The 49148-nt window shown below is 39.4% G+C and carries 32 protein-coding genes and 1 pseudogene; 5 read left to right on the top strand and 28 right to left on the bottom strand.

The window, feature by feature from the left end:
- The first annotated feature begins 317 nt into the window (after positions 1-317).
- The 3 genes from V7149_RS04835 (at position 318) to V7149_RS04825 (ending at position 4773) form a co-directional block, all read left to right on the top strand.
- Positions 318-2594, top strand: coding sequence for an N-acetylmuramoyl-L-alanine amidase (locus tag V7149_RS04835; RefSeq protein ID WP_335344520.1), 2277 nt, complete (start codon positions 318-320; stop codon positions 2592-2594).
- Positions 2595-2726: 132 nt separating this feature from the next.
- Positions 2727-3443, top strand: a complete 717-nt coding sequence (locus tag V7149_RS04830) for an SH3 domain-containing protein (protein ID WP_335344519.1) — start codon at positions 2727-2729, stop codon at positions 3441-3443.
- 1 nt (position 3444) lies between these two features.
- Entirely contained in the window at positions 3445-4773 is a 1329-nt protein-coding gene (locus V7149_RS04825; RefSeq protein ID WP_335344518.1) for a SpoIID/LytB domain-containing protein, read from the top strand.
- A 24-nt stretch (positions 4774-4797) separates the two neighbouring features.
- On the opposite strand, the gene V7149_RS04820 is transcribed toward V7149_RS04825, so the two are convergent.
- The 14 genes from V7149_RS04820 to V7149_RS04755 form a co-directional block, all read right to left on the bottom strand.
- Positions 4798-6039, bottom strand: coding sequence for a glycosyltransferase family 4 protein (locus tag V7149_RS04820; protein WP_335344517.1), 1242 nt, complete (start codon positions 6037-6039; stop codon positions 4798-4800).
- 14 nt (positions 6040-6053) lie between these two features.
- Positions 6054-6917: a UTP--glucose-1-phosphate uridylyltransferase GalU gene (gene galU / locus V7149_RS04815; RefSeq protein WP_335344516.1), complete on the bottom strand. Its 864-nt coding sequence runs from the start codon at positions 6915-6917 to the stop codon at positions 6054-6056.
- Entirely contained in the window at positions 6914-7996 is a 1083-nt protein-coding gene (locus V7149_RS04810; protein ID WP_335344515.1) for a glycosyltransferase, read from the bottom strand. Before V7149_RS04810 ends, galU begins: the two co-directional genes overlap by 4 nt.
- Positions 7997-8031: 35 nt before the next feature.
- Positions 8032-9138 (bottom strand): glycosyltransferase, encoded by a 1107-nt coding sequence (locus V7149_RS04805; protein ID WP_335344514.1) that lies wholly within the window; start codon positions 9136-9138, stop codon positions 8032-8034.
- Positions 9139-9248: 110 nt separating this feature from the next.
- Complete coding sequence (locus V7149_RS04800) at positions 9249-10625, bottom strand: O-antigen polymerase (RefSeq protein ID WP_335344513.1); 1377 nt, start codon at positions 10623-10625, stop codon at positions 9249-9251.
- A gap of 10 nt (positions 10626-10635) precedes the next feature.
- Entirely contained in the window at positions 10636-11694 is a 1059-nt protein-coding gene (wecB, locus tag V7149_RS04795) for a non-hydrolyzing UDP-N-acetylglucosamine 2-epimerase (protein ID WP_335344512.1), read from the bottom strand.
- Entirely contained in the window at positions 11691-13283 is a 1593-nt protein-coding gene (locus V7149_RS04790) for an asparagine synthase C-terminal domain-containing protein (protein WP_335344511.1), read from the bottom strand. Before V7149_RS04790 ends, wecB begins: the two co-directional genes overlap by 4 nt.
- A 19-nt stretch (positions 13284-13302) precedes the next feature.
- Entirely contained in the window at positions 13303-14727 is a 1425-nt protein-coding gene (locus V7149_RS04785) for a lipopolysaccharide biosynthesis protein (RefSeq protein WP_335344510.1), read from the bottom strand.
- Position 14728: 1 nt separating this feature from the next.
- Positions 14729-15460 (bottom strand): acyltransferase, encoded by a 732-nt coding sequence (locus V7149_RS04780; protein WP_335344509.1) that lies wholly within the window; start codon positions 15458-15460, stop codon positions 14729-14731.
- A gap of 113 nt (positions 15461-15573) precedes the next feature.
- Positions 15574-16887, bottom strand: a complete 1314-nt coding sequence (locus tag V7149_RS04775) for a nucleotide sugar dehydrogenase (protein ID WP_335344508.1) — start codon at positions 16885-16887, stop codon at positions 15574-15576.
- Between the two features lie 61 nt (positions 16888-16948).
- A complete protein-coding gene (locus V7149_RS04770; protein WP_335344507.1) occupies positions 16949-17959 on the bottom strand; it encodes a Gfo/Idh/MocA family protein in 1011 nt (336 codons plus the stop codon).
- Positions 17952-18794, bottom strand: a complete 843-nt coding sequence (locus V7149_RS04765; protein WP_335344506.1) for a hypothetical protein — start codon at positions 18792-18794, stop codon at positions 17952-17954. The genes V7149_RS04770 and V7149_RS04765 overlap by 8 nt, the downstream gene beginning before the upstream one ends.
- A gap of 42 nt (positions 18795-18836) precedes the next feature.
- The gene (locus V7149_RS04760; RefSeq protein WP_335344505.1) at positions 18837-19949 is read right to left on the bottom strand and encodes a DegT/DnrJ/EryC1/StrS family aminotransferase; all 1113 of its coding nucleotides are present in this window, start codon (positions 19947-19949) and stop codon (positions 18837-18839) included.
- Positions 19950-20098: 149 nt separating this feature from the next.
- Positions 20099-21157 (bottom strand): glycosyltransferase family 4 protein, encoded by a 1059-nt coding sequence (locus V7149_RS04755; protein WP_335344504.1) that lies wholly within the window; start codon positions 21155-21157, stop codon positions 20099-20101.
- A gap of 378 nt (positions 21158-21535) precedes the next feature.
- Here V7149_RS04755 and secA2 point away from each other — a divergent pair, with 378 nt between their 5' ends.
- Together secA2 and V7149_RS04745 are read left to right on the top strand one after the other, a co-directional pair.
- Complete coding sequence (gene secA2, locus V7149_RS04750) at positions 21536-23890, top strand: accessory Sec system translocase SecA2 (protein WP_335344503.1); 2355 nt, start codon at positions 21536-21538, stop codon at positions 23888-23890.
- A gap of 84 nt (positions 23891-23974) precedes the next feature.
- Complete coding sequence (locus V7149_RS04745) at positions 23975-24817, top strand: accessory Sec system S-layer assembly protein (RefSeq protein WP_335344502.1); 843 nt, start codon at positions 23975-23977, stop codon at positions 24815-24817.
- 171 nt (positions 24818-24988) lie between these two features.
- Here the strand turns inward: V7149_RS04745 and V7149_RS04740 are convergent, their stop codons facing one another.
- From V7149_RS04740 to V7149_RS04675, 14 genes and pseudogenes are all read right to left on the bottom strand, one after another.
- The gene (locus tag V7149_RS04740) at positions 24989-25720 is read right to left on the bottom strand and encodes a C40 family peptidase (RefSeq protein ID WP_335344501.1); all 732 of its coding nucleotides are present in this window, start codon (positions 25718-25720) and stop codon (positions 24989-24991) included.
- A 409-nt stretch (positions 25721-26129) separates the two neighbouring features.
- Positions 26130-26537, bottom strand: coding sequence for a hypothetical protein (locus V7149_RS04735; protein ID WP_335344500.1), 408 nt, complete (start codon positions 26535-26537; stop codon positions 26130-26132).
- 293 nt (positions 26538-26830) lie between these two features.
- The gene (locus tag V7149_RS04730) at positions 26831-29305 is read right to left on the bottom strand and encodes a phosphodiester glycosidase family protein (protein ID WP_335344499.1); all 2475 of its coding nucleotides are present in this window, start codon (positions 29303-29305) and stop codon (positions 26831-26833) included.
- Between the two features lie 279 nt (positions 29306-29584).
- On the bottom strand, positions 29585-30163 hold the full coding sequence (locus V7149_RS04725) for an anthrax toxin lethal factor-related metalloendopeptidase (RefSeq protein ID WP_335344521.1): 579 nt from the start codon (positions 30161-30163) through the stop codon (positions 29585-29587).
- Positions 30161-30439, bottom strand: a pseudogene (locus tag V7149_RS04720) (bifunctional 2',3'-cyclic-nucleotide 2'-phosphodiesterase/3'-nucleotidase); the annotation flags it as partial. The gene V7149_RS04725 and the pseudogene V7149_RS04720, both read right to left, overlap by 3 nt.
- Before the next feature lie 571 nt (positions 30440-31010).
- The gene (locus tag V7149_RS04715) at positions 31011-34472 is read right to left on the bottom strand and encodes a S8 family peptidase (RefSeq protein WP_335344498.1); all 3462 of its coding nucleotides are present in this window, start codon (positions 34470-34472) and stop codon (positions 31011-31013) included.
- A gap of 100 nt (positions 34473-34572) precedes the next feature.
- Positions 34573-35772, bottom strand: coding sequence for an efflux RND transporter periplasmic adaptor subunit (locus tag V7149_RS04710; RefSeq protein WP_335344497.1), 1200 nt, complete (start codon positions 35770-35772; stop codon positions 34573-34575).
- Between the two features lie 15 nt (positions 35773-35787).
- The gene (locus tag V7149_RS04705; protein WP_335344496.1) at positions 35788-36450 is read right to left on the bottom strand and encodes a hypothetical protein; all 663 of its coding nucleotides are present in this window, start codon (positions 36448-36450) and stop codon (positions 35788-35790) included.
- Between the two features lie 343 nt (positions 36451-36793).
- Positions 36794-37933 carry a glucosaminidase domain-containing protein gene (locus tag V7149_RS04700; RefSeq protein ID WP_335344495.1) on the bottom strand — a complete coding sequence of 380 codons (1140 nt, stop codon included), beginning with the start codon at positions 37931-37933 and terminating at the stop codon, positions 36794-36796.
- A 187-nt stretch (positions 37934-38120) separates the two neighbouring features.
- Positions 38121-39986, bottom strand: coding sequence for a bifunctional metallophosphatase/5'-nucleotidase (locus V7149_RS04695; RefSeq protein ID WP_335344494.1), 1866 nt, complete (start codon positions 39984-39986; stop codon positions 38121-38123).
- Positions 39987-40196: 210 nt separating this feature from the next.
- Positions 40197-42452 (bottom strand): YncE family protein, encoded by a 2256-nt coding sequence (locus V7149_RS04690; RefSeq protein WP_335344493.1) that lies wholly within the window; start codon positions 42450-42452, stop codon positions 40197-40199.
- A 331-nt stretch (positions 42453-42783) separates the two neighbouring features.
- Positions 42784-44403, bottom strand: a complete 1620-nt coding sequence (locus V7149_RS04685; protein ID WP_335344492.1) for a right-handed parallel beta-helix repeat-containing protein — start codon at positions 44401-44403, stop codon at positions 42784-42786.
- 455 nt (positions 44404-44858) lie between these two features.
- The gene (locus V7149_RS04680; RefSeq protein ID WP_335344491.1) at positions 44859-46802 is read right to left on the bottom strand and encodes a WD40 repeat domain-containing protein; all 1944 of its coding nucleotides are present in this window, start codon (positions 46800-46802) and stop codon (positions 44859-44861) included.
- Positions 46803-46936: 134 nt separating this feature from the next.
- On the bottom strand, positions 46937-48844 hold the full coding sequence (locus tag V7149_RS04675; RefSeq protein ID WP_335344490.1) for an N-acetylmuramoyl-L-alanine amidase: 1908 nt from the start codon (positions 48842-48844) through the stop codon (positions 46937-46939).
- Between the last annotated feature and the right edge of the window lie 304 nt (positions 48845-49148).

The following is a 49148-nucleotide window of genomic DNA, read 5'->3' as shown; positions in this document are numbered from 1 at the left end:
AACCCTTACATTGAACAACCCTATGTTACTGTTTTATCTCGTTCACCCTCAAAACCCTTACATTGAACAACCCTATGTCACCGTTTTATCTCGTTCACCCGCTAAACCCTTCCATTGAACAACTCAACCATAACGTTTTTGTCTCCCTCACCTTCTAAAAGAAAACATCAAACATTTCTATTTTTAGCTTAATCTACCACCTTACATTTTTTTCATAATTATAAATGCCTAAATTTGCTTTTACGGGTTGGAAGATTAGACAAAATTCGCTAGAATAAGGTAGTATCTATTAAATTTTGTCGACGGAGGGAAGAAATTTGAAAAAACTCATTGCCTCTTCTGTTCTTGCCACTGCTGCTTTATTTCCTGCCATCGTACAAGCGGAAAACCTAAATACTCCGGCTAATATGTTCGTAGACCAAAATGTTGAGATTAGAAAAGGCGCTACAACTGCCTATCCTCTAGTAACATCTCTTCCAATAGGAAAAAGTGTGACAGTTATTGATGAATTCATCAACTCAGCTGGTGAAACATGGTATCGAGTTGATTTAGGCAGCAAACAAGGATGGGGATTAGCGAGCAGCTTTACCGAGAATTCTACTAATCAATCTCCTCTGCAAACAGGGAAAGAAGCAACCATTACAGAAGATCAAGTAAATGTTAGAAAAGGCGCTACAACCTCTTATGAAGTAGTAACAAAGCTATCAAAAGGAACGAAGGTAAAAGTAATCGATACTTTTAAAAATAGCAAAGGGGAATTATGGTACCGAATCGAAGTTGGTTCGATTAAAGGATGGGTCATTCAAAGCTACTTAACCCCGGTGACCGATTCGAAGCCTGCACCTCCTGCTATAGAAAGCAAGACAGTTCAATCCAAGGCCGCAGTCAGAAAGGGAGCCACTGGATCCTACAGCTTTGTTACATACGTTTATAAGAATCAAAAGATCAACATAATTGACACATTTAAAAATGCTGCTGGAGAAACCTGGTATCGCGCAGACTTAGGGACTATTAAGGGCTGGATTCATGAGGATGCCTTTAAGCCCGCTGCCAATCTGCCAAGCCCTCCTGATACAGAGACTAACCCCCTTCCAGAGGTTGGCAGCTTTGTATACAGCAGTCAAAACGGAATTGATGTAAGAAAAGGGGCGACTGACTCCTATGCATCTATAAGCAAGCTATCGGTAAACCAAAAGGTAAAAGTCATTGATCATTTTACAAATGCAAATGGAGCTACTTGGCTGAGAGTTGAGGTTACCCCAACATTATTAGGCTGGGTCCCAGCTAATACAATCAGTGCAACTGAATCATTAAATATTGATTTATACGTAAGTGCGCAAGTAGCCAATTTAAGAAGCGGCCCATCAACAAATGATTCTGTTATTGATCAAGCGACAATGGGAACTTTGTTAACAGCTATAGACAAGGCATACGACACAAGCGGTGATCTATGGTACAAAGCCCTCAACAGTTCTAATCAAACAGTCTGGGTGCATGAAACGGTCGTATCAACTAAGCCTACCTTAAGTAAAGGGGCTATCCTCATTGTAGGAGCTAGCAATATTTCTTTACATTCCGGTGCTTCACCCCAATATAAAGTAAAGGAAGTTCTAAAAAAGAACAGTACTATAACTTTTGTTGGTGACTTTACGAATTCACTTGGTCAATATTGGCTTCAAGTAAAGAGCTCATCTGGAAATACAGGCTGGATTCAGGATACACACATGGATTCCCTTCAATTATTAGAGAAGAAGCTTCTATCTCCTGAAGTGACTAATTTGGATGGGCATCAATACTTAAACTGGAAAAAGCCTAGTAAATATTCAATCTCTTACTCTACTTTATCGTCCAATCGATTAAAGCTTTCCGGAGGATTAACGGACGTTGATCTGCCAAAAGGGGCTATTCCAGGTATAAAATCCGTTGAGACAATTTCGTCCGGCAGTGAAAAATCTGTCATCGTCACATTTGAACCAGGTTACTCTTTTACAATCAGAGATTATAACGATAAGTTATCGATCAAAATTGTTCCATTAGGATTGCTTGGCAAGCATATTATTATCGATGCCGGGCATGGCGGAAAAGACGCAGGGGCTGTTGGCCCGACTGGGCTAAAAGAGAAAGATGTGAATTTAGGCACGGCTCTAATCCTCAAGGAGGAACTGGAAGCATATGGAGCGATTGTCACTTTAACTAGGAGTACAGATATCTTTTTAGAGCTATCACAAAGAACCGATATCGCAAATCGTTCACAAGCGGATGCGTTCATTAGCATTCACGGAGACTCTTTTTCTTCAACATCAAAAGGAACAACGACCTATTATAATTCAACCGTTAACTTTAACGGTCCTAGAAGTAAAACGCTAGGAACGGCAATTCAGAAAAATATGGTTTCCTCTATGAATACGTATAATAGAGGTGTAAAGGAACAATCATTCTATGTAAACCGTATGAATGATCTTCCAAGTGTTCTTGTTGAATTAGCATTCATTTCTAACCCAAATGAAGAAGCGTTACTAAAAACAACAGCATTCCGCAAAAAAGCGGCTGTTGGGATCACAAAAGGTTTAGAGGAATACTTTAACAATTTCTAAAATCTAGTAATCCTATTTCCCGACAAAAAAATTTATGTTAATCTACTATATGTAAGTGAATTTGGGTATTTTTTATATAATACCCAAATTTTTTTTTATAAAACAAAAAAATACATAGGGGGAAAAAAATAAATGAACCGGTCTAAAAAATTAATTGTTGCTGGAGCATTGACACTTAGCATTGGAGCAGGCGCTGTATTGGCAACTCCACAGGCGATGAACGCTTCTAGCAATGTTGTATTAGCCAGTGTGGATTGGGTAACCTCTCAATTAAATCCAATGAAGACAAAAATGACTGAGCTTGAAAATAAGATTAATTCACAACAGCAAGAGATTAATAGTTTGAAAGCTCAGATTTCTCAACTAGGTTCTAATCCTGTAACGCCACCGCCAACTACGACTCAGCCACCGGCAAACGGAGAACTTCCATCGACTGTTTATGTAGCCAATGCATCGGTTAATATTCATTCCGGCGCAACGAAAAGCTATAAAGTCATCGCTACAAAAACACAAGGAACATCCTTGAAGGTCATTGATCAATTTACTTCCTCAACAGGCCTTTGGTACCGTGTTGAACTTTCAGCTACTGTAAAGGGATGGGTATTTTCGAATGAGGTTTCTGTAACAAAACCGAGCACGAGCGGTCCGACACAGGTCGTTACATTTGGAGATGTTCATCTGCGTAAAGGTGCTACGACTAGCTATGCCGTCATCGAAACGCTGAAAAAAGGAACTACTTTGAAATATATTTCAACATTTACTAACGCAAAAGGAGAAGTTTGGTACAATGCTGAAACTTCTGCTGGAGTAAAAGGATGGGTATCCGGATCTCTTAGCGAGGTGAAATAAATTGAAGAAGTTCATTTCTATCATTGCTAGTTTCCTATTGCTCCTAGTCTATCTTCCAACAGACTCAAAAGCAGCTGAACTAGTAAATTATCCGAAGGAAGTAAATGTATCGGTACATCTGGCAACGAGTGTTACGTTAACCGCAAATGGAAGTTATCAGTTAAATAACAAAGATACTGCTGAAATCACAGAACTACCACAAGGTACGGTTCTTACCGTTAAAAAGGACGGTTCAAATGTAAATGTCACTTTTAATGGGACTAGCCTTAATTCTGTAACAGGCTTTAATTTACAGGAGAAAATCAGCACGAGTACATCTCTTGTAAGAGTCAGCAATGGCACTACATATAGAGGAAGCTTCTTTTTAAAGCCAAATGGAAACAAGGTCGAAATCATTAACATTCTTGATATGGAAGATTATTTAAAGGGTGTTGTCCCGAGTGAAATGCCTGCCTCCTTTCATAAGGAAGCACTGAAGGCTCAAGCAATATCAGCAAGAAGCTATGCTGCCAACACGTTGATGCTGACAAGCACCGCAGCTAGCCAAGTATATCGAGGCTATTCTGGTGAAGATGCAAGAACGAATGCGGCCATTAAGGAAACAGAGGGAATGCTAGTCAAATATAACGGCAAGCCGATCCAAACATTTTTCTTTTCCACAAGCGGCGGCAGAACGGCAAATGTTGGTGATGTTTGGAACTCAAAGCAAGAGCACTTCCCATATCTTGTTTCAGTAGATGATCCATATGAATCATCTCCGTTCAGTAACTGGACTGAAACATTTCCTGCTGAAACTCTGCTAAAATCTTTCGGATTCACAGATCTATCAGCACAAATCTATGACATTGCCTTATCAAAAACAGGTGCAAACGGAGAGGTAAAAGGCATTACGATTAAAACCTCTGCAGGAGATAAAACCGTAACGGGAAATGAATCGATTATTCGAAACTATTTTCCACTGAACAACCCACAGCTTTATAATAAATTGCAATCCAACTGGTTCGACATTCAGCTTAATGGCTCTGCTTCGCAAAATCTTTCTGTACAGACTTCTAGCGGAACGACCGCTATTGGAGATTTGAAAGGGCAAAAAGTGCAAACAGCAAATGGCGAAGTCACGCTGACGGATTCAAAGGTTTCCATTCAAACGGCGAACGGCGTCGTGACGAATGAAGGAACAGGAAACATTACAACTGTTACCCTAAATGGGAAAGGCTGGGGCCACCGAGTCGGCATGAGCCAATACGGTGCAAAAGGCTTTGCGGAAAGAGGCTGGACTGCCGAGCAAATCCTTACTCATTACTTCCAGGGGACAACGGTATCTCGATAATAAGCTAAAAAGCCAATTCCACAATCAGGAATTGGCTTTTTCTTTTCGCTTTATATCAATATTATCCAGAATATCATCCACAATGCTCTTCCATGAATACTGCTCAATCGCAAGCTTGCGTCCATTTTCACTCATGGCTTGATACTCATCATCAGATACTTTCATTAACTCCTCAATGGCAGCCGCAATTCCCTCTGGGTTTTCCGGCGGAGCAATTTTACCGCAATGGTATTCATCCAAAATGGCAGCACTTTCTCCATCCCCGCAGTATAAAACGGGTTTCCCTGAAGAAATAGCAGGGAAAATTTTCGATGGCCTTGCCCCTTTAAACAGTTCAATGTTTCTCAACGAAACTATACTATAATCACAAATCGAGAACATCCTTGGCATTTCCGAGACAGGAACGGAACCGTAGAATGTCACATTATCTAGCTGAAAATCCTCTTTCATTTTCAGCAGCTTTTCTCGCTCCTGACCGTCTCCAACGAAGAGTAAATGTACATCTGGAAGCTTGTCCTTTAATAAAAGAGCTGCCCCCAATACAGAATCTAATCCTTGAGCATAGCCTAAAGCTCCTGCGTACATAAATACCTTTTTCCCTTGAATGCCGATTTTCTCTAGCAGTTCATGATCTTTTGGAAGTGGCAAAAAGGTATCTGTATTTACTCCATTCGGAAGAAGAAACACATCTGCCTCATCCTTCCCCTTTCGAACCATATAATCCTTAATACCTTCAGTAGCAGTCGCAATTTTCCACGACTTCTTATACAAGAACCTTTCAAGTATCTCCGCCAAGCGGATAAAGCTTTTATTTTTCAAAATGCCAAGCTCCACCGCTGATTCCGGCCAAATATCCGCAATGTTGAAGACAAACTTAGCCCGCTTCATTTTCGCACCGATGTATCCCGTAATCCCAAGAAATAACGGCGGGGAATTACAGATGATCACATCGGTTGGCTTGGATTTCATAATGGAATAAAAGGCACTAAAGGTGAAGGAAAAATAAGAAGCAAGCCGCTTCCAAAAGCTTCCCTTTGGAGATGGGTAAATCCAAGAACGATGAACAGGGATCCCATCCCATTCTTCAAACATATAAAACTTTCCTCGATATTCCTCTGGGATAATTCCGTGAGGGTGATGAGGAAATGCGGTAATCACTTCCACCTGATGTCCTCTGCTAATTAGCTCTTTACTCACTTCGTATACACGAATTTGCGGAGCACCTGTTTCAGGGGGAAAATGCTGACATAAATAAATCACTCTCATTTTCCCATCTCCAATTAATTCACTTTTAACTGTTTAATATACGCTTCCAGTTTATCTTTAAGATCTGGACGCTTTAAGGCATAATCAATTGATGCCTGTAAGAAACCAAATTTATCCCCAACATCGTACCGCTTTCCTTGAAGAATATAGGAATAAATCGATTCTTTTCCTAATAAACGATCAATCGCATCCGTAAGCTGGATTTCACCCTTTTTATCCGGGGCTACCTCTTCAAGCAATTCAAAAATGGCTGGTGATAAAATATAACGCCCCACTATCGCCTGTGTAGATGGAGCCTCTTCAATCGCTGGTTTCTCAACCAAACTTTCTACCTTATAAAGGTCCCCCGATTTTTCTGAGTAATTCACGATTCCATACTTATTTACTTCTGAAAGCGGAACCTCATTACAGCCCAAAATACTGGATTGAACTTGATTATACTGATTAATCATTTGTTTAAGAGCCGGAACCTCACTATCAACGATATCATCACCAAGCAATACCGCAAAAGGCTCGTTTCCGATAAACTTCTTCGCACATAACACAGCATGTCCTAGGCCAAGCGGCTCTTTTTGGCGAACATAATGAATATCAACGAGATTAGAGATATTCTCGACAACTTCGAGCATATCATGCTTGCCAGTTCTTTCAAGCAGCATTTCTAACTCTACGGATTTATCAAAATGGTCCTCAATCGCCCTTTTGCTTCTTCCCGTTACAATAATAATATCCTCAATCCCCGATTCAACGGCTTCTTCAATAATATATTGAATCGTTGGTTTATCAACGATTGGAAGCATTTCTTTCGGCTGTGCTTTTGTTGCCGGCAAAAATCTAGTCCCCAACCCTGCAGCAGGAATTACCGCCTTTTTAATCATGATTTCATCCCCTCTTTCAAGGTTTTTTCATATAGATCTAGCATTCCATTGGCATTATCTACCCAATTATAATGAGCTTTCACATGCTCTATTCCTGCTAGCCCCATTTCTCTGCTCTTTTCTTTATTTTCAACTAAAGAAAGGATGGCTTTTGCTAACTCATTCGGATTTTCCTTCGGTACAACGTATCCAGTCTTGCCTTCAACAACGACTTCAGGCAATCCGCCAACATTAGAAACGACTACCGGTACTCCGCACGCCATCGATTCAACCGCCGCGACACCGAAGCTCTCACTATCCTCTGTTGAAGGGACAGCAAATACATCCATTTTATTGATATATTCCGGAACCTTGTCATTTGGAACCCGTCCAGTAAAAGTAGTGACATCTTCAATTTTCAAATCGCGGGTTAATTGGATATATTCATCTCTTTGACGGCCATCCCCTACAATGAGCAGCCTTGCATTGCTTTTACTCTTATAGATGTCTGCAAAGGCATGAATTAAATCAGCAATCCCATATTTATCTTCGAGTGCCTTTACCGTTCCAATCGTAATATGGTCCTCAGATTTTAAGCCTGGAAGAGGTTTGAACTTCGCCATATCTACTCCAAATGGCGTAACAAAAATGTTTTTGTTTGTATACTTATTCGTTTCTTTAGCCATGATATGACTTGTAGAACCAATCACATCCGTTTTCGACAAAGTATATTCAACCATTTTCCGATTTAAACTGCCCTGCTGCGGAAACTGAAAAACATCTCTTCCCCATACAGACAAATAAAAAGGCTTATAATTCGCAAGCGCTCCGACAAAGCCATAGCTTGAGGCGTAATGGGCATGGAAAATATCGGGCTTAAATTGTTTTAACACCTTCTTAAGGGCAAAAACGCTTGAAAAATAAGATAGCTTCCCCGGTAAAAGCTTGGGAAGTGTAATCGTATCAATTTCCTTCGCATTTTCCTCAGAATAATGGTCCGCAAAGGTAACAACCTTAACCTCTATCCCGTTATTTTTATAAAATAAGGCCCACTTATGCGTGTGTATCGACCTGCTTGGAGCCAAAATTAATACTTTCATAAATCCTCCTGTAAATGCGCTTCAGCGCCTCGAAACTACTCTTTTACTAAGGCATTCTTAATTTTTTCCACCCTAGCAGTCCATGAATGCTTTTGCAAAAAGGTGTTTTGAATGTTTTCCCGATATCCTGTAGCCTTAAGGGCCATCTCTTTAATGGCTCTTGCCATATCCTCGGGCTTATCCTCGCAAATAATTCCGTACCCATCTGACTCTATTATCTCTCTTTGCGCCTGACAATATGTGGCGATCACTGGCAGTTCATTAGAGAGATACTCAACAAGCTTAACAGGAACAGCGAAATCATTGTACGTGCTCCGATATCTAGGAATAAAGGCAAAATCCATTTCACGATAAAGATCATTTAATGCTTCGCCGCTTACATGCTGAATGGTTACATCCATCTCTTGCAGGCGAGCCTTTTTCTCTTCGGGCAATTGTTTGTATTCATCCTCACGGCAAACAATCGTCAATTCGGACACTTTTTCCTGCTTGTTCGCAATTTCTAGTGCATCAAGCAGCAAAAATAATCCGTAATCTTCATTATTAATACCGCCGACATAAAGACCTTGCGCGAACTGAGTATCCTTTTCCTTCTTCACTACGTCCACTTTTTTGCCGCCTGGCGGTAGGGATATTTTCTCTCTTTGAATGTCAACATACTTCCCCATCGCATCGCTAGGCAAGAAAATAACTTGGCAATACTTATTGTAAAACCTTTCCTCCATCCGATAAATGGTTTGCATAACCGTCTTTTTAACACCTTTTAACGGATAAAGCTCATCAAACTTCCAATATACATCACGATAGAAAACGCCAACAGGCACATGACGCTGCTTTAAATAGCTCAACACCTTTTTATCGATCAACGGCTTCTTCGGAATATGGCCTTTATCTGTCAGCCAGAAAGGAATCGTTTGATTTTCCATATAGCAAAACCAAACATTTTCAAGCTTCCCTTCTGCCTTCCATTGTTCAAAAAGGGTTTCCCTCGCAGAAGAATTTCCTGACAAAAGCAGAATTTCGATATTCTCCTTCGCTCCCCATTCCTGAAACGCCTTATACATTTCCTTAGGTCGAAGCTTGGAACCGCTATTCGCATTTTCAGCTATTTCAAAAGGATAATAAAGCAAAACTGATTTCATTATATGTTCTCCTTATCGTTCGTTGCCTGCTTTACAATAGTAGGGATAACCCGCCAAGCCGTATCTTTAACTAGGCTCTTAAAGCAAATTCGCCCCACCAGTATTGAACATCAAGACTTAACAGACCCTCTTTTTGAAAAGTAAGCGAACAAATCCAAACGAAGTCTAATAAACAATAGAATTCCCGCGAATAAGCAAGTGATGAAAATCCAAATGGGATTGAATAGAAAATCCGTAAATCCACCTACTAATGTCCGCGGAATATTAATGGAAAAATAAATAAACAGGCATAAAAAGACAGGATTTTTTGGCAGTCTGATAAAAATGATATAGATAAGCTGAACGAGAACCCCCACGTAAATCGTGCCTAGGATAATTCCCAAATAGCCGAAATTCGCATAAGCTTCAGCAATAAATAACGTATTCAGCACTCCGCCAGTCCCATCTTCAATCCGGTTCGGGAAAGCATTCGCCATTACCAATCTCGCGGAACGGACCTGCTCCATATCAAACCTTTCGATAATAATTGACGGAAGACTCCTGCCATTAAGAAATGGGATGGAATGGCCAAAAAGATCCAAATGCAAGAAAGTAGGCGAAATTTGAGCAAGAATAATTCGTCCGATTGGTCCGGATGAATAGTTAAGAAAACTGTCCAGATCATTTACACCTTGGATAAAAACATACATGACAACAATGACTGCTGCTCCACTAATCGTGTAGCCTACTATTTTCTGCCACTTTAACACCAGTTTGCCAACATACAGTCTTACAAATATAAACATAATGATGTAGAAAATAATCGGTGATTTCGATAAGTCATATACACTAATCACCAATGCACTGACAAAAAGGGCGAAGAATAAAAAGATCCATTTCAAATGCCTTGTTTTTACCGCATATACATACGCAATTAACGATAGAAGCGGCGTCAAAGCAATCGCGAAAATATTTCTTATTAATACATTCCCGCCAAAGTTCCTTGCTGCTTCAATCCGCTGTAACCCTAATTCCGAAAGATTCCCTTTTAAAAGGGAGAAGATCGGTACTTGATTCGTCTTTAAAAGCGTATAGGCAACGGCCAGCATACAAATCATCGAGAGGCCTAGAAATAACAAGTAAAATTCATTTTTTTGATTAAACGTTTCTTCAATTGGTTTTTTCAAATAGTCATTGAATTCCTTTTTTGCATCAAACCCAGCCAGCTTGCTGACAAGAAACATCGTAAGCGGCAGCATAATCATGACAAAGGATACCGCTCCGAAGCCGATATAGCGATAAACATCATGATCAAGCTTATTAATCATATAATAATGATCGATGTCTAAAGCAATCAGCAGGCTTCCGATATAACAGGAAACAAACAAGGAGTAATAAAAGATTAATGAATTTAAATTGGGTTTCGTAAAGGAAAGGCTACCAGACACGCTAGAAAATAGCTTGATGGAAACAATTAATACGATCACCCATATCGTGAAAGCCAACATTCGTCAGCACCTACTTTTTGTTAAGAAGTTCAACAATTTTTTCTGAAGCCTGGCCATCACCGAACACTTCTTTATATTCAGGGTGAACCTCTTTTTGAACGGCTGCTAGGATCTTTTCAGTATCTGTACCAGTAAGGATATTGGCTTCCCCTGTTAAGGTCTCTACCCATTCCGTTTGCTCACGGATTGTCACACAAGGCACTTGCATGAAATAGGCTTCCTTCTGAACGCCGCCAGAATCGGTTACAATTTTCTTCGCATTAGCTTCTAAAGTTAACATATCTAAATAGCCAACAGGATCAATGACTTTTAAGTTTGGAACATCACCGAGATTTATACCGTAGTCAGCCAATTTATGTTTCGTTCTTGGGTGAATTGGCCACACCTTAACCTCTTCAATTTTCGAAAAAGCTTCTAAAATATTTTTCATATTTTGCAGATCATCAGTGTTTTCCGCTCTATGAATCGTAATCAAATGGTAATTTTTTGAAGTTAACCCAGCTTCCTCAAGGATATTTGATTTTTCCTTCGCAAGCTCACGGTTATACAGAACAGCATCGTACATGACATCCCCGATGTTAAACACGTTGCGGGTAATATTTTCATTTGTTAAATTTTCAACCGCTGTATCTGTTGGGCAGAATAGGAATTCTGATACATGATCCGTCATGATGCGGTTAATTTCTTCCGGCATTTTCTTATTAAAGCTTCTTAGTCCAGCTTCAATATGAACAACAGGAACGTGCAATTTAGCAGCCACAAGTGCGCCCGCTAGCGTAGAGTTCGTATCCCCATAAACCATTAAATAATCTGGCTTCTCGCTTAATACGATTTCTTCAATTTTCGCAAGCATTTCACCTGTTTGCTTGCCATGGTTGCCAGATCCGACACCAAGATGATAATCCGGCTTTGGAATATGAAGCTCTTCGAAGAAAATATCAGACATATTTGCATCATAGTGCTGACCTGTATGAATGATTTTCTCATCCATATGCTTTCTTAAAACCCTTGATACCGGTGCTGCTTTAATAAATTGTGGCCTTGCGCCAAGAATCGTTAGTATTTTCATTTAAATTCACCTTTCAAGCTTTGAATATAGTCTTTTGCTAAAAATGAATTAATATTATAAGGCTGTGAATATTTGTATCCATTATGTTTGAAAGACAAAGCCATCACGTACTCAGGATAAGTCTTATAAATCCCATACCATTCCATAGGCTCTGTATAGTATTGCTGGTAAAGCTTTTTCTTGTTATAGAGCTTTTTCGCCGTATTATAGAAGACACCGTATTTCTGTTTTAAAGATGTCTCCTTCCCAACTGGCTTTACAGGCTCAGGGAAATAATCCGGATACATTTTGTTCAATGTGTAATCATATAAGTACTTCTTGAAGCGATATTCAACAGGGACTGTTTTGAAAAACTCCATTAACCGGTCATCCCATAACGGAATATCCCATCCCTTTTCGTAAAACTCATACACGCGAATAGAGTTGATAATAAACTTTGCCTGCCGCTCTCGCCAATCCCAATATTCAAATAGGGCGCTTGCCTGCTCATTTGTTTGATACGGGAGGTCTTTGAATGACCTTTTCATTTCAGCTATAACGTCTGTGGCAGATGAGTGAAGCCCTTGTCCCATTTCCCATAACTTGTGATGCTTATTAATGTTAAACTGCACAACATCGTCAGCCGTAAATTCACGGTCCACCGTGATTTCATAGGCTAAGTGGCTGCCTGCTACAAAGTCGCCGGAATGCCCTGGTATGAAGACGTAATCTTCATCCTGTTTCGTAACGATCTCCCTTACTGCCGGCCAATCCTGAAGATGGGCCATGGACGAACCATTCACGGCAAAATCAACATAATCCTTCCATTCCTGAGAATGGTACCAGTGATGCCAATCATCCTTTTTGTACTCAATAAAGTCCCACTTTAATCCAAGTCGCTTGGCGATATCACGGCTTACCTGTGCTTCTTTATTTTCCCTTTTTCCATATGTGAAGGAAGCAATATGTTCAATCCCATATTCCTTCAGCAAAATGGCAATAATCCGCGAATCATATCCGCCGCTCAATGGCAAAATCGGAACCTTATTAATCAAACGTTTGATTAAATCGTTGAATACCGCATGGAAAATCGCCTGAAGCTCTTCACTGAATTGCTCGAGCTCCTTGTTTTCTGGATGGTGGTAAAATTGGTAGTATTCATGATTATCGACTGTTCCCGCTACATCGATGTGAAGATAAGAGCCGGCTTCAATTTGATATACCCCTTCATAAAGGGTTTTTTCATTCGCGGTAAACCCTGTAAGAAGGAACTCTTTTGCAGCGGTCTTCTGGAGCATCCGATCTTGCTGATGAGCAATTTTATCTGTCACAATCCAGCGAGATCCTTCTTTATAGTAGAAAAGCGGAATACTGCGCTTCCGATCGACAATCGCTGTTATTCCATTTTGGTCAGCTTGAATAAAAACAAACTCCCCAATTAAATCTTGTAAATGTTTTTCAAAGAAGTTTGCCTCTAGGATATCTTGAATATTATCCTGATGATAATATTTTCCCTTATAAATCACATAGCCGCCAAAATAAGCATGGCCAAAGGGAACTGGAATTTCTTTTATGAGCCTGTTATTGGTAATTCTAACTTCATAGAACAAACGGATCACCTATTTTACATTAAATTGCCCTTGATCTTTTTTTCAATAAATCTTTGTCCACCCGCGATAACAAGATGGCAACGATAAATCCAAGCCAAGCAAAAATGATATTGAGATCAGGGATGCTGCTCTCTTGAATATAGACAATCGCGATCACAGCTAATAGAGAGGTTATGAATAAAAAAGTCATCTTGCCAAATGAAACAGGCACATAGTATAGCTTTTGGCTTTTAAAGAAAATATACGTAATGGCCACGATGTAGGAAATCAAATAAGCCGCAACGCTTCCCCAAATCGAAAACGATGGGATTAATACTATGTTTAAAATAATATTCACAACGGCTGCCATTCCAAACGCGTACGAAATAATCTTCGTTTGTTTCGTAAAGAAAATGCCAACTGAAATAATCATATAGAAAAAATTCAGGAAGGTAACAGCCGACAAAATCGCAACATACTGATAGGCTTCATGATATTCGCTGCTTAACATGCGGATAATCCACGGCATAAGAGTGGCAACCATTAAAACACCAATGGTTCCTACTAACAGGATACCATAGTAGAGCTTTGCAAATAAAACGGGACTGTCCTTTTTGTCCTTTAAGGACATAGAAAACGGTCGCCAAGCCATTTGCACACCGCTCGTAAGGAGCGTTATTAAAGAAGCAAACTTTACTGCTGACCCGTAAATACCTACTTCGTGAAAAGAAGTAAATTTTTCTAATAGAAGTGAATTCGCGTTGACGATCACCCAGAATGCGAGAGATGCTGGAACGAGCGGTGCCGCATAGACTAAGATTTCCTTTAATAGCTTTTTATTAAAGGTAAATTTAATGAATTTCAATAAAGGCTTGATTAACAGCACAGCAACGATGGCTACACTGATCAGCCGTCCATATAAAATGCCATCGATTGTAGGGCTGACATAAGCTAAAAATCCGTAGGAAAAGACTGCAATTAAGAGCATTTTCAATATCGTAAAGATAACGACCTTTTTTGTAAAAAAGTCATACCGAAGAACCGTTAAGATTAAGGCGATGACAGTATCCAAGGCCATAACCCCAATGGCAATGTAGAGCAAATTATAGAGGGCGGCATCATCTAAAAGCAGTTGAGCCAGCCATTGGCCGCCGATAAGAAAGACGATAGCAATAATAAGAACAATCAGTAGTCTAAAGGTCATGACGGACCTGACATAATCAAGCTTCTTCTTTTTATCCTCCGATTCGAAGTAGTAAAAAGCGAGAGCCGAATCGGTGCCAAAGATGACTAGGAAGGTTAGCATCGAGGTAATCCGATCCAAGTAATCTATTACCCCATATTCCGCAGGGGCAAGAAAGGTGGTGTAAATAGGAAGCATGATAAAGGCGATCAGCTTCGTACCAACGTTCATAAATGCGTAAAGGAGCGAATCCGCTCCTAAACGCTTAATTTGGGCGAACACCCTATAATAGCTCCCGCTCGTCTACCATTTTGGTGAACTTAGCAGGAACTCCTTTAATCAATGTCTTAGGCTCTGTATCCTTCGTGACTAATGCACCTGCAGCCACAAATGTTTCTTCCGCCACTGTGATTCCAGGCAGGATAATGGAGGCACCGCCAACACGAGCTCCTTTTTTCACATGGGCTCCCTTGATCTTATCAAAGCGCTCTTCCGTTCTGCCCATAAAATTGTCATTTGTCGTTGTCACGCATGGAGCAATGAATACTTGCTCTTCAAGAGTCGTGTAAGCCGTAATATAAGAGTTAGATTGAATTTTTGTCCGGTCGCCAATCTTCACATAATTCTCAACGGTTACCCCTCTGCCCACAATGACGAGGTTACCGATTTCAACATTTTCTCTAACGCTTGCAAGGTCCGCAATCAGCGTGCTCGAACCAATTTTGGCGCCGCGATAAATTACGCAATTCGCCCCAATTGTCACTTCTTCCCCAATTTCCAGTGCCGGGATTGAAGCAGAAAGCTTAACCGTACTAGTCTTAGCAGGCTTTGGCGGCTTCCCAACAACAGCTCCATCGGCAATTGTCGTGTTGTCGCCAATGATTGTACCTTCGTGAATCGTTACACGGTTACCGATGATGGCATCTTTACCGATTTTCACATCTTTTTCAATAACCGAAAAATGTCCAACTTGAACGGATGGATCTACTTGAGCGGAAGGATCAATATAATTCATATTCGAAAGTCTCCCTTTACCTTTTTAATTATGAGTAGTTGCGGATATATTCGCTATAGTGGCGGATATCTATGCCAATGTCGCGGATATTTCGCCAAAGTGGCGGATAACTATTACAATTTAATATATTTATTCGGCTTTTCAATACCTTTCAATGCATTACGCGTATCAAAAATGACTTTGCTCTCTTGCGCAATCATGTTGTAATCGAAATCTGTGTGATCGGTCGTTATTAATACGAGATCTGCCTCATTTAATAGCTCTTTTGACAGCTCGACTGTTTCAACTTGCTGATCACATGATCTGAATGATTTTACATATGGATCAACCACAGTATAATCAGCGCCATGGTGCTCTAATTGCTCAACAATTTTAAGAACTGGTGATTCACGAACATCGTCAATGTCCTTTTTGTAAGCTACACCAAGGACAGCTACTTTTGCACCGCGAAGAGCTTTACCGTCTTCATTTAGAACTTGCATTGAACGTGTAATGACGTATTCTGGCATGCTGTTATTAATTTCGCCTGCAAGCTCGATTAATTTTGTATGGTAATTATATTCGCGCGCTTTCCATGTTAAATAGAATGGGTCGATTGGGATACAGTGACCGCCTAAACCAGGACCTGGGTAGAATGCCATGAATCCGTAAGGCTTTGTTTTCGCTGCATCAATTACTTCCCATACATCGATGCCCATTTTATCACATAAAATCGCCATTTCATTCGCTAAGGCAATGTTAATGTGGCGGAACGTGTTTTCAAAGATTTTCTCCATTTCAGCAATAGCTGGAGAAGATACTTCGTGTACATCCCCTTCAAGTACATTTCGATAAAGGGCAGCTGCCACTTTTGTACAATTTTCGGTAATACCGCCTACAACCTTTGGGGTATTCTTCGTTTTAAATTGCTTGTTACCTGGGTCAACACGCTCTGGTGAATACGCAACAAACACAGTTTCTCCAACTTTAAAGCCTTTCTCTTCAAGAGCTGGCTTTACAATTTCCTCTGTTGTTCCTGGGTAAGTTGTGGACTCTAATACAACAAGCATGCCTTCATGTGCATATTTCGCAATCTCTTTAGATGAGCTTTTCACATAAGAAGTATCCGGCTGCTGATAAATATCAAGTGGTGTTGGCACGCAAATAGCTACAGCATCAACCTCTTGAATTCGAGCGTAATCAGTAGTAGCTTCCAAATGACCGTTCTTGATCATATCCGCTAAATCTTGATCCACAACGTCTCCAATATAGTTAATTCCCATATTTACTTGCTCAACACGCGCTGCCTGCACATCAAAACCGATTACTTTATAGCCGGCTTTTGCTTTTTCAACTGCTAGCGGCAGACCAACATAACCTAGTCCGACTACTCCAATGACAGCTTCTTTCTTTTCAATTTTATTTAATAATGATGTATATACGTCCATCTTTATTTCTCCTTTTAGAGCAGATTACGGGCAGCAAGGCTGCCACTTAATGAAGTTTCACTTATAGAACGACTTTTTTCCCTGTTTCGGCTGATTCTAAAATGGCCAGTATTAATTTTACAGGAGCAAGACCGTCTTCGCCAGTTACAATTGGATTACGATTTTCTTGCACAGCAAGCACCATATCTTCGATGATGCATTGATGCCCTGGCTTCCCAAATGGATCTGCTTTAATTTCATTTTTTATTTTGTCCGCATCCTCTTCAGATACTCCCTCAATGTCCCATGTTTCAATGAAATTAGCATTTCGACCGCTAATTTTCACAGATGCAGTTTCGCCGAAAATCGCAAGGGACTCTTCCAAGTTTTTCGGATAAATGGTTGTCGCTGCTTCAATGACGCCTAGTGCGCCATTTTTAAATTGGACAACAGCCGCCGCAACGTCCTCTGTCTCAATTTTTCGCAGACGGGTTGCTGCCATAGCCTGTACAGATTCAACAGGACCCATTAGCCAAAGCATTAGATCAAGATCATGAATGGCCTGATTCATTAGAACACCGCCATCAAACTCCTTCGTTCCTCTCCATTCAGCCTGATCATAATAAGCTTGATTACGATTCCATCGAACTGTTGCATTCGCATGGCTTAGTTTCCCGAAAGCACCTGCATCCATTTGCTCTCTTAACTTCTGAATCGCTGGTCTGAAACGGTTTGGATGAACGACAGCTAACTTCACACCGTGGTCATTCGCGTATTGAATCATATCTTCAGCATCCTGAAGTTTTAATGACATCGGCTTTTCTACAATAATATGCCTTCCGTTTTCTGCCACAATTTTCGTCAATCTAGCATGCAGGCCGGATGGGACACAAATATTGACTACATGAATTTCCGGGTTTTCTTCTAGCATTTTTTGAAGATCGGTATACTTTTTCACATTCGGATTGTCCATTTCCAAACGTGCTGGATTCGTATCGCAAATAGCAAATAAATTTGCATTCTCTGCTTTTTCAATTGCCTCAATATGTTTGTTTGCTATATGCCCCATTCCTACGATGGCAAAATTAATCATGTTTGTAATACCTCCGGGCCTCGTTAATATAGTTCCAAAGCATAAGGATTAGAAAAGTTGCAAAAACCCCCAAAATTAGACCTGCTAATGAAAACTCCAATTTATAGGTGTCCATTGTCTTCACGTCTTGACTAACAATGGAAGGCGGCTCGAAAAAGGTTAAATCAGTGCCCATTTTTTGAATTGAAGCTGCAGTTGCAGATGCTTCAAATTCTGTGTATTCAAGTAAACTAGTAATATTTGACGTTTCATCAATTGTCAGGTTATTGCTTTCTAATTTCGCGCTGCTTGATTCTAATACACCTTCAAGTGCAGCAAACTTTTTTTCATTAAGTTTTATTCCCTCTTCTGTCGCTTTATATCTTAGGTCAAAGTTTTCCACAAGCGCCTTTTCAACACCCGCCGTCATCTTTTGAAGATCCTGCTCAAGGCGTTCTTTGTTATCATCGTAAATTTTAATTTTTATATAGCTTTCACTTGATACATAAGTATCAATGACACCATGGACATCCTTGCCATATTCAGCCTCAATACTGATCGGATTCGTTAATGCCTTTAATTTTATGGATCCAGTAAAAACCGTTGCACTTCCTACATATTTTCCGTCTTTAGGAACTAAATATGAGCCTCCAAATCCTAATAGAGTAAAAATCAGCGGAATAATTAAAAAGAAAACCTTCTTTTTCCAAAAGAATACGAGGTATTCATATAATACAAATCTTTTCTGTTCTGCCAACAGGACCACCATTCCTTTTAAAATTAATAAACGTTCTTTCCCTATTTTCCTTGAGAATGTTCTCAATTTGGAAACTAAACGCACTTTCATAAAGAGCAAGTAAAGAAACGCCCCCTATTCGGCGACGTTTCATTCGGTTTTTTATTTGTTGTAAAACTCCTTGATTTTAGCTACAACATATTCCTGCTGCTCCTGCTTAAGTTCTGGGAACATTGGAAGCGATAATGCCTCTTTTGCAGCCTTTTCAGATTCAGGAAGGTCTCCTTCTTGATAACCTAAATCTTTAAATACAGGCTGAACATGAAGCGGAAGCGGATAATAAATCATCGTTTGTACGCCTTGTTCTTTTAAAAACGCTTGAAGCTCATCACGTTTTTCTACACGGATCGTATACTGATGGAAAACATGATAATTTCCTTCTTTTACGACTGGAGTTTTTACAAGATCACCTAATTGCTCATTAAGAAGCTGAGTGTAGACAGCAGCTTTTTCTCTTCTAAGCTCGCTCCATTTATTTAAATGAGGAAACTTCACATTTAGGACAGCCGCTTGAAGCTCATCTAGACGGCTATTATAGCCTAATACATGATGGTAATATTTCGGTTTGCTTCCGTGCACACGGATAACACGGCAATTCTCAGCTACTTGATCGTCATTTGTTACGATCATTCCGGCATCTCCGTAAGCACCAAGATTTTTTGTCGGGAAGAAGCTGTATGTAGCAGCAGTTCCTAATTCTCCGACCGTCTTTCCATTTTGTTTAGCGCCAATCGCTTGGGCAGCATCTTCGATAATAGCCAGATTATGCTTGTCGGCAATTTTGCGAAGCTCTTCCATATCTGCCATTTGTCCATATAAATGAACTGGAATAATCGCTTTTGTCTTCTCTGTAATAGCTTGCTCTACCTTTGCAGGATCGATATTAAATGTAACCGGGTCAATATCTACATATACAGGTGTCGCACCTGCACGAACAATAGATCCGCCTGTAGCAAAGAATGTGAATGGAGTAGTGATGACTTCATCACCAGACTTGATACCTGCAGCCTGAAGAGCAATATGTATCGCATCACTGCCATTTGCACAGCCAATCCCATGACTAACATTACTAAATTCAGCTACATCAGCCTCAAGCTTTTTAACGTTATCACCCAAAATAAATCGGGAAGAACTCATAACCTGGTCTAAGGCTGTTAACATTTCTTCTTTTAATTCTTGATACTGTTCACTTAAATCTAACATTGGAATGTTCATACTCAATTCCTCCAACTTTCTAGATGAAATACTAAATAATATTATCACATAATAGACGACATGCAGACAAATTTCGTTACTGTTTTTTGACATTTTTCGATTTTTCTTTTCAAAAAAAGCCGTTTGCGGGCGTCCACAAACGGCCTATCCTATTGTCGTCCAGTAACCTTACGATACATTTTAATAACAGGCTGATACTTTTCATGGACTAAACCAATCGCTTCAGCCAGCAGTTCAAAAATTAGCAGCAGGCCGAAGATGAGAAAAATACTAACCCAAAGTGTTGCTGTTGAGAATAGTATGGCACTTACGCTGAAAACAATTCCGAAACCGTAAATACATAATACGGTTTTTCTATGAGATAGCCCTAATGCAAGCAGACGATGGTGCAAATGTGATTTATCTGGAGCAGAAATTGGCTTTTTATTGACAATCCTTCTAATGATTGCATAAGTTGTATCGAAAACAGGAACACCTAATATGATGATTGGAACAATAAAGCTAAATAACGTTACACTTTTGTATAGTCCAAGCAAAGAAAGGACGGAAATCGAATAGCCCAAGAATAAGGCTCCCGTATCTCCCATGAAGATCTTTGCCGGATGAAAATTATGGAACAAGAAGCCTAACGTACTGCCTAGTAAGATAAGCGATAGCATTAAGATCATCGGTTTCCCTGCAATTCCAGCCATAAAAGCAATTGTAGCAATTACAATGGCTGAAATTCCGGCAGAAAGACCGTCAAGTCCATCAATTAAATTAATCGCATTCGTGATGGCAACAATCCAAAAAACTGTAATTGGATAGGTCCATAATCCAAGATCATACGTTCCGAAAAATGGGATCGTTAAATGATCAATATTTAAGCCGCTTCCCACAACGGCACCAGCAGCAAGAAGCTGGCCAAGAAGCTTATACTTTGCTGATAATTCATATTTATCATCAAGAATGCCGGTAATCACAATAATAATGGCACCAACTGTAATTCCGGTAATTTTTTCATTGTAAAGACCGCCGACAAAATAGCCTGCAACTACCCCTCCAAATATGGCCAAACCGCCAAGTCTAGGCATGATTTTTGAATGCACTTTCCTTTTGTTCGGTTTGTCTATAGCGCCAATCTTAATGGCTAATTTTATGACAAGGGGTGTTATCAGTAAGGATGTAACTATAGCCGCTAGAAAGGCAGCGATAAATTTTATCTCCAATAGTATCACCTTGTATTCGTAGTAATCCTGCTAGAGGCAAGTATTATCCCTCGAAAAAGCAAGTTTTATTCTATATCAATTCAGATTAATCCTAACATATATACAAAAGAATTCAATTAATTTCATTTTTACAAATATTACAGATTAGCAACATTTGATAACTTTATTATATTATCACCTCTTTCATTAAAAAGTCTTTATAACATTTCGCCCTAAAATGGCATTATCCTCTAAAATTGACGAATATTCTCGAAAAAGGTTTCATATAATAGAATAATAGAATCTGTAAAAAATTAACTGCCGTTTTTCAACCAAATTATATTATACTACATTATATGTTATAATTTAGCTAGAAAAAAAGTTTTAGGAGAGAACAACATGCTATCTTTAATGAAGCGAGTATTTAATGAAGATTCTGCCGAACTAAAACGTCTATATAAACATGTTGCAAACATTAATGAACTAGAGGCAAATGTCTCCAAACTCAGTGATGATGAACTTAAAGAAGCTACGCAATACTTTAAAGAAAAAATTGCATCAGGCGTTTCAATATTCAATTTAAAAGAAGAAGCCTTTGCGATTGTCCGTGAAGCATCCAAACGGGTTCTCGGACTTCGCCATTATGATGTGCAATTACTCGGAGGTCTTGTCCTCTTAGATGGCGGCATTGCTCAAATGGCAACAGGAGAAGGAAAAACACTTGTCGCAACACTTTCAAGCTACTTAAAAGCACTTGAAGGAAAAGGCGTTCATGTGATCACCGCCAATGAATATTTAGCAAATCGTGACTTTGAGCAAATGGGAAAAGTTTTTAAATTCCTTGGACTAACAGTTGGCTTAAATATTTCCCAAATATCAGAATCTGAGAAGAAAGATGCCTATAATGCAGACATTACATACGGAACAGGCACGGAGTTCGGATTTGACTATTTACGGGACAACATGGTCACACGTCTTGAAGATCAAGTGCAGCGACCATTACATTATGCCATTGTCGATGAAATTGATAGTATTTTAATAGATGAGGCTAGAACGCCATTAATTATTGCTAGTAAATCTGATATTGCTACCGAACTCTTTCAAATTACTTCTGAAATTGTTAGAGACTTTGAAGATAGCAATCACTATGAATTTTACCCTGAAACGAAGCAAATCGTATTGGCTGATAATGGAGCGAATGTATTCGAAGAGGCTTTCGGAATAGAGAACCTTTATGATGCTGAGCACCGCGAGCTGCTTCATAACATAATGCAGTCATTAAGAGCCCATGTCGTCATGCGCAAAGACGTGGACTACATTGTTAAAAAAGATGAAGTGATGCTTGTTGATCAATATACAGGCAGAATTATGGAAGGCCGTACCTTCAGCGATGGGCTTCATCAGGCAATCGAAGCAAAAGAAGGCGTAACGATTAAGGAAGAAAATCAAACACAAGCTTCGATTACCGTTCAAAATTACTTTAGAATGTATACAACTCTTTCTGGCATGACCGGCAGCGCTCTTCCTGCGAAGCAAGAGTTCTGGGAAACGTATAATTTAAGGGTTGTCGCGATTCCAACAAATAAACCGAATGCTCGCCAAGATGAAGAACCATTAGTCTATAATGATTACGAATCGAAAGTGAAGAAGATCGTCGAAGAAGTAAGCAAGCATAATAAACTGGGACGCCCAGTCTTAATTGGAACATCATCGATTGAACAATCTGAGCGTTTATCTTCTTATTTAAAGAAGGCAGATATTAAGCATAAGATTTTGAATGCCAAAACCGAAGAAGACGAAGCCCTCATTATTTCTCAAGCTGGGCAAAAAAATAAAGTGATGCTTTCCACGAATATGGCTGGACGCGGAACCGATATTCTTCTTGGAGAAGGGGTACGGGAATTAGGCGGTCTTCAAATTATCGGAACTGAACTTCATGAAAGTGCACGGATTGATATGCAGCTAAGAGGACGTGCAGGCCGTCAAGGTGATCCTGGCTCCACTCAATTTATTATTTCTATAGAAGATGATATTTTCCATAGCTATGATAAAGAGGAAATGGACAGATGGAAGAAAAAAATGAAGTTCGATGAAACTGGTCTTGTCCAGTCACCGAACCCTGTTAAATTCGTTAAGAAGGTGCAGGAAACGGTTGAAGGCGCGCATTTCTCATCCCGAAACCATTTATTGAAGCTCGATGACATTGTTGACGAACAAAGGAAAATCATTTATAAGAAGCGCAATGATTTACTAACGATTTCTAATTTTAATGATCTGCTGAAGGAATCGCTAAATAATCATGTACAAAAACTCCTTGAAAAATATTGTCCAGAAGATGTAATAGAGGAGGATTGGCCAACTGAAAGTCTTTATGAAGAGCTAACACTTGTTTTCGGAACTCCTCCTTTCCCAGCTTCCGAATTAAAAGGAGCCGAAAAGCAAGTCATCCAAGGCAAAGTAGACAAGCTAATTAAAAATCAGCTAGAGTTATTAGATAAGCTTGAGGCAAACGAAGATTTCCAAGTTCAAATCAAGAATATGTATTTGCAGACTTTAGATCACTCATGGATTGTCCATATGGAATTACTATTCCACATGAGAGAAGATATCGGCGTTCGCGGCTATGGACAGGAAGATCCTTACCGATTATATGCTCGAGAGGCATACGAAGAATTCTTGCACTTCATAGCGGAATTGGATGCTCAAATTGCTAAGCAGGCAAAATTGTATATTCACCATTTTTTAGCTGAGTAAATACAGCCATACTAGCGGTGACCTCCATAGGGGCCACCGCACAATTCACTTTTTACAAAATACTATTTTAAAGGTGGCTTTTTTATGGGAAAAGAAAATAAAACGGCAGAAGGTATTAAAACGAAGCTTTCCTACCACCCTGATTGGGATTTAACCGTTCAAGAGAAATATGTATTTCAATATAATCATCAAAAGCTTCCACGCCTTCAGCCGAACCAGCTATCAGTGAGTGGAATCAATCTATATGAATATGATGATGGCTTTGTGGTGACAGCTTTCTTAAGCAGCTCACTGCCACAAGCAATTTCTTTTGAAGTGATTGACCTCGTACTCGTTAATGAAAATAATGAACCATTAGCGAGAAAAGGCTTTGAAATGGACTTGTTTGGGGAACTCCCTCCAAACACAAGCAGACCATGGAGATTCCTATTCGAGAATGACAATAAACTAGTAGACGAAATTCCGAAAAAAGGCTGGAAGCTCGTTTTTGAATTAAAGAAAAAGCAAGTAAACGAGCTCGCTCTTGATTTAGAGGATAGCTGGAAGGCTACCTTAAGCGATGAGCAAAAATTAAAGCTTGAAGAGATTAACAAAAACCTTCCCCCGCTTCGGGACGGTGAAGTTAATTTCATGGGATTAGAGGCTAATATAGTTGAAGGAAAAGGGTTGGCCGTTACATTACTTATTCGCAATGCCAGCAACCGCAGTATTTTCATTGAGAACATCCCTCTTGCATTCGAGGATGCCTCTCAGGAAGTAGTAGCGCAAGCAGGCTTCCAGCTAGATAATCTTGAGGTAAAGAGTCAAACATGCAAGCCTTGGACATTTGTATTTCCAGAATCCTCTATTACGAAGGAGAACTTGGATTTATCCAAATGGAAGGCATATGTTCCACAATCAGCAAAAGTCGATGTGAAGCAATCATAAAGGATGATAATATCCGCCTATTTGTAAAGCGCCATGTCTGTGGCGCTTTTTTTTCGATCTGTTAACTCTAAAAACCGTCATATGCGCGCAAGTTTTCGTACCGAAACCCGTACACATAGTCACTAACGTTAAAAAGAGGTCTGAAGCAGCTTAGCTTCAGACCTCTCATTATTATTTACTAGCATCTAGTGCGTGGTATTCAATATGTGTTTTCATATCTGTAATAAAGGTTCCACCTAGGCCGTACTGCCCGCCGTGGTTTGAATCATATGTATAAACACGGAACTTATCCCCTGGCTGAAGCACGCGGACCATTTCCAATTCATTATTCTTATCGCGCTTCCAAAGATTAATCGGCTTCTTAATTTCAACGACACCGATTTGGTTTTCCTTTAGATCAAGACCCATGAACTTTCCATCTGCCGGTGGAGCTGGCGGAGACTCAAGGTCTACGAATCTTTTAGCACCTGCGTAACGATTCTTCCAATACTTTTCTGTATTTAAATTACTAATTTTGATACCATTTGTTGAATCTGCATGAATAAACTGGTTATCACCAATATAGATGCCTGAATGTGAGACACGAGATCCAACTGTTATAAAGAAAACAGCATCCCCAGGAACGAGGTCTTCTTTATCCACAGCAGTACCTGCATGATATTGATCAGTAGAGATTCTTGGCAGATCTACACCAAAGTGACTGTACACATAGGATAAAAATCCTGAGCAATCAAAACCGCTTGTAGAATCTCCGCCATAAACATAAGGTATTCCTATGAATTTTTTACTATATTCAATTATATTAGTATTTGTATTTTGTTCTGCTGCACTTGCTTGACTAACCCCGAAAAAGGTAGGAAATAGCAATGAGGCTGTGATGATGACTTTCGCTAATTTTTTCATGTTGGCCCCCTGAATTCAAGAAAATTGTCATATCTTATCGTTTACTAATATGATTTTACATTATTTTCTGTCATTTTTACGTTTCAATTCTATTAAATATTAGCCGTTATATTACAATTACGTTACAAAAGAGACTATTTTACTAGAATAAGAGAAAAAGGAAATATAAATGTAAGGTTTTTTAATGAATGTTTCTTGTTTGGCCAAAGTCATGAGGGTACAAGCTTACGAGTGAAAATAAGTGAGGTTGACGTTGGACATGATCAGAACAACACGAGTTGAAAATAGGAAGATAGTTGGGGAAACGGGGGAAATCATGCTTATTCGACAGGATAATGAGGTTTGCAACATTTGGAAATTATTGAAAACCCCGACAAAAACAGGAAAACCCTCTTGATACCAAGAAGGTTTAGGAAAAATCCGGCCAATTTTTTTGAAATTGGTCTCCTTTAATTTTTACAAGTGTTTTATATCGGAAAGGCATTAAATCGCTTGCATCTTTATTAATAAACTCTAGAGCGAGCTCTAAAGGAATGAGATGAAATTGATCCTCTACTTCAGAAAGAAAGAAAGCGTCCTTGATTTTTCCACTTTTCTTCGTGTCAATCAGTAAAAAAGCTGGATAATAGCTGCCATCATTAGCTTCGAGAATTGCCTTTGCCGTTACAAACCCTTTCGGCTCTTGCTCAATATCATCATTTGCTGTTTTATCTAAAGTTTTCTGAGCCCAGCCTTGTCGCTTATATCCCCCAATAATTTTCGGAGGATCCTTTTCAAACTGTTTTTTAATTTGATCGTATTCAGAACTAAATGACATTCTTTTCCCTCCAACGAAAAGGGTCTTTAAGGATTTTCCTAAAACTAGGAACAAAATTAAGATTGCATGTACTAGCGTATCATATCATAAATGACAAATCAAACAGATGTCTATAACAATTTTTAGCACAGTCAGAATTTTATAACTCCCCATACATTTATATCTTGTATGCTTCCCCATTAAACCGCTTAAATTACTATTGTTTTTTTATTAAATAAAAGGGGCTTTTCTCTGCAAAAACATTGAACAGCCAGCATGTTCTGCATTGAGAAAATTTGCCCCTTTAAAAATGATTACTTGTAAACAGCTTGAATCTGATCAATATAGATGATTCCACTATTTTTATTAGCGTCATCTACTTCCATATAACGGACTGGTACGTCAATGATTAGTGGCGTTTTAATCCCTTGCGGAACAACTGCCTCCACATACTTCCAGCCTGTCCAATCTAAATTCTTCGTAAAATCAAGTTGGATTTCTTTATTATCCGCATCTTTCAGCTGCATTCTTAACCAATGTCCTTGGCCATCTCCGTACACCCACATACCTATTTTCTTAGGGGCACCTTTAATGGAAAGTGGTTTGACTGCATCAACATAAGCACCAGAGGTACCTGTTGTTCCTGAAAAATCATAGCTTAGCTTGATTGAATTTTTCCCAGTTTTGACAATAGAAGTTTCATTTTCAATTTTTACGTTATTGTATCTAGCACCCGAAGCTTTGTAATTAGCGATGCCACCCTCGAATCCTTCAAGCAGAATCGGTTCAGGTGTTCCTACAGTAACATTCACTTTTACAGAAACAGCTCCATGACTGATCGTAATAGTGCCTGTTCCTTCGGCAGCACCAGCTTTAAATTCACCTTTATTATTAATGGTGCCAATATTTGGTGTGACACTCCATTTAAATAAAGTCGGATCTGTAATGACTGTTTTTCCTTTATAAATTCCTTTTGGCTGGATCGTATAAACGTTATTTTTCTCAACGATTATATCCTTCTCGTCAACATGTATACTTTCCAGTGTATTGATTATATTAAGCTTAACCTTGCTGCTGATGTTGCCAGCTGAAACAGCAATTTCACTTTGAGTCAGAGATGTTCCTACTGTATAGCTTCCATCTGCATGTTTCTTTAATGCTGGTGATGAAAAAGCGATTGGCTGTGTGACCGGTACCGCATTATAGAACTGATCTATTCCTTTTACGGTAATGCCTAAGTCTTTATATGTAGCCCCTGCAAAGAGTGTAACGTCAGCCGGGTTAACGACAAGCTGATGAAGCGGTCCTTTTAACCATTGGCTAATAAAAAGTAATGCATTTGAAACCGAACGTGGTGGTCCATCCGAAGGCTTGTTGACAACAGAGACTTTATCATCCCCATGGTCCCTTGTTACTAGGGTGGATGAGCCGCCCCCATCAAAAGTAAATGCATGAATAGCGCCAAGATCCTTCATAACAGACGCCATTTCCTTTAAAGTCAGACCTGTACTTTGCGTACTGCGTCCATCAACAACAGCTGTAACGATTCCGCCATCTGCTTTAATTCCAATGGCTGATCTAGGGTGAACACCTGGAACATCTTGAGGAACGATAGCACCATTTTTCACAAGATGGTAACGTCCGCTAATTGCCTCTGTTACATCATTCCATTCACTTGGAGAAAACTGAGCCGTAACCTCGACCTTGTCCCCTTCATTAACAGTTTGTAAAAAGTCGCCGGCGAAATGATGTCCTGATAAAACAAATTCGCCATCATTTAATGATTCATTTCCAACTTTACTTACAATCTTTGACACCGTACCTGTTAAAACACTATGCCCATTCAACTGACCAGCATCAATTTTCACAACAACCTCTGTGCCAAGCTCATTTGTTCTTGTCGAGCTAGCAAAAGAAGGCGTGTAGAGTACAAGATGATTCGCTGATCTTGTACGGTTTACTGAATTAATTTTATATGGCTCTTGTCCATTTATTTGGACCGAAAGTGAAAGCTCTGGACTGCCAATGATCGGTTTCCCAGCATTGGTTAGCCCAAAAACAGCTAACTGGTTGATAGGAGTTTGACTTGTTGAAACGATATTTCCCTTTTGAATCATTAAGTCAATCGGATGGCCATTTTTATCAAAATAATCTCCGTTGATTCCTGCAATAACATGCTTACCTTCCGATTGTGCCTTGTTTGCTTGACTCGCAACGGTTTCAAACCCAAATAATTGCCCATTTGCCAATGATGTTTCCAAGCTTATCTTTTCTGTTTTCCCATCATATTCAACAGTATAAATCTTCTGTTTCCCACGGTTACTATCGACTGAAAGCTGTGTTTCCGTTACCCCAGGAGCAATTTTCTTCGATTTCTGCTCGGTTACAGCTCCGATCGAAAGCTTTCCAATAGGCTTAGTTGGAGTAGTTCCGCCATAAGCTGCTTCAAGCTCAGCAAGCTTTTTCTTAGATGGTGTACGATAATCCACATATCCTGCTATTTTCGTAATATAATAGCCGCCGCCAAGTCCATACTGACCCCCATGAAGATTGTCATAGCGATAGACCCGATATTGCTCGCCAGGCTTTAATATACGAGTAAAAACTAGTTTATTTCCATCTCGTTTCCATAGGTTAATAGGCTTAAGAACTTTAATTTTACCTACTTGCCCTTTAACCATTAGCAGGCCGTCCCAATATACCTTAGGTTCGCTTGCCTGAGCCGGAGATTGAAGTCCAAAAATCAATGCTGCCACAACTGCTAAGTTAATAATCCACTTTTTCCCCATTTTTCCTCTCCTTCATTATACTATTCTATTATTATATGACATTTTCCCAAAAAAATGGACAATTAACTACATAAAACGACTATTGAACTATGATATTGTTGGTTTTTGCTAATTTTGGCTTAAGATCTTAATTGTTGGCGTTCAAACCGGCTAATGTATGCATGCGAACGGGTTTTATTCGGGACGAATAACATGGAGAGCAGGTATACATTAGGCTTTAATCAATAAAATATAGCTTTTGGTAAAATAAAAACCCCTCGATCAGTCGAGGGGAGCATACTATTTAATATTTTCTATAAGTTTATAGGTTTTCGGTGCAAGAGTCTGCAGTCTTTTTCTTTCATCTTTGTCACGATAATACATGGCAAAGCATTCTGCGAAATACTCTTCTGGATATAGAGTGAAATATTCTTCATTTGGGAATAGCCTTTTCTTTTCTAAATTCCAAATGGCACTGAATTCGGCTGAAGAGGATAAATGATTTTTTAGTATATTATCTATGGTGTGGGCTAGTTCATGTAACTCAAGATTAACAGAGCCATGTCCATTCCCTTTTTCACTATATCCAACTCTAACGACAACCGTTTTATTTCCTCCAATGCCAGGAACATCATCCCAAGTCTTATTCAAATTCTCCCAACCTCGTGGAATGACTCCCTTTAAGTAAGCATATTCTTTTGTTTCTGTTATAGGCCCATTCACAAGCAGAATCCGAATATTTTGCTGAAGCAGCTGGACTAAAACAGACTCAGGCAGAGCTTGCAGGCGTCCTTTTATTTGATTAACAGCAGTTGAGTCATAAGAATCCTGCGGTAAAACAATTAGCGTTTCGACTAAGCATTGTTGATTGCATTCCAGTAATTTTCTTTTTGATATTGAGGGGGTTTCATAGATCACATGATCAGACACTTTAGTAATATAGTAATCTCCGCCTACTCCATACTGGCCGCTATAAAGGTCATCCATTCGATAAACCCGGTAGACTTCCCCTTGCTGAAGAATTCTTTCAAATTGCAAGCCGTTCTCCGTTCTTTTCCATAGATTAATGGGCTTCACTACAGTAACACGGCCAATTTGCCCTTTTTTTAACTCCACCCCATCCCAGTATACGGTTGCAGCCTGTGATTTCTCAGGGCTTATCGAAATAAATAGAATCATTGCGGCAAAAACAAATAGAAGCCTTCTCACAAACATCCCCCCTACTAGCCTTATTTTAGCTCAAATGAAGACGGCATCATAGCCCTTTTGGATTTGTTAGTAAAACCTTGTAAATTTTATGCCAATGGCAGTGACTTGCGTGCTAATTTGCTGTTGTTGGTTTAACCTCATTAATTTTTTGTGAAATCTTGGACCTTTTCTGTCACTATTCTTGGTTAATCGTGCAAATTACACGATAATTGACAATTCAAGCTAGTTTATCGGTGAATTCTTGCAATTTATCGACCATTTTTAGTGATTTATCAACCATTTATGCTGTTTGTCAGCAATTCTAGTAGTTTATCAGCCATTTTTAGTCGTTTATCAGCCAATTATTCAGTTTGTCAGCCAATTCACATTTTGACGACCAACTCCACCAATTTATCAGCCAATTCACATTTTCACGACCATCTCCACTAAACTTTCAGTCAACCCACATCTATCTATCAAGCAGCCCCTACAAAAATTAAAGCCAGCCCACTATTCAAAATGAGCTGGCCCTGATTACTTATTTATAAACATTCAAAGTATATGGAGTTAACGTGGCATTGCCGTTCACGTCACGAACCTTAATGTGATAGGTACCTTTTGTTAAGTTAAAGTTAAGAACTTCGTTATCCCCTTCTGGGTAGTAATCGGCTGTGGCCACGAGCTTTCCGTCTTTATATAGAGAGATGACGCCATCAATCTCTATACCGGATTGAAGCTCAATTTTACCTTTAGCCGCTTTATCTAGCTTGAGTACGTACCAGTCTTCATCTCCGTAAGGGATTCCTGCATTTAAATGGCCAACCGCTTGCTGATGCTTAGCGGAAACGGTTTTGAGGGCAATCGGCTTAGATGGAATATTGTTTTTAACAACAGAGCCTTTGTCCTCGTCATTTTTGTTTACAGGATTGATCGATAACACGTACGGGAGAAGCGAGAAGGTATTTGGCCATTCGAAATAGGCAGATACTGAGAAAATATAATTTTTGCCTTTTTCTGTTTTGAAAGAACCAAAGGTCTTACCGGACATGGCTCCTTTTTCTAAGTACTGGCCCGTTCTCATTTCTTCATCATCAAGCTTGCGGTTTTTGTTCGTATCCTCGTAAACGACAAACATTCCATAGAAAGGACTGATCAGCTCTTTCGGATATTGAGCCTTGAACTGATCGCTAACCTGCTTTCTTTCCAATGTCATGCCATAAATTTCGTCATGCTTGCTTTCAAAATAGAAATTATCCTGGTCATATGGCATGGAGAAGTTACCTTCAATCACATTTGCTGGGAGATTTTTAACCTCTTCCATTTTGTCATTATCCTCATATTTATCCTGAGGATTTTTCACAGTAAGCTTAGAAGTAAACTTATATGGATCAAAAGAAATGGCCCCATTATAGTAGTTTGTATTTGCTTTAATATAGTAGGTTTCATTCTTTTTGAATCCAGCGAATAAACGGCTTTCCAAGCGGCCATTCATCCAGAAGGAATATTCATTTGATGTAATCTGCTCCATATAGGAGAATTCTTTTCCATCGCGATCTTTCTCTGTTCTTACTTGGTAGATTCCAAACATCGGTACAGTTGCATTATTCTCCTCTAAAGAGAATTCGTAAATTCCGTTTTCCTCAGGTGTGACGCTGAACCAGTCCTCATCCTCCAATGTTTGCAAATAACCTGTCGCTTCATCGTTGATATTATAAGGCTGTGCACCATCCTTAATCATCTGAACATAGTCAAATTCTTCTGCTGGCTGTTCCATTAATAGAAGCTCTCTCTGTTTCTCAATCGAGCTGTCTTCATCCATGACATGCATCATTGGCAATGAATCTTCGTCTGGCGGAAGAACTTTTCCTTGTACCTTCAGCTCGTACGGAATAGCTGATGATTCAGGGGTTTGCTTTTCTTCAATCATTCCCCAGTTAAAGAAAAAGTCGAAAATCCCAAAGTAATTGCTTTCTTTATTTGAGACTTTGATTGAATAGTCCATTCCTGGCTGTGCCAAAAACGATAAGGATTCGCCTTCGCTCTTCCCTTTATTATTGGCATAGAAGTTCGGATCACGCTCGTCTTCCTTTAAAACAGGGAGCTCGAATTCGACTTCCATTCCTCCTTCTTCAGGCGGAGGCATCTTGAAAATCTCGTAAACACTTAAACTTGTATCAACTCCAGGTATTCCTGACAGGTCAATTTTAACAACCTGCTCTTCCTCAACAGTAAAATTAAAATAATCATTGTCCCCTTCTTCACCAATTAAAGTATACTTTTCTTTTGTTGTATCGTATGGAAGCTCGATTTTAATTGGTTCATCGAAAGTAGATTCATCCGCCGGAAGAACTGGGTGCTTTTTAACGGAAAGTGTGTATTTGGATTGCTGTTTATTTGAATCATCATAGCTTCCATTCACATCCTTCACACCGAATGAAAGGGTTCCACTATAAGGAACTTTATACAATTTCCCTTCAGTCTTCCCGTCCATCACATGGTTCACTTCGAGTTTATCTTTGCCCTCTTGAGATTGGAGGTTAAGCATTAATTTGTAATCAAATTGTTTAGACCCTTCTAATGAAAATTGGATGTAATCTCCTTTTTTCACTTCAGCCGAATACCACTTCTCTTCGAATGGCTTCGTAATCGCTCCCTTGACTTCACTCGTCTTGGCTAAATCTACAGAGGCTGCATTTTCTTCAATTTCCTTATCAGTCCAAGGCTTGCTCGTAAAGGAAGGAAGCTTCTTAATATCAAAGTTGAGAGCAGCGACTGGATTGACAAGTCCATTTCCGTATTTAACATCAAATCCAGGGTCACCGAGATCCTGTGCTGTATGCTCTAAAATATATTCCACCTGTGATGGTGTTAAGTTTGGATGTTTTGATAAAAGCAGTGAAGCTGCCCCAGCCACCATCGGAGAGGCCATCGATGTACCGCTCATTTCACGGAAGCTTGATAATTTCTCAGGTTCATAGATAGGAGCGTATACTTCGTCACCAGGTGCGACAATATCTACGGACGGGCCATAACTCGAAAAGCTTGAGAGTTTTTTAGATTTATCGACGGAACCGACACTAATAACTCCCTCGAATGCTGCAGGATAACTAACCATTGTATCCCCTGTATTGCCGGCAGCAGCGACAATCGTAATATTTTTCTCTAAAGCCTTTTTGATGGCTTCTTCAATTAATGGTGACTTCATTGGTCCGCCTATGCTCATGTTAATCACTTTCACGTTCTTTTCTACCGCATGCAAAATCCCTTGGGCAATCGAATAGTCATAAGCGCCCCAGCTGCGATCAAAAACGTCAATAGGAAGAATTTTCACATTTGGATTGACCCCAAAGCCGCCAATTCCATTATCTTTATTGCCTGCAATAATCCCTGTCACATGTGTCCCATGGTAATCAGGTGAGCCTTGATTCATCGGGTTCACGGCATTATAACTTGGGAGAAGTTTCCCCTTTAATTCCGGATGCTGCGTATCAACCCCTTGGTCAATGACAGCAACCGTTACCGTATGCTTGCCAGCCAGCTTATGTGCTTGATTTAAGTTAAGCAAGCCAATGTGATATTGCTCGTTCACTTTCGGATCGGGCAAACTTAAAGGCTTGTACATCGCACTTGGATTGACTGAATTCACATGGTTTAGGCCTTTATACTTTTGCATGACCTTTTGCAAATCTTTTTTATTCTTTACCTTTACTACGGCATAATTTAAGGCTGGTATATTTGTAACAAGTGTTCCGCCTGCCATTCTATGCTCGGCAGGAGTCAAAGGCTTCGTATATTTAATAATGAATGTATCTTCACTCAAAGCCTTTTCTTTATACTGGTCGAGCTTGCTTTGCAGCTGAGGATTGTTCACTTGAATAGCCGAGACATTCTGTAATTGTTTAGGAGACTCCGCCGATGCTATCATCGAAGGTCCTAGATTACTAGAGAACAAACCAAGCCCAACAGTAATTGTAAATGCATTCCTAACCCATTTCTTCATATGATCCCCCTTCTCTTTTATAACCCTATAGTACCTATACCTGTAAAAAAATAGCAACAATTACCATGACCAAACTTTTTATGAAATTCGACAACTACCTCTATCTTATTAAAATCCCTTTTACTATATGTTTAAAAATATGCTTTTTTCTCATTTGCTCGATTTCAGACCGTTCTATGTTTGATAGATTCAGAGGAGTCATGATTTTGGGGCCTTCGCCTTGTTGTATTGAAGCAGGATTGTTTACGATGAGCTCTCCCTTTTCAACCCCAGATTCGATCTGTAGTTTATCGCCGGATGCGATTCCAGTATTGATTTCTCGTTTTTCCAGGATTCCGCCTGATGTAATAACCCAGACAAAGGACTTCTTCTTCTGTTTGATGATACTTTTCTTCGGAACCATGATTGCCCCATTTACTTCTTTTGTAATTAATGTGACTTCGACATGGGATCCTTGAAGTATGTCAGGAATCTCTTCATCTAACTGAACAGAAAATGGGTATAGACTTTCCTTTTCTGATTTGACGTGATCTGGTAATTTGTCAGCTTTCGTTAGCATCCCTTTACCATTTATATGTTTAGAAGAAATGACGGCAGGTATCCCCGTTTCAACCTTAACCCTTTCTTCCTCATTTAATAGCCCTTCAATCGTTGGGATAGCAGAACTAATCGTGATCAGCGGGTTATGCAGTCCCACATTGATTTCTTTAATGATCCCTTCAAATTCACTGACAACTGTCATTTCCCCTTCATTCGCTTGAATGGCCTGCAGCTCCTGCTCATGCTTATCAGCTGTCTGTCTTAACAGGTCAGCCTGCAATTCTTTTTCATAAATATCCTGCTCGACACTATGTAAAATGGAAAGCCCAACAGCCTTTTCTTCCTCATCAAAATGTAAGGAATCCTTGTAATAGCGGAGCTCACTTATATGTCTATCTAATACTTCGATTTGATTTTCTATTTTGGCTTTCTCCCCTTCTATCCTCGCTATATCCGCTTCTAAGTCAGCAGAAATATACTCGTATAGCGGGGTGCCAACTTCAACAGTTTCTCCTTTCTTTACAAAAAACTGCTTAAATACTCCCATTTTTTGATCATAATAATAATGATAGTCTTCCAGAGGAGCCACAATCCCTTTTTTATGCAGAGTTTCCTTGATGTCTTTTTCAACTGCCATTGAATAGCTTTTAATAAAGGCAGAGCGTTCGATTTTTGAATGATCTTTTACTATTAAAAACAAATTACCCGCGACTAATAGGAAAACACCCGCTGCTAAAATCATTTTGATCCGTTTCTTCATCCGATCACCCCCGCCTTAAATAAGCTTCTCAATCTCAAGATAGGATAACAAGGCAGACACAACCCAAATGATAAGATGAGCGAGAATGATCGTGAGCAGAACTGTCTTCGGGCTTCTTTCACTCAAACCTTTTAACGACTTATATTGGAAAAAAATCACCCAAACAGTAAAAAGCGAAAAATGGGAGAAGAAATAAACTAAAATACTGCTTGATTTTAGGTAGGCTGCCAGGACACCAAGGGAGAATGGAGAGGCCTCTGGACCTATGCCAAGCCAAATATTAAATGGCAGTAAAATCCCTTTTTCCAATAGGAGAATACATAGTACAAATAGCTGAACGGTGACGATTTTCTTGTAAGACATATCGAGAATGGCCCAAAGAATCACAGAAAATACAAAAAGGACTAGCAATGAAAAGATCATTCCCCATATTAGACGTCCAACTATGACAAAAAGTTTCTCTGTTTCAAATTCTTTCCTGCTTAAATCTGTTATTTCTTTTGTCAGGAAATCCATACCGATACCGAAATAACCGCTAAGCGTAAACAGAATCATACTTATCACGGTTAGCCAAATAGCCTTTTTCCACAACCCTCTTATCGTCTCTGCCCTCATGATTTGATAGGAGAATGTGTTCGGGGCCAGAAGTCCCTTCAATAGGTGCACGTAATAAACCATGGGCGTACCTCCAAATTTTATCTATCTATCATTCTAGCTTACTAGCAGAAATAATTCCCCTAATAACCCCATAGTTTGAAATAATTGGGTATATAATCACAGAACTACTACTTCTGGTACATTTTGTAGGATTTATTTAGTCGAATGGGGAGATTGTGGCCTATTATACTAATTTGGCAGCAAATTGGGGAGGGTTGTCAGCCTATTTGTGAGGTTTATAGCCAAATCGAGCAGGTTGTCAGCCAATTCCCGGGGTTTATCAGCCAATTTCAGAGGTTTATCAGCCAATCCATTTTTTAATAAAAAATAAACCACTGGCAAAAGCCCAGTGGTCTCCAATAAATTAATGATTCGTATAAGATTGTTTTTGCTTATCATAGTTTAAATAGTAACCGCCGCCTAGATCCAGCTTGTTATCTTGGATCGCATAGACTCTAAATACTTGACCCTTTTTCAGCGTTCTCGCTACACTTCCATTTGAAGCGTAGAGCGGGCTATCGGCAGTGATTTGAATCGTTCCCTTATAAAAAGAAACCCCTGCATTCCTTTGAATATAGTAGCCGCCGCCCACATAATAAGCATTGTTATCAAAGCTAAACACTTTAATGAGCTCACCTGGAATTAGTTTTCGATGAACTTTGCCATCTGGGCGGTATAGATTAATATCTTTATTTTTTATATGCAATCTTCCAATATAGACACTCATTTTACTGCTGTTGGCGGGAATATAATAATTTCCGCCCAAATTATAGTTGTTTCCTATTGTTCCAAACACTTTATATGAGTACCCTTTTTTCAGCATTTTGGCCACTGATCCATCAGGACTGATGAGGGGCATATCCGCTTTCAAATAGACAGCAGCTGCTGGGAGCTTGGATGTCCATTGACTGCCTACATTTGGAATTTCCAAGTTAATACTCTTCATCTCTGAAAAAATAGCAAGAATCCGCTCGCCGTAAAATTCTCCCGGCACGGCCCAGCGATTATTCAAATCTGTCCAGTAAGGAGCAATCCCCCGCTTTACATAATCAAAACGCGGATCGTTTTTTTCTGTAACGAGAGGTTCGTTGTTTGCATAGGCTTTCAAATGCTGAATCTGCGCTCTTACCCCTTCCTCAGGCGTGTTGAAATAAGCCCCTTGTGCACCGCCCCCAACGGCCCCAATCCCGGAGTAGTTATTCTGCTCAGGGAGAACATCCTTCCCATATTGAAAATAGCCTGTTTCCAGAATGGCTTGGGCAAAAGCAATATCCCCGCGAATCCCCTCTTGGCGACCTAAAGATATATATAAATCTGCTAATCTATAAATATCAACAGTCGTTAATTTAGGTTCAGGATACTTTAATAGGACAAAATCACCCATTTGTTTCGCGGTTAAAATGGAGCTGCCGCTAATAGATACCTTTTCATCAGAAGCTTGTACCGGAGCATATGAGACGAAGCTTAACAGTAAAACAAACAGCAAAACATAAACTTTTTTCATCACTTTCTCCCTTAAAAACTTTTTTTCAGTTCATAGTTACTATCTTACACTTTTGACAGTAGCAGTAAAAGGGAATTGGAGTTTTATTAAAATGGGTAAATTTAGACTATTTATCTTGTTTTTCCATTTCTCCTTAAAAAAAGTAAAAAGCAGAGAGCCAACTACAGCCTCCGCTTTTTATTAAACTTTACTTATTCAATTCCGCCAATTTCTTCTTAGAAGGTGTTTCATATTTAACAAACCCTTCCATCTTCGTTACATAATGGCCGCCGCCAACTCCGTACTGGCCGAAGTTCTGGCTGTCATAGTTGTATACTCGATATTTTTCACCTGGGTTTAAGACACGAACAAAAGTAAGCTTGTTGTTTACATCTTTTTTCCATAGATTGATAGGCTTTTCAATGATCACACGGCCAATTTGGCCTTTTTTCATTAATAGACCATCCCAGTAAACTTTTGGAGCTGGTTTTGTTTCTTCTTTTGGTTCTTCTTTTGGTTCTTCTTTTTCAACCGGCTTTGCCACAATACGGGCTTCATATTTCGTGTTAACCGTTCCAAGCTTTTGGATATAAGCAATTAGGGCTTCATCAAGAGCAGGGAACTCATTTTCGATTGGGCTGTCTTTAAAGGAAGTATACTCATCGCCGCCTGCAGCCATGAAATCATTCGTTGCTACTAAATATTGTTTATTCATATCCACAGGCTGCCCATTAATTTTCATAGAATGAATACGCTCGCCCACTTTTTGTGCTGTATCAATGGCAAATGTCAGACCGCTAATATGCGGGAAGGCACCTTTAGATTCAGGATATGAATTGACTGCATTTTCAAGACTGGATTTAAGTTGCGCTCCTGTTAACTTCTTCGTAACGATGTAGTTTCCGAACGGCAATACTGTCACGACTTCACCTTTCGTAATATCTCCTTCATCGATGGATGCACGGATACCGCCGCCGTTCATAATTGCTACCTCTGCACCGGTCATATCGACCATGGCATCTGTAATCAGGTTACCGAGGTTCGTTCCGCCTGTACGTACTTGTTCACGTTCGCCGTCAAGCTTCACTGCTGTCTTTCCGATTACTTCTGATAAAATTTCTTCTTGAGCTGCTTGAATATCTTTAATTACCTTCTCCACTTCTGGATCTGGTTTTACATCAGCTGTTTCTTCTTTTTTGATTAATTTTGCTTTTTTGCCAGTTAATTTCTTGCCTTCAAATGTTAACTCAACAACACCAAGATTTTTCGTATATTCACCTGAGCTTACAATTAACGTATCATTTTCACCTTGCAATCCCTCTACAAGAGTAGAGTGGCTGTGACCATCTACAATCAAGTCGATTCCAGGTGCACCTTTTGCTACTTTAATAGATGTATCAGTACTGGACTCATCAATCCCTAAGTGTGTCACAGCAACGATCATATCAACATTTAGACCTTTTAATTCTTTTACCATTGCCTGAGCTTCAACAACCGGATCAGTAAAAGTTAAACCCTCAACATTCTTAGGGTGAGTTTTATAATGTGTTTCTGGAGTGGATAAGCCAAAAATCCCTAGCTTTATGCCATCCACTTCTTTAATAACATAAGGCTTTAATAGCAATGAGCCATCCGCTTTACGAACGTTCGCACTTAAAACTGGGAAAACTACTTTCTTTTCTAATTCTAGAAGTCTCTCATACCCATAGTTAAAATCATGGTTACCCGCAGCCATGCCATCATAGCCAACTTTGTTCATCACTTCCGCAACGCTTTCCCCTTTACTAAGTGTGGCAAAAGTTGTTCCGTGTAAGGTATCTCCCGCATCTAATAAAAGCGTATTCGGATTTTCACTTTCGAATTGCTTAACCAACGTGGAAATCTTTGCAAACCCCATTCCATCAGTGCTGCTCTCCACTACTCGGCCATGTGAATCATTCGTATGCAAAATCGTAATTTTCTTTGTGTCCGCACTCGCAGTTCCTTCCGCGTTAACGAGAAACTGTCCTCCAAACCCGGACCAAACTACTAACGATGAAACTAATACAGCAAAACCCTTTTTCAACCTTTGCATGGCTTACCTCCTATTAGTTTTTACTACTTCCATAGTATTATATATTATTATTATTAATTTATGGTAAACCATTTGTAAAATTAGTATTTTCTGCCTATAAATCTATCTAATTAAACGTTTGATTAGTTTTAATTAAACGTTTGATTAATGAAAAAAGTACGCTGAAAGCAGACAAAAAGGCGAATGGAAAAATCCATCCGCCTTTGAAGATTACCATATTTCTTTAACACTATTATATTTTATAAACCTAGTTTGATCTTTATCCAAAATAAACACTTCATTGTTTGCATTCATCGCAGCTGAATGGATTTCTAAGGTGAATTTCTTTTGCTTGGCTAGAGTCGCTTTATCATAATACCCATTAGTCGTAATAATATGATTTTTTCCAACATATAAAATAACCTCATCTAAAATCTTCACACGGTTAGACAAATCTAAATTTATCCGATTCCTTCCTGTGTATAAATAATTCCCGTCAACAAACATTTCAAAAACACCTGGATACGTATCAAAATTCAATTTGTTCTTTTCTTGAAACGTATCGGCATCGAATGCGTAAATAGATCCACCTGAAGTATCATCTTGCATGTAAAGAACGTTTCTGCTTTGGTCAAGCTTTAAATTTGCCCTGTAAATGTTTGCCGCCTCAACAGTTTGTCCATTTCGCCGATCATAGGCAGAAACATAATAATTATTATGACTATAATAGATATAGTTTTTTCCTACCTCTATTTCACTTGGTCTATCAGTTACAGATATATACGAAATCGGCTTAGTTGGGTCTGTACTTGCTACGGCAATACGATGGGAACCCTCTAATGACACATAAATGGAATCTCCATTCACTACAAGCTCCCAAGGCCTCGAACCAATATAAATCTCTTTCTCAACATTCATGGTACTTGCATTTATATAGAATAGTTTATTATCACTGATTGACAAAGCATATATTTTATTAGTTTTCTGATCATATTCCCAATCTGTTATCGCCTTTTCAAATTGAAGTTGCTTATTAAGCCCATTTTGAAAAGCTGGCAAATGAATCGGAAGAATGTTTAATTTTAATTTCCTTAACATCCCCTCTTCACTATTGTAAGCGTATAAATTCATAGAAGAATCAACCGATACTTCTTCATATCGAGAGGTTGGCATTGAGCGGTAAGGGACAAAGGATTCACGGTCATATATGAACGAACCGCCAATCGCATATTTCCACTTTACTAGACTAACAGGTTCGAAGCCATCCACATACTTTCCGATAATATCCTTCAAATTCGTTGGATTCATTTTGAAACCATCAATAATAAGCTCTCCATTATCCCAAATATTACTTGCATCCCACGATGGCCAAAATCCTGGGCGATAATTATCCTCCGAAAGAATATTATATGTACTTAAATCAATGGCTTTCACATGAGAATTGCTGACATATAATATTTTTTTAATGGGATCAATAGATAGTTTTATATTGGAATTAAATATGTAGTCTTCTGGATTCTCCTTTTTGCTGATGACCTTAACTGTTCTCGATTTCATGTCAAAATCATGAATCTCTGTAGCTCCATTTTTAGGCGCATAGTAAATATGATCATTACTAATAATAAATCGTTGGGCTTGAATCGGCGTACCGTCCAATGCCTCAAGATACTCTGATTTCTCCGTTACCGGGTCAACCGCCCGCATTGGATACCCACCTAGTATGACTTTCCCATTATATAGCTGCATTCCCCATCCTGTATCATAGGAAAATTCCTTTATCATGCTTAAATCCTTTGTTGACAAAACATACAGCTTTTGATAAGCACTTACATATAAATATCCCCTGCTCTCATCTACCAACATTTTATCAAAGTTGAAATTCTTCGGTGCTACTTCCCACTCAGCGAGAGTCACATATCCTTTGCTCAACGTTTTCAAACGATCTAAGAGCGGCTTAATAGCCGTGTTTGGTTTATACTTGATAGAGTCCAGCATCGTCTGAATGCGTTTAGATTTCTCTTCTATTTGCGCTTGACTCTCATTGTTCTTGATTGCTAATTCTAAATTGACAATCTCCTTTTTTAGCCGATCATAGTCCGTTAAAGGGGGTGCCGGTGTGCGGTATACACATGCTTGAGCTTGAAGCTTAGCTTTGCTCGGAGTTTCATATCGAACTCTGCTGTCACGATCAACATAATAACCGCCTCCAACTCCTAGCGTCCCCGGCCGAAAAGAATAAATCCGGAACGTTCCTTTCGGATTCAAGTTGTGACTAATAATTTTCTTATCCCCATTGTAAAAAAACAGCGGCGTACTCTTCACAGTGTGTAGACGTCCAATTTGTCCCTTTTTTAATTCGATTCCATCCCAAAAAACCTTCTTCATGCCTTTATAAGGAGCACACGGGTCTGCTGCTGAAGCAGAATGGCTTTGGAAAATAGGTGTAATCAAAGTAATTGCTAACAGTAAAACAAAGATGCGTTTCACATATACTCCTCCAATAAATCCTATGTATTAGATTCATCTTACCTTACTAGAATTTTAAATTCTTGTGCCAATTATTGGTACAAAATGTAGTTTATATGACAGATCTAATACTTTTTCGCCAATTCTAGTGATATGTCAGCCAATTTTGGTAGGTTATCAGCCAAATATAGTCATTTGTTAGCCAGCTTTCATCTTATCGCCAAAAAAAGCCTACCAATCCATATTAGACTGATAGGCTTATATCTACCTTCAACACTTTTTCAATTTTCCACGTTCATCCTTATTCGTAAAATATGCTTTTCTATATTTTTATAAAGGGATAAAGTCCCTTTTATAAAATATTTGCTATATTTCCACCACTAGATATATTACCTGCTTTATAACCGGTAGTTTGAGCAATTGCAATGGGAGTACCAGCAGAACCCATTCTCACGATATTACCAATGAAATTCACCATTCCGTTGTTAATAGAATATAGACCAATGTTTGATTTAGAATGTTCTAATTTAATAATATTCCCATTCACTTGTCCATCTTCAACATTTGAAACTTGAATACCACGCTGCAATGCTGTAGCACCCTTAGCATCAATAGTGTTATTAGAAATATTTAAAGAATATGATTTTTGAGAAGAAGTAGAAGAACCAACTCTAATACCGTAAAAACTTGTATCCACCGTTCTTGAATCAACACCAATAATTTGGTTTCCAGTAATCGTCAAACCATCAAATACATCTACATCAATAATAGAATCTGTTGCTCCGCAATTTTTCACTAAGTTATCAGAAATAATAGCATTCAATTGAATTTTTTCACGAGAATAACCAGGTCTATACCCGCCAGCCATTATTGCTCCTAAACCTGTTCCATTAGCACTACAGTTTGTTATCTTGTTTCCTTTAATAATAATATCTTGACTTTGTTGTAGGTCATGACCCCATTTAGCAAAAATCCCACAAGCATAAGAATTTTCAATAATATTGTCTGTAAATATCATTCCAATTCCAGTATGACTATCAATCCCTTTTCTTTTGTTATCTCTAAAGATTGAACCTTGGACAATAACATTTTTAGCCTCACTCCAATTAGTTCCTCTCAATGCAATACCATAACCCGGGTCTATAAATCTATGTGAGATTTGAGAATCAGGATGTCCAGCTCTTTCACTTATACAATTCATGATTTGAACTCCATCTACCGCTAAAGCGTGTATGTTGGCATCATAATTATCATGAACATAGCAATTTTGAATAAGAATATCTTTAGAGTCGTTATATCTTAAGTCTTTCGGAACAAAGTTGCCGTTATGACCTATACCAATACCAACATAGTTAAATCCATGAACGTCTAGATTATAAAGTTTAATGTTTTTAGAGCCATTATGAATTAAAATACCATATGAGACGTTTCCAATAAATCCACCATTTCCAAATAATCCCCATGGTCGTCCATTATTGATTGATGCGTGAGTTTTTCTTGTTGAAGTATCTAGGCTGTTATTTTTATAATACCCCCAAAAACCAGAAGTGTAGTATCCACCATTAGCAGTACCTTTTTCTCCATATCCCGTATACCCAACAGAAGTTGTGTCAATTGCTGGAAATTGTCCATAGCCTGCTATTTCCAATCCTTCAACTATTATGTTAGATGATAATTGGATTTCAAGAATACCCTGTGCATGCTGATCAACCCATAGTTTTGCTCCATAGCCAACTATTCGAACATTCTTTTTATTTCTTAACAATAAGCATGGTTGGTCATTATTAGGGTAACCTGTCAAATTCACATTTTTGCTTACTTTATAAATACCTTGATCTATTATGATTGTTCCACCATCAGTTACATGATCAAATGCTTCTTGCAGGTCAAGTGTTAAATCATTTGTTCCATTGGCTGGAAACATTGTGTTAATAACAATTGTAGAACCATTAGATGTATACCGTATCGACATCACAACCACTCCACATAATTAATATCACTATCAAGTGAACAAAAGAGTCTTTATAGGCTTCTGAAACGCCTGACTTGCCCTCCAGGCATCATCCCTTCTTCTCAATGTAAATTCGAAATAATAAAATTCACTACAAGTAGTTTATTATAATTTGCTGTTAACGCTAGTGCAGATACCCTCATACTTAAAATAATATTGTAGATTAACGAGTTGTAAGAACCCCACTTATAGGTTTTTCTATTTTGCCGTTTCCGTTGCCTTTCATCAGAAATAGTAGTCTTATATAATGTTAAAAAGGACTTTATCAGCCAATTTGGATGGTTTATCAGCCAATTTTGATAGTTTATCAGCCAAATTAGGCACTTTGTCAGCCAACTTACATTTTATCGTTAAAAAATACGATAAAAGCCTACCAATCTATATTAGACTGATAGGCTTTAACCAAGCTTCAATACTTATTCCACTTTCCACAACTCATCCTTATTCGTAAAATAAATGACCCCGTCCAGTCCCTTTGTTAGTCTTTCTGCACCATTTTTATGAAGGATTTCCAATTTAAACGTGCCTGGGTGGACTCTAAATAGTGTATTTTCCACTGTTCCGTAAATATATTGATCATTTCCGATCACCAGCGTGCCATTTCGGAAACGGCCGCTCGTATTTTTGACGACATTAACCGTTTGCGTTTTCTTCTTATGCGGATCATAAGCAAAGAAATTGCCATCTGATAATCCATATACCCTCCCTTTGTCATCTGCTGTCAGAGCATGAATCATTCGGGGCTTCTTAATGCCTAGTGGCAGAATTTCTATTTTTCCGCCAGGAGATTTGCTCTTTAATCGGAAGAAAACCGCATTTTGCTTGCCCTCCAAATCTTTACCGCTAAAAATGGAGGTGCCCCCATATACATAGCCTTGATGGGCAGTTAGGGAAATAATACTTTGATCCTTCACTATATTTCTTCTTACTGACAGGCTATTTTTGCCCGTATCATAAATGGTTAAACTGCCTCCCGCTTCACCATTTCTAGGATGAGTACCGATGTATAAATAGGAGGTTCCCGGTGCACTTGTCATCGTAACCGGCCGGTCCTGTCCGTTGCCAATCGTCTTTAAAGGCTGTACTTTAGGAGTGCCAGACATCATCAACTCATTGATATTCCCGCCAGGATAGACACCCATATAAAATCGGCCATTCACCGCTGCGAAACCTTCCACTTGACCAACCTTTTGGATGGTTGAAAAGGAATCCGCACCCGGCTGATATACACCCATTTTCTCCGAAACATAGCTGCTAATATAAATATTGCCATCCGGACCAGCGGCTAAATTATATATCGGTACCCCAAGAGCCGGAAGAGGAAAACGATCCACCACTAGTTCCTCCTTCCCCAAGTCATAGGTGAAGAAAGTTCCGGTATTTCCTAACAATCCAGTTAAAAACATTTTCGTTCCCTGCTTCACAAAGTCAAGTGAAACCGCCTCTGTCCCCTGCAAGGCCCTTTTGGATGGTGTTATTTTTCCAGTGGATAACTCAAGCTTTTGCAGGTGAAAATCATTAGTAAAATAAACATCCTTCCCGTTCGGAGCCAGTTTCGAAACCCCTCTTGATTTCGCCTTTAGCTCACCCTTGAACTTCAGTGACTTGGCATCAAACATGAGAATCTTATCCTGCTTCTCTAGCTTGGCAAACAACACTCCCCCAGCTTGATCCAGATCATAAATAGAAGAGATGCTCTTCTTATATGAATCAGGCAAAATGGATTTCTTTGTATTTGTTTTTAAATTCCAGGCAATCAAATCGGCATTGGCCCCTACGCCAACAAACATCGTATCGGTGGAAGGATCATATGCAAGACTTCGCCCAATTGTTTTTCCTTTTGATGCTTGTCCCAGATTCTCGAACTTTCCGCCGTTGTATTTGAAAAGCCCGCCCTCATAGGAGGTGCTTCCATAGATATTCCCATTTTTATCAACTTCAATATCATGAATCGAGGTGCTGCCGCTCGTTGCCTTCCCAAGATCCGTCAGCTTTTTTTGATTGGGCTGATATTTATAAAGTTTGTTTGAAGGCGTGCCTCCAATCCAAACCTCACCCTTCCCATCCGTTTGAATGGCCCAGCCACTTGTCGAACCCGCCAAAGGCTTTTGGTCCACCATCGTTTTCGTAAAAATATCAAAAACAACTAACTGGGCTGGCTCCCCTTGTAAAACGATATACATAAGGGCATTCCCATTGGCATCATTTCCGGATGTAGCCGTTATGGCTGTGCTATTTGTAATCGGTTTGCCGATCTTGGTGATTTTTTTAGGAGAACTTGCTGAAACTTTCCCTAATTCAAAAGGGGATAAGATTAAAAATAAACATAAAACGAATAATAGCAACTGCGACTTCTTCATTTCCATTTTCCCTCTTCCATTTGTGATAGTCATATTTTACTATAAAACACGAAGGAGTTACCGACTTTTTCCAATATACTGACTTAATATAAAAAATGCCCCAAAGTTTTCCTCTGGGGCATCCTCTATTTCTATTAATTCACTACATCCACATCACTCTTCTTTACAAATCCCAAACGATGATTAAAGTAGATTTGATAATATTCATCCTGACCTTTTACGACTTGGTTTGTAGAAGGATCATTAAAGATTTTCGCATGGTAGTAATCTGATTGAATCGGTCCAGTTGCGACATAGGATTGGCCTTTTGGAATTTGATAGAGTGGATCTGCAATCCCCCTTGCCGATTCTGCTATCCCTGTCCCATCATAGGCAGATTGTTCTGGATAGGCGGCACCATAGACAGGAATGGAATCTAGCCCTTCTTTAGGAGTAATGAGAATTCCGTTGCCTGGAACGGTATATTTATTATTTGGATTATAGAACCAAGCCTTTTGTCCGCCAAAGTCGATAGCCGTCCAATCACCTTGCTGATCTACTTGATAATAGCTTTGCCCGATTGCTGCCTTGTTGCCCCAATCATTAAGATTGGTCGTTCCTTTTCCTCCGCTTTTATGAAAATGAGGGTCACTAATTAGCGGGGCCTCGAAGCTCGGTTCCGTGTATAAATGAATGAGACTGGAAGATTGAGGTTCCAGTAATTGATTCGCGTATGTGAAGGACGGTTTATTTGTGTTGTAATTTGGTTTGATTGTTACAATACCGCTATGCTTATCTCCTTTGCTCGGGTTAATCGGTTCGCCGAGGAGATTAAAGAAATGGGACCAATCCCAATAGGCGCCTGGATCCCAATGCATCAGTCCTTGTCTGGCAGGAGTCAATCCAGGAATTTCATCATGGCCGATAATATGCTGTCTGTCGATTGGAATATCAAATCTTTCCGCCAAGTATTTTACTAGTTTTGCAGAGGAGCGATACATTTGTTCGGAGTACCATTCTGTTCCCTTGGCGGCAAATCCTTCATGCTCAAAGCCGATGGAATGCATATTGAAGTACCAATTCCCCGCATGCCAAGGAACATCTTCAGGTCTAACCATCTGTGTGATTTTTCCAGTATCGGAATCTAGGATGTAGTGGGCGCTAACAAACGATCTATTTCTAAAATGGTTAATCGCAGATTGTGCGCTGCCTTCAATATCGTGAATGATAATATAGCGGATGTCGAGACCATCGTGTGGACGATTGGCAATATCGTAGTTACCGTAATTGGTAGGGCTGCTGGAGAATTGTTCGTATAAAGCCGGGATGAAGGAGCACTCTAGTCCATTCGGACAATCCGTACCAGTGAATTTTGCATTGCGTAGAGGGATGGAGTCTGCTGTCGATTTATTAGGTGTGACTGCTTCAGCCTTCATACTAACTTTTTGACCAGTGATTGTTGTTCTTTCGGCACCTTCTTGCATGGTGGCATATACCTCGTCAGCAAAATCCTTTGCCACCGAATCGAATTCTGAACCGCTGTATTTTACGATGGCTCCATACCAATCTGCAGGATCGCTTGGAATATCTCCCGCTGTTTCCCGTGCATATTCAGCAAGTAAGGCTGCACCGCCGCGAATATTTTGTTCAGGATCATCCTTTAATGCTTCTGGGTCAACTCCTATTAGAATTGCGGCTTCGTCTAGTGTGTTGATGACAGAATTATCCGCACTTTGGGCTTCAACATCCTCACCCTTTCCGTGAGCAAGCTCGTCCCCATCAATCTGAACAAGGTTCATCACCCCATAACCGCCAACCTCGCTATGCCCTTTGTAATGATCCCACCGAGACTGATTGTAGGCGACTGCCATTAAAACACTTTGCGGAACATTAAATTCCTCAGCCGCTTTCTCGAACGCCTGCTGCAAAGCTTCTGAATCCATGGTACTTTCAGCAGCTGCATATTCGTTGGCAGTCGACATGAACCCAGATGGAATAGCCAAGCCAGCTGCTAAAGCAACTGTCAAGAGTGATGCGGAAACTTTACGCATAGAAAACCCCATACCTCTTCCCCCTTTTATTATAGAATATAAGGAAGGATTCCAGCTTAAGAGACATATCCCTGCACGAAATGGCAAAATGATCCAAAGTACATAAGGGGTTATTCTTTGCCTAGGTATATGGTGGGAAAAGTTAGCGGACCTATAGTCATGTGTGAATTCTAGTGGATTTTGCAGTATGTCAGAATTTCACCTAATCCCTACTCTCACAAAATATACTATGCTGGATAGTTTTTTGGATTTGCTTTTTCCTGTAAAATAAATCACTTTGATGGACAGGTTTTACTGATTTCACAGATTCCTGTCC

The organism is Bacillus sp. JJ1503, assembly GCF_036965125.1.
In the GTDB taxonomy this organism is placed as follows: domain Bacteria; phylum Bacillota; class Bacilli; order Bacillales; family Cytobacillaceae; genus Cytobacillus.
Note: the sequence above shows the minus strand (reverse complement) of the source record. Positions and strands in the feature narration are given on the sequence as shown.

What these genes read in the sequence shown, in the direction of transcription:
- V7149_RS04680 (WP_335344491.1), bottom strand. Translation starts at nt 46,802, where the DNA reads ATGAAGAAGTCGCAGTTGCTATTATTCGTTTTATGTTTATTTTTAATC.
- V7149_RS04740 (WP_335344501.1), bottom strand. Translation starts at nt 25,720, where the DNA reads ATGAAAAAATTAGCGAAAGTCATCATCACAGCCTCATTGCTATTTCCT.
- V7149_RS04780 (WP_335344509.1), bottom strand. Translation starts at nt 15,460, where the DNA reads ATGAATTATATTGATCCTTCCGCTCAAGTAGATCCATCCGTTCAAGTT.
- V7149_RS04710 (WP_335344497.1), bottom strand. Translation starts at nt 35,772, where the DNA reads ATGAAGAAACGGATCAAAATGATTTTAGCAGCGGGTGTTTTCCTATTA.
- V7149_RS04700 (WP_335344495.1), bottom strand. Translation starts at nt 37,933, where the DNA reads ATGAAAAAAGTTTATGTTTTGCTGTTTGTTTTACTGTTAAGCTTCGTC.
- V7149_RS04760 (WP_335344505.1), bottom strand. Translation starts at nt 19,949, where the DNA reads ATGAACATTCCAATGTTAGATTTAAGTGAACAGTATCAAGAATTAAAA.
- wecB (WP_335344512.1), bottom strand. Translation starts at nt 11,694, where the DNA reads ATGAAAATACTAACGATTCTTGGCGCAAGGCCACAATTTATTAAAGCA.
- V7149_RS04830 (WP_335344519.1), top strand. Translation starts at nt 2,727, where the DNA reads ATGAACCGGTCTAAAAAATTAATTGTTGCTGGAGCATTGACACTTAGC.
- V7149_RS04735 (WP_335344500.1), bottom strand. Translation starts at nt 26,537, where the DNA reads ATGTCATTTAGTTCTGAATACGATCAAATTAAAAAACAGTTTGAAAAG.
- galU (WP_335344516.1), bottom strand. Translation starts at nt 6,917, where the DNA reads ATGATTAAAAAGGCGGTAATTCCTGCTGCAGGGTTGGGGACTAGATTT.
- V7149_RS04745 (WP_335344502.1), top strand. Translation starts at nt 23,975, where the DNA reads ATGGGAAAAGAAAATAAAACGGCAGAAGGTATTAAAACGAAGCTTTCC.
- secA2 (WP_335344503.1), top strand. Translation starts at nt 21,536, where the DNA reads ATGCTATCTTTAATGAAGCGAGTATTTAATGAAGATTCTGCCGAACTA.
- V7149_RS04695 (WP_335344494.1), bottom strand. Translation starts at nt 39,986, where the DNA reads ATGCAAAGGTTGAAAAAGGGTTTTGCTGTATTAGTTTCATCGTTAGTA.
- V7149_RS04715 (WP_335344498.1), bottom strand. Translation starts at nt 34,472, where the DNA reads ATGAAGAAATGGGTTAGGAATGCATTTACAATTACTGTTGGGCTTGGT.
- V7149_RS04775 (WP_335344508.1), bottom strand. Translation starts at nt 16,887, where the DNA reads ATGGACGTATATACATCATTATTAAATAAAATTGAAAAGAAAGAAGCT.
- V7149_RS04805 (WP_335344514.1), bottom strand. Translation starts at nt 9,138, where the DNA reads ATGAAATCAGTTTTGCTTTATTATCCTTTTGAAATAGCTGAAAATGCG.
- V7149_RS04675 (WP_335344490.1), bottom strand. Translation starts at nt 48,844, where the DNA reads ATGGGGTTTTCTATGCGTAAAGTTTCCGCATCACTCTTGACAGTTGCT.
- V7149_RS04705 (WP_335344496.1), bottom strand. Translation starts at nt 36,450, where the DNA reads ATGGTTTATTACGTGCACCTATTGAAGGGACTTCTGGCCCCGAACACA.
- V7149_RS04800 (WP_335344513.1), bottom strand. Translation starts at nt 10,625, where the DNA reads ATGTTGGCTTTCACGATATGGGTGATCGTATTAATTGTTTCCATCAAG.
- V7149_RS04770 (WP_335344507.1), bottom strand. Translation starts at nt 17,959, where the DNA reads ATGATTAATTTTGCCATCGTAGGAATGGGGCATATAGCAAACAAACAT.
- V7149_RS04730 (WP_335344499.1), bottom strand. Translation starts at nt 29,305, where the DNA reads ATGGGGAAAAAGTGGATTATTAACTTAGCAGTTGTGGCAGCATTGATT.
- V7149_RS04820 (WP_335344517.1), bottom strand. Translation starts at nt 6,039, where the DNA reads ATGAGAGTGATTTATTTATGTCAGCATTTTCCCCCTGAAACAGGTGCT.
- V7149_RS04685 (WP_335344492.1), bottom strand. Translation starts at nt 44,403, where the DNA reads ATGTCGATACGGTATACATCTAATGGTTCTACAATTGTTATTAACACA.
- V7149_RS04810 (WP_335344515.1), bottom strand. Translation starts at nt 7,996, where the DNA reads ATGAAAGTATTAATTTTGGCTCCAAGCAGGTCGATACACACGCATAAG.